Below are 57,671 nucleotides of genomic sequence, written 5' to 3'. Positions count from 1 at the left end.
ACAGCCTGAACTGGGTAAAAGGGATGACGCTGGCCATCGATGCCGTCCGTGAAACCGGAAAAGTGGCGGAGGCTGCGATTTGTTACACGGGAGATATTCTTGATAAGACCCGGACGAAATATGATTTGCAATATTATCTTTCTATGGCGAAAGAGCTTGAGGCGTCTGGTGCGCACATTCTCGGCATTAAAGACATGGCCGGTCTTTTGAAACCTCAAGCCGCATACGAACTTGTCTCAGCGCTGAAGGAAACGATTGATATTCCCGTTCATCTTCACACGCATGATACGAGCGGCAATGGCGTCTTTCTCTATGCCAAAGCTGTTGAAGCGGGTGTGGACATCGTGGATGTCGCCGTCAGCTCAATGGCGGGTCTGACTTCACAGCCGAGCGCAAGCGGATTTTATCATGCCCTTGAAGGAAACAGCCGCCGTCCTGAAATGGATGTCCGGCAGGTGGAAAGACTGTCACAATATTGGGAATCCGTCCGTCAGTATTACAGTGAATTTGAAAGCGGGATGAAGTCTCCGCATACTGAGATTTATAATCATGAAATGCCGGGCGGCCAGTACAGCAATCTGCAGCAGCAGGCAAAAGGAGTCGGCCTGGGCGATCGCTGGAATGAGGTGAAAGACATGTACAGCGTCGTCAACCGCATGTTCGGCGACGTCGTGAAAGTAACACCTTCTTCCAAAGTCGTCGGAGATATGGCGCTTTACATGGTGCAAAACAATTTAACAGAACAAGATGTTTATGATAAAGGCGAAACGCTTGATTTTCCGGATTCAGTCGTTGAGCTCTTTAAAGGGCAGATCGGCCAGCCGCACGGCGGATTTCCGGAAAAACTGCAAAAGCTCGTTCTGAAAGGACAGACGCCGATCACGGTAAGACCGGGGGAGCTGCTTGAACCGGTATCTTTTGAAGGCATTAAAGAAGAATGGAAAGAAACGCATCAGATGGAATTGAGTGATCAGGACGCAATCGCGTATGCTCTTTATCCGAAGGTGTTTACTGAATATGTTAAAACGGCTGAACGCTTCGGTGATATTTCCGTATTGGACACACCGACTTTCTTCTACGGCATGACACTCGGTGAAGAAATCGAAGTGGAAATCGAGCGCGGAAAAACGCTGATCGTGAAGCTTGTATCTATCGGTGAACCGCAGCCAGATGCGACACGTGTCGTTTATTTCGAATTGAACGGCCAGCCGCGCGAGGTGGTCATTAAAGATGAAAGCATTAAATCGTCCGTGCAGGAAAAATTAAAAGCAGATCGGACAAACCCAAGCCACATTGCGGCATCTATGCCGGGAACAGTCATAAAATTGCTAACGGAAACCGGGGCAAAGGTGAATAAAGGCGATCATCTGATGATTAATGAAGCGATGAAAATGGAGACGACGGTACAGGCGCCGTTCTCCGGGACGATACAGCAGATTCATGTGAAAAACGGTGAACCGATTCAGACAGGCGATTTACTGATCGAAATTGAAAAAGCGTAAAAAATGAACATAAAAAACCCTGATCCGCCCCGTGTGCGATCAGGTTTTTTATATGTGAAAAGGCCGAAGCTCTGATGCTTCGGCCTTTTCGTGTGCCTCAGATGTTCCGCTGTTTTGATTCATAGCGGAAGCGGGCGATTAATAATAAGAAATAGCATAAGACGCCGAACAGGCCGGCAATAAAGAGCGAATGGGCAAGTGCAAAGCCGGTGGCCATTTCTGAATAAACAACCATGATTCCGGAGAGCGCCTGTAATACAACAAAGGCAAGAGCCGCTATCCAGCCCCCAAGAATCTGTTTTTGGTCTTTGTAGGAGCGCACCGCATGCGCAAAAGCGACAAGAATCCATACGAACAGAAGCAGCGCTGCCGTTCTGTGGCCCATCTGCACCCATTCCTGAAAATGGGACGGAAGCCCGTGATTCAGCCTGCTGCAAAGCGGAACGTCAGGGCAGGCAAGGCTTGATTTCGTATGGCGCACATAAGCCCCCGTATAAACGACGATATACGTGTAAATCGAAAGGCCGATCATATGAAACTGCATTTTCCTGCCGATTCTGAGCGGCTTGACGAGCTTTTTGTCTGATTTATCAGCTTCAAATATGAGCAGCGTCAAAATCAGAACAGAAGCGAAAGAAATCAGCGATATGCCGAAATGAAGCGCCATAACGAGCGCATTTGATCCGAAAACAACCGCTAATGCGCCGAGAAGCGCCTGTAAAAATAAAAAGATAATGGACATAATGGCGAGAAAGGTTGTTTCACGGAAAACAGGCGTGACTTTTCTCCATGCCCAAAAAGCCAGACTCAGCACGAGAACGATTGAGACACCGCTTGCGAGTCTGTGGCTCCATTCAATGATAGAAGCGGCGTTAAGCTCCGGGAAAAACCGGCCGTGGCACAGCGGCCACTGCCTTCCGCATCCGAGACCCGATCCTGTTTTTGTGACAAGAGCGCCGCCGATCAGCACGACGAGCATAACGAATGTCGTCAGCACGCCGAGCGCTTTCAAAGCTTTATTCATTTTACATTCACCTTCTTAACAAACTGGACAAAATGATATACGTACCAAGTGTAAGCGAATATGTGTTTTGTGGCAATTCTCAATTCTGTTTGTTCACAAAAATATAATAGAATCAGGACTTCTTAGATAATGGGGTTGATTATTCCAGATGGGTCTGATAGAAATAAAGTAACCGCTTTATTATGAAACCGGCGGATTTGGTAAAATTCATAAAAAGTTCACAAATAAATTCCTGTTTCTCGTTTAATATTTAAGAGGATGTTTTTTTACAGGTCATTATCTTGTATGATAGAGTTGCAGGTCTTAAAAAACCTGCTTTAGGTTTGTAAGGGAGGTTTACGTTATGGCTAATTCCAGAATTTTAAACGATACAGCTATAGACGGACAGATTGAAGAGACGACGGCATGGAAGGATTTCCTTTCGCTTATCAAAATAGGAATCGTCAATTCGAATTTAATTACGACTTTTACCGGCATGTGGCTTGCGTTACATATATCCGGTCTGAGTTTTTTAGGCAATTTAAACACCGTGCTTCTTACATTAATAGGATCTTCTTTGATCATCGCCGGTTCTTGTGCGGTTAACAACTATTACGACCGTGATATTGATCATTTAATGGAACGCACGAAAGTAAGACCGACGGTAACCGGAAAGATTCAGCCGAATCAAGCGCTGTGGTCAGGAATTTTACTCATTGCTTTAGGACTTATCATGCTTTTGATGACCACCGTGATGGCAGCAGTCATCGGTTTTATCGGCGTGTTTACGTACGTTGTTCTTTATACAATGTGGACGAAACGCCGTTATACGATTAATACGGTTGTCGGAAGTGTATCAGGCGCCGTGCCGCCGTTAATCGGCTGGACAGCGGTTGAAGGGCACATCGGTGTTGTCGCGTGGGTTTTATTCATGATTTTATTCATCTGGCAGATTCCGCACTTTTTAGCGCTTGCGATTAAAAAGACGGAAGATTACAGAGCAGCGAATATTCCGATGCTTCCGGTAGTGCACGGCTTTGAAGTGACGAAAAGACAGATTATCGTCTGGGTCGCATGCCTGCTGCCGCTTCCGTTTTTCCTCGGCAGTCTCGGTCTTCCGATCGTCATTCTCGGCACTTTGCTTAATGTCGGATGGCTTGTTCTCGGACTGATGGGATTCCGCATGAAAAACATCATGAAGTGGGCAACCCTTATGTTTGTCTATTCGCTTAACTACATGACCATTTATTTTGTAGCGATGGTGGTCTTCACGCTGTTTTAATTGAATAATGAGCTTGTTTGATCGCCAAAACAAACAATGACAACTAGTAAACGCCGCCTTGACCTTTTGTTTAATCAGGCGGCTTTGCTTTTATACATAGATGGAATTTTAAGTAAAAAATCTCATATTTTAAGAAATGAGGAAATGAAGTATTTCGGCTGGAAGCAGATTTACTGCTTATGCATCTCGTACTGATTCAAAAAAGGGGTTGGGTGAAATGTTAAAGCGTTGGCGTCTTTTATCATTATTAGCCTTAGTGCCGCTTTTATTGAGCGGCTGTGGAAAACCGTTTCTGTCCACACTCAAGCCTGCCGGCGAAGTGGCTGATAAACAATATGATCTGACGGTGCTCAGCACACTTATCATGGTTGTCGTCGTTGCGGTCGTAGCAGTTATTTTCTTTTACGTCATTGTGAGATTCAGACGGTCGCGTATAGGGGAAGACACGATACCGAAACAGGTGGAGGGGAACCGTTTTTTAGAAATCACCTGGACCGTTATTCCGATCCTGCTTCTGATTATTCTTGTCATTCCGGTTGTCATCGATACATTGGCACTGGCGGATACGTCGCCGATGGATAAGAAAAACCGTAAAGTAGAGGATGCGCTCGTGATTAATGTAAGGGCGAATTTATACTGGTGGGAATTCGAGTATCCCGATTACGGGTTTGTGACAAGTCAGGAGCTGATCGTTCCCACAGATGAACGCGTCTATTTCAAGCTGAAGTCCTCAGATGTGAAACACTCTTTCTGGATTCCGTCAGCGGGGGGGAAAATCGATACGAATACGGATAATGACAATACTTTCTTTCTGACCTTCGATTCTAAACGCAGCAAAGAAGCGGGAGAATATTTCTTCGGAAAATGCGCAGAGCTGTGCGGACCTTCACATGCGCTGATGGATTTCAAAGTGAAACCGCTGCCGTCAAAAGAATTTAAACAATGGACGAAAGCGATGAAAAATTATAAGCATACAACAGATTCCGGTTTAGCCGCGCAAGGAGAAGAGCTGTTTAAGGAAAAAAACTGCCTGAGCTGTCATGCGGTTGAGCCCAATGATAAACGGGCTGAAGCGGCAAGAACGGCTCCGAACCTCGCTACCTTCGGTGAACGGGTCAAAGTGGCCGGTATTAAGGATGCGAATAAAGAGAATATAAAAGCCTGGCTGAAAAATCCGGACAGCATTAAACCGGGCAATAAAATGACAGGCACTTATCCGAAGCTCTCGGACGCTGAAACGGATGCGCTGTATGAATATTTAAAAGGGCTGAAAGCGGAGAACAAGTGAGGACAGGGAGATATCAGGGGGGAGGTCGCAAATGATGAATACGCTTACAGGACAGCAAAGAAAAAGCTCTTTACTTTGGGATTATTTGACGACGGTTGACCATAAGAAAATCGCGATTTTATATATGATCGCCGGGGGATTTTTCTTCGTCGTCGGCGGACTTGAGGCCATGCTTATCAGGATTCAGCTCTTGAGGCCGGGGAACGATTTTATGGGTGCTCAGCAGTTTAATGAAATTATGACGATGCACGGCACGACAATGATCTTCCTGGCGGCGATGCCGCTGTTATTCGGGCTGATGAACGCGGTTGTGCCGCTGCAGATCGGGGCGCGTGACGTATCATTCCCATTTCTGAATGCGCTCGGATTTTGGCTGTTTTTCTTCGGAGGCATCTTTTTGAATCTGAGCTGGTTTTTAGGGGGCGCTCCTGATGCAGGCTGGACGTCGTACGCGTCGCTTGCGCTGAATTCGAAAGGGCACGGCATAGACTTTTTCGTGCTCGGTCTGCAAATATCAGGCTTAGGGACGCTCATTGCGGGGATCAATTTTCTCGCCACAATTATTAATATGAGGGCGCCGGGTTTGACGTATATGAGACTGCCGCTGTTTACGTGGACGACATTTGTGGCGTCGGCACTCATTTTATTCGCATTTCCTCCGCTCACCGTCGGATTGGCGCTGATGATGCTGGATCGTTTGTTCGGAACGAATTTCTTTAATCCTGAATTGGGCGGCAATACGATTATCTGGGAGCATCTGTTTTGGATTTTCGGGCATCCGGAAGTATACATTTTAATTCTTCCCGCCTTTGGGATTTTTTCAGAAATCATTCCCGTATTTGCGAGGAAACGTCTGTTCGGTTATTCGTCTATGGTCTTTGCGATCGTGCTGATCGGCTTTCTCGGGTTCATGGTATGGGTTCACCACATGTTTACAACGGGACTCGGACCGATCGCTAATGCGATATTTGCGGTTGCGACGATGGCGATCGCGGTGCCTACCGGCATTAAAATTTTCAACTGGCTTTTGACCATCTGGGGAGGAAACGTCAAATTCACGACGCCTATGCTGTATGCCGTCGCCTTTATTCCCTCTTTCGTACTCGGAGGAGTCACGGGTGTCATGCTGGCGGCCGCAGCGGCAGATTATCAGTTCCACGATACGTATTTTGTCGTAGCGCATTTCCACTACGTCATTATCGGCGGCGTTGTGTTCGGCATCCTGGCGGGCGTGCATTTCTGGTGGCCGAAAATGTTCGGGAAGGTGCTTCATGAAACGATGGGGAAAATTTCGTTCGTCTTATTTTTTATCGGGTTTCATCTTACCTTCTTCATTCAGCATTTTCTCGGCTTGATGGGAATGCCGCGGCGCGTTTACACATATCTGCCCGGCCAGGGGCTTGATACCGGCAACCTGATCAGTTCAATCGGCGCGTTTTTCATGGCGGGCGCGGCTGCTTTACTCGTCGTCAATATTATTTATACCTCAATAAAGGGGAAATACGTCGGGAACGACCCGTGGCTGGACGGTCGTACGCTTGAATGGGCGGTCTCTTCGCCGCCGCCGGAATATAATTTTAAACAGCTTCCGTTTGTCCGGGGACTTGACCCGCTGTGGATTGAAAAGCAGGCCGGAAATGAAGGGATGGCGCCTGCAGAGCCTGTAGAGGACATTCATATGCCGAACGGCTCCATCATGCCGATTATCATATCTTTCGGGCTGTTTGTCGCAGCGTTCGGGTTTTTATACCACTCCGATTATTCATGGGGGCTTCCGGTTATCTTCATAGGGCTCGGCATCACATTCTTTACCATGCTGCTTCGCTCTGTGGTCGATGATTACGGCTATCATATTCACAAAGAAGATCTGCCGAATGATGATAAAGGGGTGAAGGCGTAATGCAGCTGCAGGAAAAAATGACGGCTGAAACCTTTCCGGCTTCTCCTGAAAAAGCAACGCTGGAGGGGAAAAATAAGTTTTTGGGATTTTGGCTGTTTCTCGGCGGCGAAACAGTTCTGTTCGCCTCGCTATTTGCGACATTCCTTGCTTTACGGGAATCTAAAGCCGGAGGGCCGTCAACGGCTGAGATGTTTGAGCTGCCGATTGTGTTTATCGCGACGATGCTTCTTTTGACGAGCAGCTTAACGAGTGTGTATGCGATGTATCATATGAAAAATTTCTCCTTTAAAAAAATGCAGGTGTGGCTTCTGGTTACCGTATTATTGGGAGCGGGATTTTTAGGGGTTGAAATCTATGAATTTATGCATTACACTCACGAATTCGGCTTTACCATTACAAGCTCTGCGCTCGGCTCAGCGTTTTATACGCTCGTCGGCACACACGGAGCACACGTGGCGTTCGGGCTGTTGTGGATCAGCGCGCTCATGATCCGGAATGCGAAAAGAGGGCTCAGCCTTTATAATGCGCCGAAATATTATGTGGCCAGCTTATATTGGCATTTTATCGATGTCGTGTGGGTCTTTATCTTTACCGTTGTATATTTGATGGGGATGGTGGGATAACGATGGACGATAACAAAAACAGAGGGACTGTCAGTACGGATCTCGAATATCGGAGAAGGAAAAATGCCGAGGAGATGAAATATCAGGTCATATCCTTCGGCTTGATGATCGGCCTTACGCTTGTCGCGTTTTTGACGGTGGCTGCAGACGGCATTGCCGGATGGTTTACGATGCCGTTTCTGATCCTGCTTGCGGTCATTCAGGTCATCTTTCAGCTGTTTTACTTTATGCATATGAGCCAGAAGGGGCATGAAGCGCCGTCATTATTTCTGTATTCGGGAATATTTGTCGCGTTTATCACCGTGCTTGCATTTGTCACGATTATTTGGTGGTAATCGGGGCGGCGGGGAGTGAGAGATTTGATTAATTTGGAAATGTTCGGGTTTCGCGCAATGTGGAGCCCGTATCTGTTTTGTATAACTGCCGTGATAACAGGTGTTTACTTTTACTGGTGCAGCCGGCATAAAGGACGTGTGGCCGTTAAGGAGAAGGTGCTGTTTGTGCTTTCCGCGCTATTTTTTTACGCGGCTGCGGGAAGTCCGGTTGATTTATTGGGCCATGTGATGTTCAGCGCCCATATGGCGCAGATGGCGGTTCTGTTTTTAGTCGTACCGCCGCTGTTGATTTCCGGAATTCCCGGCTGGGCATGGAAAAAACTGATCTTCCGTCCTGTCGTAAAGCCGCTGTTTTCGTTTTTTTCAATGCCGCTTATCGCTTTAGTGCTGTTTAACGGTATTTTTTCGCTGTATCACATCCCGTTTATATTTGATTTCGTCAAAACAGATTCGCTGTATCACACGCTGATGAACGGACTCATCTTTGTAACGGCGTTTTTTATGTGGTGGCCGCTTGTGCATAAGGTGGACGGTCTGCCCCGTCTCAGCGGTTTAATGAAGCTGGGGTATATTATGGCAGACGGGATTTTGTTAACGCCGGCCTGCGCGCTCATTATGTTCAGCGGGGCGCCCATGTATGCCACGTATACAGATCCGGCGGCTTGGGCCGAAGCAATGAAGCTTTGCGTTCCTTTAGATTTGCTGGAGGAGATCCCTTTATCCGGACCGGAGATGTTTAACACGCTACCTCCTCTGGAAGATCAGCAGCTTGGGGCAGTGCTGATGAAAATCATTCAAGAGGCGGTTTACGGAATATATTTGGCTGTCATCTTTTTTCAGTGGGTCAGAACGGAACGGGAAAAAGATACGCTGTCAGAGCCGCCGTATATCGAGCATACCGTCTCATAAAAAAAAGTACAGCAGAATATGCTGTACTTTTTTATTACATTTGCACTGTTTTTAATGACTCTTCCAATTCAAGCAGTAAAGCTTTGCTTTCAGCGATGACATGTTCCGGAAATTCTTCAGCGCTGCCGTATTCTACGCCGTGCGGATAATAATGCTTTCCTAAAAGAGGGGCCTTCAGCTGAATCACGGCCCGTCTGCCGCCGACATCGCCCTCTTTTGCCGTTCCTTGAATCCGCAGATAAAATGTCCCCTCAGGTACTGAAAACTTTTTGTCGTAAGTCACTCTTTCATAATCCCATTGTCCAGCCAGAATGAGCCCTTTACCTTCCATCAGATCATTCAAGCGGCTGAGCTCCGCTGTTACCCCTTCAAGACCGCTGTTTTCAAACTTCAAACCTTCCCCCTCCTTTTAAAAATGCCCTTTCCTGACAATCATAGTATGAAAGCGTTACACTTTCAATGATTCATACGGTGAAAGTATGCAAAAAGAAAAATTTGACGACAATAGTAGCAGAAAAAAGGAGGAATTCCGCAATGACAAAGATCAATAAGCTCATGACGTCAGACTTGCAATATTGTACAGTATTAGATAATGTATATGAAGCTGCGGTGAAGATGAAAGACGCGGATGTCGGCGCCATTCCGATAGTGGATGAAGACGGCGCCACACTTGTCGGGATCGTGACAGACAGAGATCTCGTATTACGGGGAATTGCTTCAAAAAAGCCGAACTCTCAAAAAATAACCGACGCAATGACAGAGCGGGTTATCAGTGCAGAAGAAGACGCCTCTGTGGAGGAGGTGCTCCATTTGATGGCTGAACATCAGCTCAGAAGAATTCCCGTCACAAGGGATAAAAAACTGGTCGGCATTGTTACGCTCGGCGATCTTTCGTTGGCCGAGCAATCAAATGAGCAAGCGGGCCGGGCGCTGTCTGACATTTCTGAAGACGGAGGTCCGGAGGAATTTATCCATTAAACATAAATCACGGACGATGCAAATAGGCTGTACTGTATAAGAGTACACAAAAACAGAACGGTTTGATGATATGGGGGTGAGAGGTTGAAAAATATCGCAAGGGCTCTCGTTATCCTTTTGCTTATTTACGGAGCGTATGTTCTGTTTATACAATATGGATCGGCTCCTCAGAAAAAGACCAATCAGGAGGAGCCTCAGGTTTCCAATGAAGAAGAGAGCGGAAAACGGCTGAAAATGCCGTCATCCGGACTGCTTTCTCTCATGGGCAAATCTGCCGCCGATGTGAAAAAGAAACTTGGGGAACCGTCCCGGAAAGATCCTTCTGCCTACGATTACGAGTGGTGGGTGTACAACCAGGGGAAAGACCAATACGTACAAGTCGGTATTTTGAATGATAAAGCCGTGACTTTATACGCTTCGGGAAGCGGCATCAACGCAAAACCGTTTAAGATCGGCGAATCGACGGGCGAAGTTTTTAAAACGACGCAGGTTTCTCCTTTTGTCAATGTGACTGACAAGGGAAACACGTATCGGTTTGAGTTTTCCGAAGAAGATATCAATACCCGTCCCACCGTCAAGATAGGCGGAATGTATGTTCAGCTGTACATGGACAAATTTGACGGGAATCTGTCAAGCATCAGGGCATTTGATGCGGAAACGCTTGTGAAACAAAGGCCGTATGAGGTCATGTACAGAGGAAAGCTGACAGAACCCGAGCCAGTTTCTGATAAAAAATGGAACGACATTGAACGAGCGAGTGAACAGCAGATTCTCGACATTACAAATGTCATCCGCGTGAAACACGGACTGGCAAGGCTGAAATGGGACGAAGGCGCCGCGAAAGTGGCATTCGGCCACAGCAAGGACATGAAGGATAACAAGTATTTCTCTCACGTCTCAAAGAAATACGGGACTCTGAAGGACCGCTTGGAAAAAGGCGATGTGAAATACCGGGAGGCCGGTGAAAATATTGCCTACAACTATGTGGACGGTCCTGCAGCCGTGGAGGGCTGGCTGAACAGCGAAGGCCACAGGAAGGCGCTGTTAAGCCCGGATTATACGCACCTCGGTGTCGGCGTGGACCGGAAGTATTATACGCAAAACTTCATTAAGCCTTGGCAGTAAAAAACCGCAGAGGGGCGCGTCCCCCGCGGTTTTTTTATGTTTTTTCACGAGCGGCGCTCCTGCTGAAAAAATATACCTGCTTTTTTTCGCAATTTAGGCGAACATTAAGGCGCATGAACCGATACATTATAGCAGGCAAAACTTTTCGGAGGGGGTGAGAATTGTGGCGAATCAGCAATCACGGCAATCAATCGATGATTTTAAACAATTCGTAAAAAAGCATCCCAAACTGATCCAAAATGTTCGCAAGGAACAAAGAAGCTGGCAGGAAGTCTATGAAAACTGGGTGCTCCTAGGCGAGGATGATCCGATGTGGGACCCTTTTAAAGACGAGGCCGTTCAGCCTTCTTCCGACGCGGAAACCAAACAGGAACCAGCTGAAAAGAATGATTTCGTTTCAAAAATGGTCACTGCCGTCAAAAAGATGGATATCAACCAAATGAATGAGCAGATCAATAAAATGAGCCAGTCCATTTCATCATTGCAAAGCCTTTTAAGCCAATTTTCGGGGAGCAGCACGAAGCAGCCCCGGCAAGGCTCCGGACAACATCCTTTTTCATTCAGAAAGGATTAAAGAAGGGGATCGTGTATGCGAAAAGAGGTTCAGGAATTCATATCCGCAGATGAGGAACGGAAACGGTTTATACGGCAGCGTCCCGTCTGGTACCGCAGACTTGCGAGAAAACCGGACGATCTCAATTCCTTTCAGCTTGACATGATGAATTTTTATGAAAAGACGATACCGCATCGGGTAAGTCAATTCTCAAACGGGATTCAAATGGCGCAGATGATGATGCAGATGGTACACGCCATGCGTTCGCAGGATTAAAAAGCGTTTAAACGCCGCATTTTCCAATTGGGTGGTTTCATGGTAAACTAGCAACTGGAGGTGCGTATTTATGTATGCAACAATTGAGTCCGTCAAGCTTCAAAGTGAAGCGGAGCAGCTTGCCGGCATGATTCTGCAGTCTGAGACGGCTGAAAATTACCGCGATTGTTACAAGCGTCTCCGTGAAGATGAAGAGGCAGGGCGGATCATTCGTTCTTTTATGAGCGTTAAAGAGCAGTATGAGGATGTGCAGCGCTTTGGCAAATACCATCCTGATTATAGAGAGATTTCCCGCAAAATGAGAGAAATGAAGCGGGAGCTCGATTTAAACGATAAGGTGGCCGAATTTAAAAAAGCGGAGACTGAGCTTCAGTCGCTGCTTGACGAGATCAGCATTGAACTCGGAACGGCCGTCTCGGAGCATGTAAAAGTGCCGACGGGGAATCCTTATTTTGACGGCCTGTCATCCTGCGGCGGCGGCTGCGGTTCCGGCGGCGGCTGCGGATGCAAAGTTTCCTGACGAGACGGCCGTCTCGTCTTTTACATAAAAATGAACAGAAAGTCAGGCGGGTGATCATGATGGAAAATAAGCGCCAAGGCATAATCGTATATCTGCATTCCTTAAAACACAGCAAAATGCTGAGAAAATTCGGCAACGTTCATTATGTTTCCAAGCGGCTGAAATACGTTGTGCTGTATTGCGATATGGACCTGATCGAAAAAACAATGGAAAAGATTTCTTCTTATTCTTATGTGAAGAAGGTAGAGCCTTCTTATAAACCTTTTTTAAAGCTGGAATTTGAATCAAAGCTTGATAAAGCGAAAGAGTACGATTATAAAGTCGGTATATAAAAAAATCCCCGCAGATACCTGCGGGGTCCTTCTATTCCTTAACAAGTTAAGGAGAAGGAAAAGGGAGAGGAGAAACCGGAGGAAGAACTTATGGGGAAACGTAAGTCTTCTCCGCGGTTGGCAACAACATCATTCTTTGATGCTGTTACACGTAGTCTTGACAGGAATGTGAATATGTATACACGTTTTTCACGTTCATTGTTTGAAAGAATGCTTTATGATAAGATAGGGATTGTTTTTATACATAACGGCTCAGCCGATGAGAAACATCAAAGTTTTCAGAAAAAGTGGTGTGAATAATGAGAGTGATTTCCGGTTCAAGAAAAGGACGAGCCTTAAAGGCGGTGCCGGGCACATCAACAAGGCCGACGACGGATAAAGTAAAAGAGTCTATTTTTAATATGATCGGCCCGTATTTTGACGGAGGAACGGGGCTGGATTTGTTTGCGGGGAGCGGCGGTCTCGGGATTGAAGCGCTGTCGCGCGGATTTGACCGCTGTATCTTTGTGGACCGTGATTTCAAAGCCATCCAAACGGTAAAAGCAAATATCAAAGCGCTCGATCTGCTGTCTTCAGCGGAAGTATACCGCAATGATGCAGAGCGGGCCCTCTATGCCGCGGCGAAACGGGAAAAAGGTTTTGAAGGGATTTTCTTAGATCCTCCGTATAAGGAACAAAAGCTGAAAGCGCTTATCGAAATGATTGATGAGCAGAACATGCTGAATGAAGACGGTTTTGTCGTAGCCGAGCATGATAAAGCCGTTGTGCTTCCGGAAGCCGTCGGCGCGCTTTCTGTAACAAGAAGGGAAATTTACGGGCTTACAGGAGTGACGATATACCGAAATAGGGGGTAATGATGTGGCAAGTATAGCTGTATGTCCCGGAAGTTTTGATCCCGTCACCTACGGACATCTGGACATTATCAGACGGGGGGCAAACGTGTTTGAGCATGTGTACGTATGCGTGCTCAATAATTCTTCTAAGCAGCCGCTGTTTACAGTCGAGGAACGCTGTGAGCTGTTAAGAGAAGTGACAAAAGACATTCCGAATATTACGGTCGAGACGTCACAGGGACTGTTAATCGACTATGCGAAAAAAAAGCGGGCGAAAGCGATTATCAGAGGGCTCAGAGCCGTTTCTGACTTCGAATATGAGATGCAGGGGACTTCCGTCAACCGCGTGCTTGACGAATCAATAGAAACTTTTTTTATGATGACGAACAATCAGTACTCTTTTTTAAGTTCAAGCATCGTAAAAGAAGTCGCAAAATATAACGGGCCTGTTTCAGAGTTTGTTCCTCCGGAAGTTGAACAGGCGCTGAAGCAGAAATTTAAAGGATGAGAAGCGCTGATCGGCGTCTCATCCTTTTTTTGTCCGTGCTGACAGCCTGTAACAATAAATCAATGCGTATACGGCGAGAGCTGTCAGCGTGATGGCGGGCCCGGTTTCAACAAGTGTATTCCATCCGCTGACGGCAGCAGATCCCGCGTCCTGATCGCGGAAAGGGAGGAATACGGACTGGTAAGGTTCGTCCAATGCAAGGTAAAGCGGCTTCCACAGTAAGAGAATAAAGAGTGCGGCATAAATGCCCTGAAGGATACGCGCCGCGAAAAACGGTTTAAAGCGGATATCTGTTTCCGATAAAATGCCGGCTACCTGGGCCTGTACGGAAAGGCCGCTGAACCCGAGAATAAAACTCACAATCATGGCTTTCGGCAGCAAGGCGGCATCAGCTTCACTGACCAGCTTGCTCCCAAGTGTAATTTCAAACATTCCGCTGATAAGAGGGATGTCCAGATTTGCCGGAAGATGAAAAAGGGAAAGCAGCGCGTTTGTAAATACAGAAAGCACATCCATGACTTGTACGATTGATAATAACCGGCTGAAAACCGAAAACAATATAATAAAACCGCCCACCATCAGCAAGGTTTGTACAGAAGAGGTGACGGCGTCGCCCAAAATTTTTCCGAGCGGCCGCTTTTCCGAAAGCCGCGCCTTGTGGAGGGCCAGAAATGCTTCCTTCAGAGAAGGGAGAGCGATCGTCTTTTTACCGGTATACGCCGCCTCTTCTTTCCGTCCGTATGAACGCATCGTCAGGCCGACGGCGATGTTTCCGAGATAGTGAGCCGATGCCAGCAGAATGCCGAGAGACGCGTTATGAAAAAAGCCGACCGCCACAGCAGCGAATATAAATAACGGATTGGATGAATTGGTAAAAGAGACGAGGCGTTCAGCCTCTACTCTGGAGATTTGTTTATCCTGGCGCAGCCGTGCAGTCAGCTTCGCGCCGGCCGGATTGCCTGAAGCCATGCCCATAGCCAGTACAAATCCGCCGACCCCCGGCACTCTGAAAATGGGACGCATAAAGGGTTCGAGTAAAAGGCCGACAAATTTGACAATGCCGAATCCGATTAAAAGCTCAGATAGAATAAAAAACGGAAGCAATGAAGGAAAAACGACCTCCCACCACATGGAAAGACCGGTTTTGGAGGCTTCGAATGAGGCCTGAGGGTGTGAAATAACCGTCGCCGTCAAAAAAATGAAAAACAATGAAATCAAAAATGTATGAAACTTAGACAAATTCATTCTTACCTCCCCGATGCTAAAATTGCACACTGACATTTATATCATGATAAAATATAGAACAGACCTTAAAGGCGGCCGGGCAAGTACCTATTTGTCATCCTGTACTAATATACGAGCATAGGGGTTCAATTTAGACCATAGAATTCATGTATAGGATGTCTATTAGGGGGTTCGTCGCGTTGGCCAAACCTACAATCGGGTTAGCGTTAGGTTCGGGAGGGGCAAGAGGCATCGCTCATCTCGGAGTGTTATCCAGTTTACATAAGCATCAGATTCCAATTGATATGATTGCCGGCAGCAGCATGGGAGCATTAGTCGGAAGCTTTTATGCGGCCGGGCATGACGTGGCTACGATGAAAAAAGTCGCCAAAGCATTTAAGCGGCGGGTGTACGCGGATTATACGATGCCGAGGCTCGGATTTTTAAAAGGAGACCGCATCAGGCAGCTTGTTCATGCCTATACGTACGGCAAGCCGATAGAAGAACTGCGGATCCCGCTCGGCATCGTGGCCTGCGACCTTCAGACCGGCGAAAAACTCGTTTTTACGAAAGGTTCAGTGTCCGAAGCCGTCCGCGCGAGCATCAGCATACCGGGCGTTTTCGTCCCGCAAAAAATGAACGGACGTATGTTAGTCGACGGCGCGGTGGTTGACAGAATCCCGGTTTCCGCCGTAAAAGATATGGGTGCTGATATCGTCATCGCCTCTGACGTATCCCGGGTGAAAAAAACGGAAAAAGCGGCACATATTTTTGATGTAATCATGCAAAGTATGGATATACTGCAAAATGAATTGGTCCGTCACCAGACCATTGCCGCAGACGTCATGATCCGCCCTTCTCTTGAATCATTCAGCTCAAGTTCTTTTGCCAACATTGATCATATGATCACAGCGGGCGAAGAAGCCGCAGACCGGATGATCGGCCGGATTAAACAAGAAATAGAGAACTGGGAGGGCTAACTCATATGAAAGCAAAACATTTTCGCTGGGTGTTTATCATCCTGATCTTATTAATTGCTGTTACATTTATTAAGCTTCCGTATTACATTACACAGCCGGGAGAAGCATCAGAGCTGAGACCGCTGATTAAGGTGGACGGAGGCTATCCTGAAAAAGGAAGCCTTTCCTTGATGACTGTCAAAGTAGGCCCCGCCAATCCGTATACATATCTTTGGGCGAAAGTGCATCCTTACGATGAAATCGTCCCTGATGAAAGCATAAAAGAAGAGGGCGAATCAGACTCGGATTATATGAAGCGCCAGCTGCAAATGATGAAAAGCTCCCAAGAAAACGCGGTCATTGCCGCTTATCAAAAAGCCGGGAAACAGGTGAAATACTCATTTAACGGGATTTTCGCCAGCTCAGTCGTCTCTGACATGCCGGCAAAAGGAAAAATAGAGGTCGGTGATAAAATCATCAGCGCGGACGGGAAAACATACGAATCCGCTGAAAAGCTGATTGATTATATCAGCAGCAAAAAAGCGGGGGAAAAAGTAACGTTTCACATTGAACGGGACACGAAAGAAAAGACCGTTGACATTGTGCTGAAATCATTCCCGGACGACCCGAAAAGAGCGGGAATCGGCGTAGCGTTATATACGGACCGGAACGTGAAAGTAAAGCCGGATCTCCATTTCAGCATTGAAAACATCGGCGGGCCTTCTGCGGGTCTCATGATGTCTTTAGAAATTTACAACCAGCTGACAAAACCTGACGAAACAAAAGGCTATAATATAGCCGGAACGGGGACAATCGACGTGGACGGCAAGGTCGGACCGATCGGCGGAATCGATCAGAAAGTCGTCGCCGCAGACAAAGCGGGAAAAGATATTTTCTTTGCGCCGAATCAAAACGGAGCTGAAAATTCTGATTACAAAAATGCGGTAAAAACGGCGAAAGCAATCAAGTCCGATATGAAGATCGTCCCTGTCGACACCATGCAGGACGCACTTGACTATTTGGATCAGCTGAAAGTAAAAAGCACCTGATACAGGCAGGTGCTTTTTTTACGCATTCAAAAAACGCTTTTCGTCTTCATCATAGCGGATCGGCGCTTGTGAAAATTCCTGTTTCTCAAACAATGTGCGTTCAGGTTCTTTTATCGGCAGGCTGTAAACCCGTCCCGCCAGTATGTCCAGATCCAGAGCGGGATGAGAGAAAGAAGAGAGCTTGCTGACGAGAGGTGCGGTAAGCTCTTTTTTCTTTGCCGACAGGTACGCCTGTCCTTTTTTCGTCATTCCGAGAAGACGGATATAAGGAGCGCTTGAAGGCTGTAAAAGCCGATGCATGTCTTCCTTTTTCGTCCGTGTCAGAATGTGCGTGTTCATCCGCTGCAGCCTCGTCCACGTGTATCGTTTTGTTTTCAATCGTTCCATCATTTCGCGATAGGATCGGGCTTGTCTGATGGTGCGCAAAATTCTGTGCTCAAGGCCTTCTTCCACTTCGTAGATTCGGCTCAATTCTTCAGCGGACAGAGTGCTGAGGCTGTATTTTACATATGAAAAATAGTCTTCCGTGCTGTGCCATATCCCGTATGCATTTCTGTATGCCTCCAGCTCACGCGCAGACGCCTCCGGGAGAAAGCTCCTTGCGGCCGCCGTTCCTTTTTCTATCAGCGCTTTCCGGATGCTTGTTGCGCTGGCTATCCGGCTGTTATCTCCGGGAAGCTCGTCGTCATGATACTGGGAAGCGATTCTGGCTGTCGTATAAGGCTTCATAGCGGAACCGAAGGCGTGTATCGCTCTAACGTAGTGAAAACCGAGAATATTGTTCGGCTTGGACAAATCGAGCATGTCCCGCCCTTTGAATATGTGTGAAAAAGCTTTTGAGGCGGCGGCCGGATAGCTGAGACCCTTTTTCATCTCCTCTTTCAGAATCTGGCTGCAGTCATCTTCCTTTCGGCTGAACGCTTCAGACGCTTCAATAAAGGGTTCGATCCGCCCGTTTTCGCTGCCGAAAAACAAGCTGCTGCATCCTAAATGATGAAGAAGCGAAACGCTGCCGCGCGCGAATAATTCCGCTTTTTGTACGGCATATATATAAGGGAGCTCAATGACGATATCTACGCCGTTTTCCAGCGCCATTTTTGTCCGGGCCCACTTTGAGACGGCGGCCGGTTCCCCGCGCTGCAAAAAAGGGCCGCTCATCACCGCCGCCGCGACGCTGCTGTCCGTTTTGATTTTTGCTTGTTCCGCATGATAGCGGTGTCCGTTATGAAAGGGATTATATTCAACAACCAGGCCGACTGCTTTCATATTTGTCCCGCCTTTCTTGCTATGTTTTGCTTCGTGTGGTACATTTGCAAATGAAGTGCATATTTTAGTCCGTTTCGTTTAGTGTATGCATAGCCTATCCGGCTGTCAACGATTGCATGACGGCGGCATTATGCTGTAAAGAAAAAATATTGACAAAAACATTCTGAAAAGCTATAATCATGTTTGTTGCTTTCCTGAGGTGATACAAATGAAATGGACGATTTATCAGCTTCATCAAATGGCGAAAAAGAGCTTTGAATTTGATGAAACAGTTGAGTTAAATGAGCTGACAAAATTGAATTCTGACATCCGCCGCATTTCTCCCGTCCGGGTGAAGGGCCGCGCGGAGATTGAATCCAAGCAAGTTTCGTTTGACTTTACGATTTCAGGCGAAATGGTTTTGCCGTGCTCAAGAACTTTAGTTGATGTGCCGTATCCATTTACAATCGCGACAAAAGAACTGTTTAGATTTCATAAGTCGGATGATATAGAAGATGAGGACGTTCATATTGCTGAAGACGATATCGTCGACTTAACTCCGATCGTAAAAGAAGAGATTCTTTTAGAAATTCCTATGCAAGTCTTTTGTGAAACTGAACAAAAAGAAGGAGCCGCTCCCCAAGTGGGGAAGGATTGGCAAGTGATTTCTGAGGAAGACAAGAAAAATCAAATCGACCCCAGACTTGCGGATCTGAAAAAGCTCTTAACACAAGATGATGAATCTTAACTCTTTAAGGAGGTGGGAATAATGGCTGTACCTTTTAGAAGAACTTCTAAAATGAAAAAAAGATTGCGCCGTACACATTTCAAACTAAATGTACCTGGTATGACAGAATGCCCGTCATGCGGAGAGATGAAATTGTCTCACCGTGTATGTAAAGCATGCGGATCATACAACGGCAAAGACATAAATGTTAAAAGCAATTAATGTATGAAGAAAAGCGCGGGAATCTCGGTTCCTGCGCTTTTCTTTTTTTTTGCCCCTCCGGCCTGCTTCCGCCGAAAAAATTGTGAGCGCCAGTAGTCTATCTAATCTATCAGCGGCATATGTATGAGGTAAATGAGCAAATATGGAGGGAGATACGATTGACGATAACGAGACAAGACGCGTGGACGCAAGATGAAGATTTGCTGCTGGCCGAAGTGGTGCTCAGGCATATTCGGGAAGGCGGGACCCAGCTTTCCGCTTTTGAAGAAGTCGGCAGAGCGCTGACGAGAACGGCTGCCGCCTGCGGGTTCAGATGGAATTCTTATGTCAGAAAACAATATCAGTCAGGGATAGAACTGGCGAAAAAACAGCGGAAGGAATTAAGAAAGCAGATCGGGGTGCATTCCGCCAATCTGCCGGGAACCGTCAAACAGCCTCCGATCCGCAGGGCGGAAGGAGAAAAAGAGCTGTCCATTGATGATGTCATTTTGTTTCTGCAGCAATTTAAAGAGTCGCCGGCCGCAGCGGATGTGCGTCATGAAAAAGAAAAACTCACAGAACAGCTGACCGCGCTGCAAAAAGAAGTCGAGGATCTGCGTGAGGAAAATGAAAGCTTGAGAAACAAGCTGGAGATGACGGAAGAAGATTATAAAGCGTTAATTGACATTATGGACAGAGCGAGAAGGATGGTCAATTCAAAAGAAGACGACAGGAAATCGGCGCAGAGCCTGTAAAATGAACCGGCCTGAGGGCGGCGGCCCGGCCGGTTTTTTATTATGCCGTTTCTCCGGATGTCATTTCACCGTCCATATCGGGGTGCCAGATGTAAGGATTTTCTCCTTTATCACGCGCCATATCATATTTAACGGGCTCAAAATTCATCTTATCCCAGAATTCTGCTGATTTCATGCGTGAATTTGTCCTGATCGGCATTCTGAAGGATTTTGCAAAATCAACAAGCGCTTTTCCGTATCCGTTGTTTTGATAGCCCGGAAGAACCTCAAGCTTCCAAAGTTCCAAAAAGTCCTGACGCTGATCAAAATACGGATTCGCGCCTCCGTTTACCTGATATAAACTCATTCTCGCCACTAGTTTATCCCCGAAGTAAATCCCGTAAAAAGGCGAGGTGCTGTCATTTTCAATGATATTATCCTGAAGATCTTCAAGCATCGACAGCTCCTGCATTCCGTATTCCTTAAACCTTTTAAATTCTTCGAGTGTCTTAAAGTTGATGAGCAGGCGCTCTATTTTCAACACAAACTCCCCCTTTGTTGTGTTCTACCATTATTGTAAACGCTTTAATTGAAAATTCCAACTATAATATGCTTGCCTGTCTTTTTGCTCAAAACGAAATTGAAGTAATTTGCGGCGGCTTCTGCTATGATAATATGGAAAAATGCAGATATAGGGTGTGACAGTGTGAAAATCGGAATTATCGGCGGCGGAGCGGTAGGTCTTTTATGTGCTTACTACTTATCGTCCCGCCATCAGGTAACGGTCATTACGCGGCGGACGGAACAGGCTGATGCGATTAACTCAGGCGGTATCCGGCTTTTGAAAGACGGAATAGAATGTACGGCGGCATGCAGAGCGCAAACCGGCCTCACTTCCGGATTCGACCTCTTAATCGCAGCCGTTAAACAGCACCAGCTCAGTGCTGTGCTGCGGGATCTTGAGACGATAAAAGGGACGAATGTGCTGTTTTTGCAAAACGGCATGGGACACATACACGACATTAGAGATTGGCATACGGATCATTCGCTTTATGCCGGCACAGTTGAGCACGGAGCAAAAAAGATATCGGATCATGCCGTTGAACATACGGGAGCGGGAGCCGTAAGATGGAGTGTATTCAGCGCATCCCGGCCGGAAACGCTCAAAAGCATCTTTTCCGGCATGCACCGGGATTTTCCCGTATATGATGAAAACGACTGGTATCGGCTGTTAACGGGAAAACTGATCATCAATGTATGCATCAACCCGTTAACTGCATTGCTGCGCGTGAAAAACGGAGAGCTGTTAAGAAATGACGCTTACAAAAAATATATGAGAAACGTGTTTGAAGAAGCGGAGACAATACTTGGCCTCGCCGATAGAGAAAAAGCGTGGAACAAGGTTTGCGAAGTTTGCAGACTGACGGAAAAAAATCATTCTTCCATGCTCGTCGATATCATGGCAGGCAGGCGGACCGAGGCCGATGCGATTATCGGCTATCTTGTAAAAGAAGCGGAAAGCCGCGGATTGCCGGCCGTTCATCTCACGTTTTTACACCGCAGCATAAAAGCGTTAGAAAGAAATTGAAACAAAGTCTTTTGAGGTTTTCCGGTAACATGCTATACTCATTTCGGAAACCTAACTATTTATTGGAGAAAGGAAGTTCCAGACAGATGCAGCTAACTGAACTTTCCATCAAAAGTCAAAATAAGTTTGTGCAGCACTATATAGATGGAGAAAACATGTCTTCATTTTTTGATTATGATATTCATTCAGAGGACGTATGGCAAAAGCGGCTTCATGACTTGTCTTCGCGGCCGTTTGCCAGAGAGGAATTAGCGGATTATTTATCCTCCTATCACGAAAAATTTCACTCCGCCGCCATGCAGGCCTCCATCGAAAAACTGAGAGATCCAAAAAGCGCAGCGGTTGTAGGCGGCCAGCAGGCCGGTCTTTTAACGGGGCCTCTTTACACCATACATAAAATTATCTCCATTATCGTACTTGCCAGACAGCAGGAAGAGGCGCTGCAGATTCCTGTCGCTCCGATTTTCTGGGTGGCGGGTGAAGATCACGATCTGGAAGAAATTAATTATGTGCATACGTCAACAGAGAATAAAGGTCCGGTGAAGCGGAAACTGCCGCAGTCGTACTGGAAAAAAACATCGGCGGCTAAAACCGAGCTTGATCAGGAAAAATGCGCGGCTTGGATTGATGAAGTGTTCGCTGCTTTTGAGGAAACGGATCACACAAACACACTCCTTCAAAACGTGAAGCGATGTTTACGCTCATCAGAGACATTCACGGACTTTTTTGAGCTGTTGATCGCCGACTTGTTTCAAGAAGAAGGCCTTATTCTGATGAATTCGGGAGATCCGGGGATTAAAAAGCTGGAAACGGGTATGTTTCAGCAGATTTTAAAACACAATCACGAGCTTGCCAAAGCCGTGTCAGACCAGCAGGTTCTTATGCGGGAAGCCGGTTATCACCCGATTATTGAATCGGACAAAGATCAGGCTAATCTGTTTTACGAATACGAGGGAGAGCGTTTCTTAATTGAAAAAGAAAACGGCGTTTTTGTCATTAAGGAGCTTGACCTGAAGTGGACGAACGACGAGCTTCATACCCATATGGAAGAAAAACCGGAATGTTTCAGCAATAACGTTGTGACAAGGCCGCTTATGCAGGAGTTTCTCATCCCGACTCTGGCGTTTATCGCGGGGCCGGGGGAAATCAATTATTGGGGTGAGCTGAAGCAGGCTTTCTCATTAATGGGCTTTCGCATGACTCCGGTAGTGCCGAGACTGAACATTACGATTCTTGAGCGCCATATTGAAAAGAAGCTTTCAGAACGGAATATTCCGCTTCAGGAAGCGATCGAACACGGCACCGGACACCTGAAAGACGCTTATTTTGAAGAGCAGATTCCGGAAGAGTTTTCTTCTGTAATGGAACAGGCGAAGTCGCAGATTGAAGCTGTCCATAAAAGCGCAAGGAACGAAGCGCTGAAGGTCGATTCAAGCCTTGAGCCGCTCTTACAAAAGAATGCCGCCTTCATTCAGGATCAGCTCTTGTTTTTAGAACGGACAGTAACGAAAAGAATTGAAGAAAAAGAAGGCTTTGTGCTGCGTGACTATGAAAGAATCCAAAACAGCATCAGACCGCTCGGCGCTCCGCAGGAACGGATTTGGAATGTGATGTATTATCTGAACCGCTACGGTCCAAAATTCTTCACAACCTTCAAACATCTGCCATTTTCTTTTCAAAACCAACATCAGATTGTCAAACTTTGAAATAAAGTTTTAAAGAACCCTGAATAGTTCAGGGTTTTTTTTTATGTGTAAACAGTGTAAAATGAGGTTGTGGAGAGAAGTGGCGGATAGTGGTGAGTTTAGGGGAGAAAGTGGGGGTCCTTATCATGTTTATGGGTGAATACCGGCATACAATTGATGCAAAGGGCCGCATGATCGTACCCGCAAAATTCAGAGAAGGCCTCGGTGAGCAGTTTGTGCTGACAAGAGGACTTGACCAATGCCTTTTCGGCTATCCGATGAATGAATGGAAGCTGATTGAAGAAAAGCTGAAGGCTCTGCCGCTCACCAAAAAAGACGCCCGCGCATTTACCCGATTCTTTTTTTCCGGTGCGACCGAATGCGAACTGGACAAGCAGGGAAGGGTTAATATTGCGTCATCTCTTCTGAATTACGCAAAACTGGAAAAAGAATGTGTTGTCATCGGGGTTTCCAATCGAATTGAATTGTGGAGTAAGGTAATATGGGAACAATACACAGAAGAGCAAGAAGATTCATTCGCTGAAATTGCTGAAAACATGATTGGATTTGATATATAATGGATCTTCGTGCATCACAACAACAACTGACAATTCAATTCATTCCTGATAAAGGTGGGACCGACACAAATGTTTCAGCATAAGACAGTACTTCTTCGTGAAACCGTCGACGGTTTAAATATCAAACCGGACGGAACCTATGTGGACTGCACCCTTGGCGGCGCCGGGCACAGTACATATTTATTGCAGCAATTATCGGAAAAAGGACGCCTGATCGCCTTTGACCAAGATGACACGGCGCTTGAAAACGCACAGAAAACATTGTCCGAATACAAAGGACAGCTCATTCTGGTAAAAAGCAACTTTCGTTATTTAAAAGAGTGTTTACATGAACACGGCATTACGAGTGTCGACGGAATTTTATTTGATTTAGGAGTATCCTCTCCGCAGCTTGATACACCGGAACGGGGATTCAGTTATCATCATGACGCACCGCTGGACATGAGGATGGACCAGTCGGCCGCCCTTACGGCGAAAGAAGTCGTAAATGAATGGCGGTATGAGGACCTTGTGAGGATTTTCTTTAAATACGGAGAAGAAAAATTCAGCAAGCAGATCGCCCGGAAAATTGAAGAGGCAAGAGAAAAATCGCCTATTCAAACAACCGGCCAACTGGTCGATCTAATAAAGGACGCGATACCGGCTCCGGCAAGAAGAAGCGGAGGTCATCCGGCCAAACGTGTATTCCAAGCCATTCGAATCGCCGTAAACGACGAGCTTCAGGTATTTGAAGAGGCCCTCTTGCAAGCGATAGAGGTGCTGAAGCCGGGCGGAAGGGTGTCTGTGATCACTTTTCACTCGCTGGAAGACAGAATGTGCAAGACGACATTCAAGGAAAAATCATCACTTCCCGAACTGCCTCCGGGTCTTCCCGTGATACCGGAAGAATTTGAACCGGAATTAAAACTGATTACGAGAAAGCCCATTACGGCATCAAAAGAGGAGCTTGAAGAAAATAACCGCGCCCGGTCAGCGAAGCTCCGCATTGCGGAGAAACGAAAATAACGGGCAGCAAATGACAACATTAAAGGAGGTCATCAGCCTATGAGCAACTTAGCTTACCAGCAGGAAAAACAACAACGGCCAGTGATAAGTCCCGAAAAAAAGGTGATTGTCAAAAAGAGGGCTTCCATTACACTCGGGGAAAAGGTGCTGCTCGTCCTGTTTGCCATTGCCGTTCTCTCCACATCAATGTTTATCGTATCAAAGGCATACGCGGCGTACCAATCCAATATTGAGGTGCAAAAACTGGAGGAGAAAGTATCTGAGAAGAATAAGCAGATCGGTGATCTCGAAAAGACGGCTGCTGACTTAAGCCAGCCGCAGCGCCTGATGGATATCGCTAAAAAGCACGGTTTGAATCTGAAAGATAAAAAAGTGAAAAACATACAGGAATGATAACCCATGCCGAAAAAAAATAAGTTTATGAACAGAGGAGCAGCGATACTCAGTATTTGTTTCGCTCTCTTTTTCTTTGTCATTCTCGGGAGAATGGCGTACATTCAATTAACCGGTAAAGCAAACGGAGTAGAACTTGCAACAAAAGCGACCGAGCAGCACGAAAAAAAGCGGACGATAGAAGCGAGCCGCGGCTCTATTCTTGACCGGAACGGCAAAGTGCTTGCAGAGGACACGGCGACATATAAGCTCATTGCCGTGCTTGATAAAAAAATGACGAGTGATCCGAAGCATCCTCAGCATGTCAAAGACAAAGAGAAAACGGCGGAAAAACTGGCGACCGTTATCAATCTTGATAAAAGCGAGATTCTGGACATCTTAAACAGGAATGGCGCGAAGCAGGTGGAATTCGGTTCAGCCGGCCGCGATATCTCTTATGCGAAAAAACAAAAGATCGAAAAAATGGATCTTCCGGGTATTTCTTTCTTAAGAGATACGAAGCGCTACTATCCGAACGGCATATTTTTGTCAAATGTTCTCGGCTATGCCGATGTGAATGAAAAAACAAACGAGATACAAGGCTCTTTAGGGCTTGAAAAAATACTGAATAACTATCTGACGGAACGTGACGGGTCCGTCACTTACGAAAGTGATAAATCCGGCTGGAAACTTCCGAACAGCAAAGAAAAAATCACCGCACCTAAAAACGGTGACAATGTATATTTAACCATTGATCAGAAAATTCAAACCTTTCTAGAAGACAGCATGACGAAAGTAGCGGAAAAATATAAACCGAAAAAAATTATGGCGGCTGTCGTAGAACCGAAAACAGGCAAAGTGCTTGCGATGGGGCAGCGTCCGAGTTTTGACCCGAATATCAGAAACGTCACCAATTATTACAACGACTTAGTGTCGTACGCGTATGAACCGGGTTCAACGATGAAGATCTTTACGCTTGCCGCGGCGATTCAGGAAAATGTGTTTTCCGCAAACGAGAAATATAAATCAGGAACATATAAAGTGGGAGGCAAACCTGTTAAAGATTGGAACGATGGCGCCGGATGGGGTATGACAAGCTTCCATGACGGCCTCATGAGGTCATCGAATGTTGCTTTCGCCAAACTGGCCAACGAAAAACTGGGGTTTGACCGGTTTAATGAGTACCTGCACAAATTCGGGCTCTATCAAAAAACAGGGATTGATCTGCCCGGTGAAGTATCAAGTAAAATTAACTACAAATATGATTTTGACAAAGCGTCTACGGCTTACGGCCAAGCATCGGCGATAACACCGATCCAGCAGCTTCAGGCCGTCACGGCGATTGCCAATAACGGCAAAATGATGAAACCTTACGTCATTGATCATATTGTCGACCCCGATACGAAAAAAGTCGTCAAGCAGACAAAACCGGAGCAAGTTGGCACGCCGATTTCAGCCGATACGGCGAAAAAAGTCCGGAACCTGCTCGGAGAAGTCGTGACGTCAGACATCGGAACGGGAAAACCTTATAAAATTGAAGGTTTTGACGTCGCGGGTAAAACGGGAACCGCACAAATCGCCGGGACAGGCGGATATTTAAGGGGAACGAGCAACTATGTGTTTTCATTCATGGGCATGGCGCCGAAAAATGATCCTAAGCTCGTCATCTATGTAGCCGTGCAGCAGCCGCAGTTAAAAGCGGGTCAAAGCAGCTCTGATCCTGTTGCGGAAATCTTTAACCCGACGATGAAAAACAGCCTCCACTACATGAATATCGAACCGACGGAAAAAACAGATTCCGGTCAGGAAGAAACGAAAAGCCAAAAGATGCCTGACCTGACAGATAAGACAGTCACGGGCGCTGAGAAGGAAGCGAAAAATGAACATCTCACACCGATTGTCATCGGCAGCGATGTTGCCGTAAAAGAGCAGTATCCGACAGCCGGAGAAGATGTGATCACCAATCAGAAAATCTTCTTAAAAACAGACGGAAAGATGACGATGCCGGATATGTCCGGATGGTCGAGACGGGAAGTGCTTCAATTCAGCAAAGTATCAGGCATTCACATCGATGTGAGCGGTGAAGGTTACGCTTCAAGCCAAAGTGTGAAAAAAGGCAAAGAATTGAAAGAAAATACCGTGATTAAGGTGAAATTTAAAAATCCTGATTAACGGGACAGAGAAGTCCGCGGATGCCCGCGGGCTTCTTTTTTATGCGCCGCCGTTCTATGTGTCCAAGCTGAGGCATAAATTGAAACAAGCCTAAATAAGGAGTGGACGGTCCCTTGCGCGTTTCAAATGTAACGGTTCGAAAACGTTTATTACTGGTTTTGCTTTTTGGCGTAATCATTTTTTTGATCATTGACAGCAGATTAGGCTATGTCCAATTTGTGATGGGAGAAAAGCTGACTTCACTGGCTAAGGATTCCTGGAGCCGGAATTTGCCGTTTGAGCCTGAGCGGGGAGAGATCCTTGACCGAAACGGCGTGAAGCTGGCTACGAATAAAAGCGCGCCGACCGTCTTTGTCGTACCGCGCCAGATTCAAAATCCCATAAAAACGGGCAAGCTTCTCGCGTCAGTTTTAAATATGTCGGAAGAGAAGGTCTACAAACACATTACTAAGAAAACCTCCATCGAAAAAATCTCACCCGAGGGGCGGAAAATTTCCAATAAAAAAGCGAAAGAAATCAAAGCGCTCGACTTAAAAGGGGTTTATGTGGCTGAAGACAGCATCCGCCATTATCCGTACGGAAGCTTTTTGTCTCATGTTCTCGGTTTTGCCGGTATTGATAACCAGGGCCTTCTCGGATTGGAGGCTTATTATGATGATGACTTAAAAGGTGTAAAGGGATCAGTGAAATTTTATACGGATGCCAAGGGGAAGAAAATGCCTGATGAAGCGGATGATTACACCCCTCCGAAAGACGGACTTGATATGAAATTGACGATTGACGCCAAGGTTCAGACGATTATAGAAAGAGAGCTCGACAATGCAGCGGCGAAATATAACCCAGACGGAATGATTGCGGTCGCAATGAATCCGAAAAACGGGGAAGTGCTCGGTATGTCAAGCCGTCCTGATTTTGATCCGGCTGACTATCAATCCGTAGATCCGTCCGTTTACAACCGGAACCTGCCGGTATGGAGCACATATGAACCGGGTTCGACCTTTAAGATTATTACGCTTGCGGCGGCTCTCCAAGAGCAAAAAGTAAACTTGCAAAGAGACCACTTTTATGACAAAGGATTTGCCGAGGTTGACGGCGCCCGCCTCCGATGCTGGAAAAAGGGCGGCCACGGCTCGCAATCTTATCTTGAAGTCGTTCAAAATTCCTGCAACCCTGGGTTTGTACAGCTGGGGGAACGGCTCGGAAAACAAAAGCTGTTTCAATATATTAAGGACTTCGGCTTTGGAAAAAAAACAGGCATTGATCTGCAAGGGGAAGGAACGGGGATCTTATTCCCGCTAGACAGAGTCGGCCCGGTCGAACAGGCGACAACCGCTTTCGGACAAGGGGTTTCCGTCACGCCGATTCAGCAGGTGGCAGCCGTTTCCGCAGCAATAAACGGCGGAACGCTTTATACTCCGTTTATCGCCAAAGAGTGGGTTGATCCCGTTACGAAAAAAACCGTTAAGAAACAATCGCCGATTGCGAAAAGGCAAGTTATTTCCCAGGAAACGTCAAAGCAGATCAGATATGCTTTAGAAAGCGTCGTCGCTCAGGGAACGGGGCGGAATGCCTTTGTGGAAGGATATCGCGTCGGCGGAAAAACAGGTACCGCACAAAAGGTCAAAGACGGCAAATATCTCGAAAACAACCATATCGTCTCCTTTATCGGTTTTGCGCCGGCTGATGACCCGAGCCTTGTCGTGTATGTCGCGGTTGATAATCCGAAAGGCACGATTCAATTCGGGGGAACCGTCGCCGCGCCGATTGTCGGAAATATGATGAGAGACAGTCTGCCGGAGCTCGGCGTGAAACCGCGAAAAAATCAAATCGAGAAAAAATATCAATGGAACGACACAAAAACAATAGAGGTTCCGAATGTTGTAGGGATGTCTGTCTCTGATCTTGAGTCGCTGCTTGTCAATTTGAATATTGACTCCTCAGGAAAAGGAAGCAAAATTGTGAAACAATCACCTGCAGCCGGAACGAAAGTAAAAGAAGGCTCAAAGATCCGTGTTTACTTGAGTGAAGAATGAGTCTTTTTGAGGCAGCCGATTGTTTTCGGCTGCCTTTTATCATAAAGAGAAAAAAAGAAGATAACTTTTAAGATTAACTGGATGTATCCTTTTATTTACGCTAAAATATGAACTGTATGTTTAAAAGCCATTCTGACTTTTATAAACGGTTATCATGATAAAAGAATGAATAGAATTTCTGAGAGGTTTGATACAATGAAACTTACAAAGCTGCTTACATATTTAATGGCCGAACCTGTTCAAAATGACTTTCATGACCCTGACATAACTTCAATTGAGATGGACTCCAGGGAAGTGAGAAAAGGGAGTCTTTTTGTGTGTATAAAAGGGTATACGGTAGACGGACATGATTTCGCTCAAAAAGCCGCAGAAAACGGCGCAGCGGCCATCGTTGCCGAGAAAGAGCTTGACGTCGATGTCCCTGTCATTATCGTCCGCCGGTCACAGCGGGCGCTCAGCGTTCTTTCTGACGCGTTTTACGGGCAGCCGACAAAGCAGCTTCAGCTTATCGGCATCACCGGCACAAACGGCAAAACATCAACGACGCACATGGTTGATGAGATTTTCAAAAAAGCGGGAAGACAGACCGGTTTAATCGGAACGATGTACATTAAAATCGGGGATGAGACATTCCCGGTCAAAAATACAACGCCCGAAAGCGTCACACTGCAAAAAACGTTCAAGAAAATGAATGATGAGCATGTTGACACAGCTATTATGGAAGTGTCTTCTCACGCTCTGTCACTCGGCAGGGTTCACGGCTGCGATTATGATATCGCCGTATTCACGAACCTGACGCAGGACCATTTAGACTATCACAAGACGATGGAAGACTACAGACAGGCTAAAAGCCTCCTGTTTTCCCAGCTGGGCGGCTCCTTTAACCATGAAAAGCCGAAGCGGGCCGTTTTAAACGCAGATGACAAAGCCAGTGCTTACTTTGAAAAAGTGACGGCGGCGCACATCCTTACATACGGAATCGAGAACGATGCCGATGTCATGGCGAAACAAATCGAGATCTCTGCGCAAGGCACAAGTTTTGAACTTGTTACGCCAAAAGGAACAAAGCAGATCACGGTTTCACTCGTCGGCCGCTTCAACGTGTATAACGTACTGGCTGCAGCGGCGACAGCGATCGCAGCGGGTCTGCCGTTTGATACGATCACAAGCGCTCTTGAAGAGCTGCAAGGTGTCAGAGGCCGGTTTGAACTGGTGAATCATAATCAGCCGTTTCCTGTGATCGTCGATTACGCGCACACGCCTGACAGTCTGGAAAACGTTCTGAATACATGCAAAGACATGACAGAGGGCAAGCTTTTCGTCGTCGTCGGCTGCGGCGGAGACCGGGATAAAACGAAACGCCCGAAAATGGCGGAAATTGCGGTGCGGATTGCCGACGAACCGATTTTCACTTCAGATAACCCGAGAAGCGAAGACCCGCTGGCCATATTAAGAGATATGGAAAGAGGGGTAGAAGGCACCTACTATCACAGTATCGCAAACCGCGAGCAGGCTATCTTTTTTGCCATTGCCAACGCGAAAAAGGGAGATGTGGTTCTGATTGCCGGGAAAGGGCATGAAACCTATCAGCAGATCGGCAATGAAACATTCGACTTTGATGACGCCGAAGTAGCGGGAAGAGCTATTGTTGAGCTGAATAAAAAGTAAAACAGGAAAGAGTGTTAGAATGAGGGAAATGAAAAGAATTACGGGGACACAATGTGAATATGATAAATACGTATGTCGTTTGAACGAAACGGGAGGAGAAAAGAGCAATGCTTGAGCAAGTGATTTTATTTACAATAATAATGGGATTTTTAATCAGTGTTCTGATATCTCCGATTCTTATCCCGTTTTTAAGACGTTTAAAATTCGGCCAAAGTATCAGGGAAGAGGGGCCGAAATCACATATGAAAAAATCAGGGACGCCGACGATGGGCGGGGTCATGATTATCGTATCCATCGCCATTACGGCGATTGTCATGACGCAGAAATTTTCGCATCTGAGCGCGGAAATGTTTCTTCTGCTGTTTGTTACGATCGGATACGGCCTGCTCGGCTTTCTGGATGACTATATTAAAGTAGTAATGAAACGGAATCTCGGATTGACGTCGAAGCAGAAATTGATCGGCCAGATCATTATTGCCATTGTATTTTACGGAGTATATCATTATTGCCATTTTTCAACCGGCATCAGGGTGCCGGGCACACATCTGTCAATCGATCTCGGCTGGGGATACTTTATCCTCGTTCTCTTTATGCTTGTCGGAGGTTCAAATGCCGTCAACCTGACAGACGGTCTGGACGGTCTCTTGTCCGGTACCGCGGCTATCGCATTCGGCGCTTTCGCCATCCTTGCGTGGAACCAGTCACAATATGACGTTGCGATTTTCTCGGTTGCCGTTGTCGGCGCCGTTCTCGGTTTTCTTGTATTCAACGCCCATCCCGCCAAAGTATTTATGGGGGATACCGGTTCGCTTGCGCTCGGAGGAGCGATCGTGACCGTTGCCATTCTGACGAAGCTTGAAATTCTGCTCGTCATTATCGGCGGAGTTTTTGTTATTGAGACCTTATCTGTTATCTTACAAGTCATCAGCTTTAAAACGACAGGAAAACGAATCTTTAAGATGAGTCCGCTTCACCACCATTACGAATTGGTCGGATGGTCTGAATGGAGAGTTGTCGTCACATTCTGGACTGCGGGACTGCTGCTTGCCGTTTTAGGAATTTACATCGAGGTGTGGTTATAAGTGGAAAACGAACTTTTTTTGCGAAAACAAAACTTTCTGGTCCTCGGACTGGCGAAAAGCGGATATGCGGCTGCGTCGATTCTTCATGAAAAAGGCATTAACGTCGTCGTAAATGATCAAAAAGCCTTTGAAGAGAACGAACCTGCCCAAAGGCTTTCAGAAAGAGGGATCGAGGTCATCTGCGGTGAGCATCCGACGTCACTTTTTGATCAGCATCACATTACCATTCTGATCAAAAACCCCGGAATCCCGTATGAAAATATCATGGTGGAGGAAGCGCAAAGAAGAGGCATCCCGGTCTGGACGGAAATCGAGCTTGCGTATTATATCACCACTGCAAAATTCATCGGCATTACAGGTTCAAACGGGAAAACAACAACGACGACCCTGATTTATGAAATGCTGAAAGCTGACTCGATAAAGGCGCTGATCGCAGGGAATATCGGCACTGTCGCCAGTGAAGTGGCTTATCATGCTGACGGTGATGAATGGATCGTTACAGAGCTTTCTTCGTTCCAGCTTATGGGGACTCATGCGTTCAGACCTGAAATCGGCCTGATTTTAAATGTGTTCGACGCTCATTTGGATTACCATCACAGCCGTGAAAACTATGAAAAAGCCAAGCAGAACGTGTATCTTCATCAGCTTGAGAGTGATACGGCCATCGTGAATCAAAGCGATGAAACAGTCGTGCGGCTTGCCGAAAGCGGAAAAGCCGGCACCGTTCCGTTTTCAGTTCATCAGGAACTGTCAAGCGGCGCATTTATTAAAGACGGAATGCTGATGTTCGGCGATGAAGCGATTCTGCCTGTTGATGACATCGTGCTGCCGGGCGCGCACAATTTAGAAAATATATTGGCCGCTGTAGCCGCGGCAAAAACGGCGGGCGCGTCTAATAAAGCGATTCAGAAGGTGCTGACAAGCTTTACCGGTGTCAAACACCGTCTGCAGTATGTAACAGCGATCCGGAATCGTAAATTTTATAATGACAGCAAAGCGACGAATATTTTGGCTACAAGCAAAGCGCTCTCCGCGTTCAAAGCACCGGTTATTCTTCTTGCAGGCGGACTGGACCGCGGCAACGGTTTTGACGATCTGAAACCGTATATGGACAATGTCAAAGCGGTCCTGACGTTCGGACAGACAGCGCCGAAGATAGAAAAACTGGGCAATGAGCTGGGAATACAACATGTCAAACGTGTCGATAATGTTGAACAAGCAGTATCTGCGGCGTTTGCGCTCTCAAATGAAGGAGACGTCATCCTCTTGTCACCCGCGTGTGCAAGCTGGGATCAGTTCAAAACATTTGAAGAACGCGGTGACATGTTTATAGATGCCGTGCATATGCTTAAGTAAGGGCTTGTCTCTGTTCATCGGCAGCCCTAAATGACTTATGCTTGGGGTGTCGATTGCTTTGACTACTAAAAAAACAGCGCCTGATTTGTTATTAGTTATTATTACGTTATTGCTTTTAACAATAGGATTAATTATGGTCTACAGTGCAAGTGCGGTATGGGCGGATTATAAATTTGACGACTCGTTTTTCTTCGCAAAACGGCAGCTGCTGTTTGCGGGGATCGGCGTCATTGCCATGTTTTTCATTATGAATGTGGATTATTGGACATGGCGCACATGGTCGAAGCTGCTTCTGATCATTTGTTTTTTTCTGCTTGTGCTTGTGCTGATTCCGGGAGTCGGAATGGTGCGGAACGGTTCAAGAAGCTGGATCGGAGTGGGAGCGTTCAGCATTCAGCCTTCGGAGTTTATGAAACTCGCGATGATTGCGTTTCTGGCTAAATTTCTTTCTGAAAAACAGAAGAATATTACGTCATTCAGACGCGGATTCGTTCCCGCGCTCGGAATCGTGTTTTCTGCATTTATTATTATTATGTGCCAGCCGGACCTGGGAACGGGGACGGTAATGGTGGGCACGTGCATCGTGATGATTTTTGTATCCGGTGCGCGAATCGCTCATTTCGCGTTTCTCGGACTCATCGGTTTAAGCGGATTTGCGGCGCTTGTTCTGTCCGCTCCTTATCGGATTAAACGGATTACCTCTTACTTAAACCCGTGGGAGGATCCGCTTGGAAGCGGATTTCAGATCATTCAGTCGCTCTATGCCGTAGGTCCGGGCGGACTGTTCGGGATGGGGCTCGGCCAAAGCCGGCAAAAGTTTTTTTACCTGCCGGAGCCGCAAACCGATTTTATTTTTGCTATTTTATCTGAGGAACTCGGCTTTATCGGCGGTTCGCTCATATTGCTGCTGTTCAGTATTTTATTATGGCGGGGCGTCAGGATTGCCCTCGGCGCGCCGGATTTATACGGAAGCTTTGTCGCCATCGGTATTATTTCTATGATAGCTATTCAAGTCATGATTAATATCGGCGTTGTGACGGGGCTGATCCCGGTAACAGGAATTACGCTGCCGTTTTTAAGCTACGGAGGCTCATCACTGACGCTGATGCTCGCAGCGGTCGGCGTGCTTTTAAATGTCAGCCGGTACTCGAGGTATTGATCTGTATCTTGCCTCATCACTCATGATCTATTCGTTATCTATAAAAAAACAGACAACATCAATAACCCTGTCCTAAAAAACAGGGTTATCGCTATGTGATTAAGGGGGACATACGAATGCGTATTGCAGTAAGCGGAGGCGGAACCGGAGGACATATTTATCCGGCTTTGGCCTTTATTAAAGAAGTTCAGCGCCGGCATCCGGATGTGGAATTTTTGTATATCGGAACAGAGAACGGTCTTGAGAAAAAAATTGTTGAACGGGAAAATATCCCGTTCCGCGCCATTGAAATTACAGGTTTCAAACGAAAACTTTCTTTTGAAAATGTAAAAACCGTCATGCGTTTCTTAAAAGGCGTGAAGAAAAGCAAATCATATTTAAAAGAGTTTAAACCGGATGCCGTTATCGGTACAGGCGGCTATGTATGCGGTCCGGTTGTATACGCGGCGGCAAAAATGGGAATTCCGACGATCATTCATGAGCAAAACAGCCTTCCAGGCATCACAAATAAGTTTCTCTCGAAATATGTTAATAAGGTGGCAATTTGCTTTGAAGAGGCAAAATCACATTTTCCTGCTGAAAAAGTTGTGTTTACGGGAAACCCGAGAGCCTCTGAAGTCGTCTCAATTAAGACAGGCCGCTCATTAACTGAGTTCGGGCTGAAAGATAATCAAAAAACGGTGCTCATTTTCGGCGGAAGCAGAGGCGCGGCTCCCATTAACCGTGCCGTTATAGATATGCAGGAAGAATTGAAAACGAGACCTTACCAAGTGCTTTATATTACCGGGGAAGTGCATTACGAGAAGGTAACGGCTGAGCTGAAAGGCGGAAAAGCCGCTGATAATATGGTGACAAAACCGTTTTTGCACCAAATGCCGGAGTACTTACAATCAATTGATGTCATTGTGGCAAGAGCCGGAGCGACGACGATTGCGGAGATCACCGCTCTCGGCATTCCGAGCGTGCTTATTCCGAGCCCGTATGTGACAGCCAATCACCAGGAAGTCAATGCGAAGGCGCTCAGCCAGCATGACGCTGCAATCGTACTGAAGGAAACCGAGCTCAGCGGAGAAAAACTGATCGCTGCGCTGGACAAAATCGTCATGAATGAAGAAACCTTAAAAGACATGAGTGAGCGGACAAAATCACTCGGTGTTCCGGATGCGGCAGCCAGACTGTACAGTATCATGGAAGACATAAAAAAATAGAGCAAATGGAATGCGGAGGTTTATGATGGAGAACGTAATTCAGGAATTAAGAGACCGCGAAGTCGGCAAAGTGCTGGAACAAGAACCGCTCGCGAACCATACAACGATGAAAATCGGCGGTCCGGCGGACATTTTAATCATCCCCAACCGTGTGGAAGCGGTCAAAGATATTATGGATATTGTGAAGAAACATGATCTGCCATGGACGGTTATCGGCCGCGGTTCAAATCTGCTCGTGCTTGATGAAGGCATAAGAGGAGTTGTCATCAAACTGGGCGCAGGTCTGGATCATTTGGAGATTGACGGTGATCAGGTGACGGTCGGAGGCGGCTATTCGGTCGTCCGGCTTGCGACTTCCATGAGTAAAAAAGGAATGTCCGGTCTCGAATTTGCAGCGGGCATCCCCGGATCAATCGGCGGGGCCGTCTATATGAATGCCGGGGCGCACGGATCTGATATGAGTGAGATTCTTGTGAAAGCCCGTATCTTATTTGAAGACGGCACAATCGAATGGCTGACAAACGAAGAGATGGATTTCAGCTACAGAACGTCTGTTTTGCAGAAAAAACGCCCCGGCGTCTGTCTCGAGGCAGTTCTTCAGCTTGAGCAAAAGGAACGGGAAGCCATTACGGCGCAAATGCAGCAGAACAAAGATTACAGAAAAAATACGCAGCCGTATTCAAGCCCATGCGCCGGAAGCATATTCAGAAATCCGCTGCCGAATCATGCCGGAAACCTCGTTGAAAAAGCGGGATTAAAAGGACATCAGATCGGCGGAGCGAAAGTATCCGAAATGCACGGGAATTTTATCGTCAATGCCGGCGGAGCGACTGCCAAGGACGTTCTTGACCTGATTGAGTATGTGAAAAAGACAATCCGTGAGCAGTATGATGTTGACATGCATACAGAAGTTGAAATCATCGGAGGGAATCGTTAAAAGGTTCTCTGATTTACATGAGCTCATGTGATATACTTTTAACAAATGTCAAACGGCATCACAGCATGCCGTTTGTTTTTCAATCAGACGAATGTCAAGCTGTTTCATTCTTAGTGAGGTGGACAGGCAGTGAACCCAAATCATGAAAGAGAAAAAATCGTAAATATTGAAGAGCGGATTCCGAAAATCAAAGAGCAGCGGAAACAAAAAGCAAACCGCCGGCTGATTTCATTCATTGTGCTCTTTTTTATGATGGTGCTGATCATCGTGTACTTGCAGATGCCGATCAGCAAAGTGTCTTCTGTCACCGTTTCCGGAAACGAAAACGTGTCTGTAAAAGAGATCAACGCGCTTTCTGATATACATAACGGACAAACCGAGTTCTGGAGTCTGAACAAGAAAAAAACAGAAGAAAAGATTGAGCAGAATAAACTGGTGAAAAAGGCGGATCTTTCAAAAGTATTTCCTAATAAAGTCAGCATTCACATTGAAGAATACAAGACGATCGCGTATCTGCAGCGGAATGATGTGTATTATGAAGTGCTGGAGAACGGCACCGTGCTGCCGAACGAAGTCACGCCGGATGACGCGGGCCCGATTTTGGTTGACTGGACAAACGCGAAAAAGCGGGTCAAAATGGCGGAACAGCTTGATAAGCTTTCCGGTTCGCTAAAGCAGTCGATTTCTGAAATCTATTATACACCGGTAAAAATGGATCAGGACCGGATCAAGCTGTATATGAACGACGGGTATGTAGTTACCGCTTCTATTAAAACATTTGCCGACCGGATGAAGACCTATCCTTCTATCGTTTCCCAGCTGGACGGCGGGAAAAAGGGGATTATCCACTTAGAAGTCGCTACGTATTTTGAAGAATTTAACAAAGGTAAATCCGGCAAGAAAAAAGAAAATGATTAATAGTTCTAAAGAACTAATTTAGAGGTGATTCAAAAGAATCTATTATAATCAGCGGGGCAGCCGATATAACCGATAGCGGAATAATTATGACTATGTTTGTTTTTGCCTGGGATAGGCTGCCGGACAAGCGGAAAATTCTCAATGCAATGGGCGTGTCTTCTTTAATGAGCATTGCATTTGGAATTTTCCTCCTGTTTCTTCTTTTTTCGGATGTTTCTGGCAATATCTATAGCTTTTCTGGAGGTTCATCTTAGTGTAGACTAATGGAAAGCGGGTATATTTGCATCTGGTTTGCACATTATGGCACCGTGACAGGAAATCTTACGGTAAGGTGGTCCGTCTCTAAAAAAAATAAAAAAAATGCGATATAAAAGAGGATATACATAGAATATAACGAATAGTTTCATTAAACATAAATTGTGAGAAATCAGATAGAAATTTGTTGATGCTGTTGTTTTTGTTACACACTTGTAAAGCCACATCCATTGTATTGTTGTTCCGCAAATAATAGAATAGAATTTGATCGAAATGTGAGGAGGTGCCATAGAATGAACAACAATGAACTTTACGTCAGTCTTGACATCGGTACGTCCAATACAAAAGTGATCGTCGGAGAAATGACAGATGATTCCCTTAACATTATCGGAGTGGGAAATGTACCGTCTGAAGGGTTGAAAAAAGGCTCAATCGTTGATATAGATGAAACCGTTCATTCTATAAGAAAAGCGTTTGACCAAGCTGAAAGAATGGTAGGTTTTCCGCTGAAAAAAGCCATTGTCGGCGTTAATGGAAATTATATTCATATTCAAGATACGAACGGCGTTGTCGCTGTTTCCAGTGAAAACAAAGAAATTCACGTTGAAGACGTCCGCAGGGTAATGGAAGCGGCACAGGTCGTGTCGGTTCCGCACGAGCAGCTGATCGTTGACGTCATTCCGAAACAGTTTATCGTTGACGGAAGAGACGAAATTACCGATCCGAAAAAAATGCTCGGTGTGCGCCTGGAAGTAGAAGGCACGCTGATTACCGGCTCCAAAACGATCTTACATAATTTACTTCGCTGTGTGGAGAGAGCGGGCGTTGAAATTACTGATATCTGCCTGCAGCCGCTTGCGGCCGGTTCGGCGGCTTTGTCAAAAGACGAAAAAAACCTCGGAGTCGCCATGATTGATATCGGCGGCGGCTCGACGACGGTGGCGGTATTTGAACAGGGGCACCTGAAGGAGACAGCCGTCATTCCGCTCGGAGGCGAAAACATCACGAAAGATGTATCGATCGGATTGCGCACTTCCACCGAAGAGGCTGAAAGAGTAAAAAAACAATTCGGACATGCATTCTACGATGAGGCTTCAGAAGATGAAGTATTTGAAGTCACCGTCATAGGAACGAATCAAAAGCAATCTTTTACACAGCAGGAAATTGCCAATATTATTGAAGCAAGAGTGGAAGAGATTCTTGAGATTGCCGCAGCCGAAATTGAGCATATGGGAATTACAGATCTGCCCGGCGGCTTTGTGCTGACCGGCGGACAGGCCGCAATGCCCGGAGTGCTTTCATTGGCACAGGAAGTGCTGAGGCACAATGTAAGGGTCGCAAGCCCGAATTATATCGGTGTAAGAGACCCTCAGTATATGACGGGTGTCGGCTTGATACAATTTGCCTGCCGAAATGCCAGAATTCAGGGAAGAAAAATAGGCTTTCATATGCCGGAAGAAGCCGTGCAGGAAATCGCGGTCTCTCACGAAGAAGAACATCATCAGCGGCCTGAGGCGCAGCAGCGTCCAAAAGCAAAACAAAAAACACAAGCCGAACACAACAAACCGAGCAAAATGAAAAAACTATTAAGCATGTTTTGGGAATAGATTGATAGTCATTCGGCAGATTAGGAGGATTTAGCATGTTGGATTTCGAAACAAACATAGACGGCTTAGCATCAATTAAAGTAATCGGAGTAGGAGGCGGCGGTAATAACGCGGTCAACCGAATGATTGAAAATGAAGTGCAGGGTGTAGAGTACATTGCGGTAAACACGGACGCGCAAGCTCTTAACCTGTCAAAAGCGGAAGTGAAAATGCAGATCGGGGAAAAGCTGACCCGCGGTCTCGGAGCGGGAGCGAATCCGGAAGTCGGCAAAAAAGCCGCTGAAGAAAGTAAGGAACAAATCGAAGAAGCGCTAAAAGGCGCTGACATGGTGTTCGTTACAGCCGGAATGGGAGGCGGTACCGGAACGGGAGCCGCACCGGTGATCGCGCAAATCGCAAAGGACTTAGGCGCTTTGACTGTCGGTGTCGTAACAAGACCGTTTACATTTGAAGGAAGAAAACGCCAGCTGCAGGCTGCAGGCGGTATCACGGCAATGAAAGAAGCCGTTGACACACTGATCGTTATTCCGAATGACCGCATTCTTGAAATTGTCGATAAAAACACACCGATGCTTGAAGCATTCCGTGAAGCTGATAACGTGCTTCGCCAAGGGGTGCAAGGTATCTCTGACCTCATCGCAACGCCTGGTTTAATCAACTTGGACTTTGCCGATGTCAAAACCATCATGTCCAACAAAGGTTCAGCATTGATGGGTATCGGGATCGCTACGGGCGAAAGCCGTGCTGCTGAAGCCGCCAAAAAGGCGATCTCCAGTCCGTTACTGGAAGCGGCAATCGACGGAGCGCAAGGTGTTTTGATGAACATTACGGGAGGTACAAACCTGAGCCTCTACGAAGTGCAGGAAGCAGCCGACATCGTCGCTTCTGCATCTGACCCTGATGTCAATATGATTTTCGGTTCAGTTATCAATGAAAATCTGAAAGATGAAATCGTCGTCACCGTTATTGCGACCGGTTTTATCGAACAGGAAAAAGATGACTCAAAACCGCAGCGTCCGAATTTAAACCAAGGATTGAAGTCTCAAAGCCAAAACGCTGCGAAACGTGAGCCGAAACGAGAAGAAACACAGCATCAAAACACGGTGAACCGCCATACATCACAGCCGGCGGATGATGCTCTCGACATTCCTACATTTTTAAGAAACCGCAACAAACGCGGCTGATGTAAAAAAGGACAAGACCACATGGTTTTGTCCTTTTTCTTTTTTGTGCACAGTCTTCCTTCCTATCCCTCATGATCTATACAGTGAAAAAAGAAACTTTATACCTATGACGAATTGATTGTTTTTTAGTTTCATACGGCTTTCTACAGAATGTGACAATATCTGAATGGAAGATTGTCTACATTTAACGTACAGCATCGAAATGACAAACGATTCCAATTATGAAGGAGGGATACACATTTTATAGGGCGTTACCAAATAAGGGGGGATACGATTGAAGAAAAAAACAAGAAACAGATGGACAGGCTCCGTTTTAAGCGCGATTGTCGTCAGTTCACTGTTGTTTCCGGGTGCAGCCGGAGCGAACAGCACACCGGGGGCAGTTTCTTTCACCAAAGATCTTTCTTCCTCTAAGAGCATTCAGCATAAGATTTCCGATTCAGTCAAGAAGCGTTTTGAAAAAAATGATAAAGTCACGTTTCTTATCAAATTTAAAGAGAAAGCCAATACGAAAAAAGCGGTCAAAGAAGCAGAAAAAAATGCCGAGTCTCAATCGCTTTCCGCAGCAAAAACCGAATATCAAAAGCGGTCAGCCGTCGTTTCTTCTTTAAAACTGGCGGCTCATGATGCGCAGCAGAATCTGAAAACATATTTGGAAAAACAAAAAAAGAAAGGAAAGGCTGATCACATCCATTCCTATTATATTGTCAACGGAATGGCAGTCACTGCTTCGAAAGAGGTAATGGAAAAAGCCGCCTCATTTCCTGAAGTAGAAAAAGTTCTTCCGAATGAAAAACGTCAGCTTACTCAACGGCAATCAAAAGCTCCTTTTCAAATGAAGAAAAAACAAAAAGAGATTAAAGCAAAGGAAGGCATCGAATGGAATATCAGCCAAATTGATGCGCCGCAGGCCTGGGCCTCAGGATACGACGGAACCGGCACGGTTGTCGCCTCCATTGATACGGGAGTTCAGTGGGATCATCCCGCGCTTAAGGAAAAATACCGGGGTTACGATCCTGAAAATCCCGCAGCACCGAATCATGAAATGAACTGGTATGATGCCGTATCCCATAAAGACGCTCCCTATGATGACCTTGAACACGGCACTCATGTAACAGGGACCATGACGGGTTCAGAACCTGACGGCTCAAATCAAATCGGTGTGGCTCCAGGGGCGAAATGGATCGCAGTAAAAGCATTTTCAGATGACGGAGGAACCGATGCCGATATTTTGGATGCCGGTGAATGGGTGCTCGCGCCTAAAGATAAAAACGGCACGCCGCATCCCGAGATGGCGCCGGATGTTGTCAATAATTCCTGGGCGGGCGGTTCGGGAATGGACGAGTGGTATCGCGATATGGTGAATGCGTGGAGAGCGGCAGGGATTTTTCCTGAATTCTCTGCTGGAAATGAAGACTTATTTACACCGGGAGGACCGGGTTCAATCGCAAATCCGGCCAATTATCCTGAAGCATTTGCGACAGGTGCGACTGACATCGACAAGAAACTCGCTGATTTCTCACTTCAAGGCCCCTCACCGTATCATGAAACAAAACCGGACATTTCGGCTCCGGGAGTGAATATCCGTTCTTCTATTCCTGGAGGAACATACGAAGGCGGCTGGGACGGAACTTCAATGGCCGGGCCGCATGTGGCGGCGACGGCGGCTTTGTTAAGGCAGGCGAACGCCTCTATTACGGTCGATGAAATGGAAGACGTTTTGACGCGCACCGCCGAAAAGCTGACAGATTCCGTTTTTCCGGAATCACCGAATAACGGTTACGGCCACGGTCTCGTTAACGCTTTTGATGCCGTTTCTGCCGTAACGGACGGAATCGGAAGCGTAGAAGGCAAGGTATCTTCTGCGGGCGAAGATCACAATCCGCCCAGCTTTCGTCATGAACCGGTCTCAGAGGCTTACAAAGGGACAAACCTTCCGTTAACGGTTACAGCAGAAGATGATGTAAGCGTAACTGAGGTGATCCTCTCCTATCAGTTTGATGAAGGAGAGTGGAAAACGACAGCCGCCGTTCAAAAAAGCGGTGATGAAAAAAAGGGAACATACCAGGCGGAGATTCCGGACATAACGGGAAGCAAGATAAGTTATAAATGGACCATAAAAGATTTCGGGGGTCATTCTGTAGAATCTGATACGTACCGGGCTGACGTGAAACCGAGCATTACGGCGGGATACAAAGAGGATTTTGAATCACAGCCGGCGGGCTGGTCAAGTTACGGGACACATGACCAATGGGAATGGGGTATCCCGGGTTCAGGGCCAGGCGCCGCATTTTCCGGAGAAAAAGTGTATGCGACGAATCTGTCCGGCCCATATGCCGATTCGGCCAACATGAATTTGGTGATGCCTCCGATACAAGTTCCGGAAACAGGACGGCTGTTTTTACAATTTAAAAGCTGGCACAAGCTCGAAGAATTTTTTGATTACGGGTATGTGTTCGTTCTGCCGGAAGGGAAATCAAATTGGGAGCAGGCGGCCGTTTACAATGGTGATTCCGCAGGATGGAATGATGAAGAGGCAGATTTATCTGCGTATAAAGGCCAAAACATAAAGCTCATGTTTAATATGCAGTCTGACGAAGTACTCAATGAAGACGGGTGGTATATCGATGATGTCCGGCTTTCAAGCAGTCCTCTCGGCAAGGCGGCTAAAAAAAGTAAACACAATAGACAAACACCTCCCGGCCACCTGAAGAAAAAGGCCGTCAGTCCGAAACAGGCCAAACCGGCAGTGAAATCGCCCGGAAAAAGAGTGAAACGTGAAACAAACCTCCTGCCGCTCAGAGCGCAAATCAGTGTCGCCGAGACGGGGAAATCCGTATATTCCGACCCTGCAAGCGGAAGCTACAGCATGTCACATAAGGCGGGAAGCTATACGCTGAAAGCCGAGGCTTACGGATTTAAGTCCGCTTCGAAACAAGTTTCTATTCAATCAGACAAAACCGCGCAGGCAGACTTTACACTGGAGCAAATGCCGTCCGGCACGCTAAAAGGAACCATCACCAATCAGTCCACAGGCGAACCGGTAAAAGGGGCTGCGCTTTATGTGGCCGAGGATGCCGCAATTGAACCGGCGGTGACAAACGATAAAGGGGAATATTCGCTTAAGGCGTACGAAGGCTCCTACACAATCAAAGTAGCGGCAAAAGGCTTTTACAATAGCGAATTTTCTGTGGACATCAAAGGAGATGCTGAAAAAAACGTCAAGCTTAAGCCGTATGTCGGTTATGAAGGGGAAATCGCCTATGATAACGGGACGGAAGAAGCCGCGCTGTCATATTTTAAAGCCGGCAGCAAATCTGCCGTTAAGATGACCCTCAAAGACGGAAAAGAACACGGTATGCTGACGGGAGGCCTTTTTAAATTTTGGGGCGCCGACTGGCCTGATCCGGGCGGTACCGAATTTCAAGCAGAAGTATATGATGCATCCGGCCCTGCTGGAGCTCCGGGCAGCAAAATTGCCGGCCCGTTCCAAGCTGAAGCGCTTCGAAACGGCGAGTGGACCAAAGTGGATCTCAGCTCAAAAGGAATCGCGGTCGGAAAGGATTTTTATCTTGTGTTCCGTCAGACGAAACCCGATCCTTATACACCTGCCCTGTCATCTGATGACGGCAGTCCGTACTCGAACAGAAACTGGCAATACCTCGACGGCCGCTGGTCAAAAGCCGATAAATCAGACGGAAACTTTATGATCAGGGCTTTGGTCGACTACGAAGCTTCTGTGCCTGAGATAACGTCGCCTGAAGACCGGTCATTTACAAACAAGAAGTCAATCACGGTGAAAGGAACGGCTTCACCAAAAACCGCTGTCCGTCTTACCAATAACGGTAAAACCGCCGCAGAAACGAAAGCAGATGCAGACGGCAATTTCCAGGCCGGTGTCACACTCACTAAAGATGCCAATCGGCTGACGGCGGCATCTGTGACAGACAGCGGGTCAACCGACGAGTCACGCCCTGTCACGGTCATACTGGATGAGGATAAGCCTGATGTGACGATTGACAGTCCGGCAAACGGTGATAAAACAAATAAAGAAGCAGTGACTGTAAAAGGAAAAGTGCACGACGACCATTTAAAATGGGTAAAGGTGAACGGAAAAAAAGCTGAAGTAAATAACGGTTCTTATCAAGCGAGAACCCTTCTGGAAAACGGCAGCAATGAGATCAAGGTCACGGCCTCAGATGAAGCGGGTAACAAAACAACGAAAAAGACGGTAATCGATGTCAATTACAATGCTCCCGTCATTTCCGGATTGGTTCCCGGAGCGGATAAGGAATTAAAAGCCGGAGAATCAGTGAAAATCGCTTTTTCAAGCGGAAAGAAATTAGACGCTTCCTTCGTGATCCGTCTGCCTCTGACAAACGCCCGGGCAGGGAGCCAAAACGCAACAGAGCTTCCGCTGAGAGAAATTTCTCCGGGACGATATGAGGGTTACTGGACGGCGGCTTCTTCCATCAAAGCAAGCGGAGCAAAAATTGACGTTATCGCAAGAGATGACTACGGAAATGAAACAAGACAGACGGCTAAAGGAAAACTTTATATCAATGAGTAAAACAGAGCGCTGCCAGATCACGGCAGCGCTTTTTTAGTTGAAGGGGACAATAGAAAATCAACCTTTTCGGCCCTCGACAAATAAAACGGTTATCCCTTAAAAATTGTACTTTACCCTCAACATTAATTGACAGACTTTCCCACAGAGCTTGCTTTATACTTATGAAACAAGAGAGAGAAACAGATATGTAAGACAAAAGAGGAAAGGGGTCAGATGTGAAAATCTATCTGGATGTCATTTGGCTGTTGAACTTTTGTTTTGATTCTCTTTTGCTTTTATTGACCGCCTTTATTTTAAAACGCCAAGTGAAAAAAAGAAGAGTGGCCGCCGGCGGTTTTATCGGGTCAGCCATTGTGCTTCTGATGTTTACGCCTGTTTCTCCCTTTGTGGAGCATCCGGCGGGAAAAATGGCGTTTTCGGTAGTCATCGTGCTTACGGCTTTTGGCTTTAAACGGTTCCGATACTTTTTTCAAAATTTGTTCGCTTTTTATTTCGCGACTTTTCTCGTCGGCGGGGGAATGATCGGCGTACATTCCCTGCTGCAGACAGAATCAATTGTGCAGCAAGGCGTAATGGTCACAAGCCAGACCGGATTCGGCGACCCGATCAGCTGGATGTTTGTAGTTATCGGATTTCCGGCCATATGGATTTTTTCGAAAAAGAGAATTGAAGACATCGAGACGAAGTCCATTCAGTACGATGAACTTGTCATGGTGCAGGCGGAATTCAGCGGACAGACAATCCGCGCGAAAGGATTGGTGGATTCCGGGAATCAGCTGTATGATCCGCTGACGAAAACGCCGGTCATGATCCTTCACATTGACAAATTCGCTCCGATTCTCAGCGAAAAGGAAACGGACCTCATCAAATCCGCCAGTCCGCTTGAAGTGATAGAGCAGCTTGATGATTCGTTCCGTCATGCGGATAAGCTGAGGCTGATTCCATACAGGGGCGTCGGCCAGGACAATCAATTTTTACTCTGTTTAAAGCCGGATTACGTCACGATTTTAACAAAAGACGAGATGATCGCATGCGAAAAATGCCTGATCGGCATCAGCACGAAGCCATTATCCGCTGACGGTGAATTTGACGGAATCGTTCACCCGAAGATGCTGACAGGGAAGGCTGTAAAACATGTTTCCTGACGAAAAGTCTGTTATTCATCATACTCAAAACGCGTTGTATTTAGAAGGGGGAGGAAGATGAAAAAACTTAAGCTGCGTCTGACATATTTGTGGTATAAATGGCTGATGAAACTCGGACTGAAAAGCGATGAAGTGTATTACATAGGAGGAAGCGAGGCGCTGCCGCCGCCTTTGTCTAAAGAAGAGGAGCAGGTGCTCTTATTAAAGCTGCCGAGCGGGGATCAGGCGGCGCGGGCCATCCTGATTGAGAGAAACTTACGTCTTGTCGTTTACATTGCCCGCAAATTCGAAAACACCGGCATCAATATCGAGGACTTAATCAGCATCGGCACCATCGGTTTGATCAAAGCGGTAAACACGTTTAATCCGGAAAAGAAAATCAAACTCGCCACCTACGCATCGCGATGTATTGAAAACGAAATTTTAATGTACTTGCGCCGAAACAATAAAATCCGTTCAGAGGTGTCCTTTGATGAACCGCTGAACATTGATTGGGACGGAAACGAACTGCTGCTTTCGGATGTGCTCGGCACAGATGATGATATTATTACGAAAGACATTGAAGCCAATGTGGATAAAAAACTTTTGAAAAAAGCGCTTGAGCAATTAAACGAAAGAGAAAAGCAGATTATGGAACTGCGTTTCGGGCTTGTCGGAGAAGAAGAAAAAACCCAAAAAGATGTAGCCGACATGATGGGGATTTCACAATCTTATATCTCCCGGCTCGAAAAGCGGATTATCAAAAGACTGAGAAAAGAGTTTAACAAAATGGTGTAAAATTTTTTCCATCTGACAGCCCTTACTGCTGCAAGGATTGCCGCCGCCGGATGTTTATTTCTGTAAAATGGCGGTGCATATTTTTCCCACCCGAGGAGATACTTAACGTTGTACAGCAGCTCCTAGTGGGAGGGAAAAACGTGTCAAGAAATAAAGTCGAAATTTGCGGGGTGGATACCTCCAAATTACCGGTGCTCAAGAATGAAGAGATGAGAAAGCTGTTTAGGCAATTGCAGGATGAGGGCGATGATTCAGCGAGGGAAAAGCTTGTAAACGGCAATCTGCGCCTTGTCTTAAGCGTCATTCAGAGGTTTAACAACAGAGGAGAGTATGTTGATGACTTATTTCAGGTCGGCTGCATCGGACTAATGAAATCCATTGATAATTTTGACCTAAGCCATAATGTTAAGTTTTCAACATACGCTGTACCGATGATCATCGGAGAAATCCGCAGATATTTGCGGGATAACAATCCGATCCGCGTCTCGAGGTCGCTTCGCGATATCGCATATAAAGCGCTTCAAGTAAGAGAGCGGTTAATCAGTGAGACAAGCAGGGAGCCGACAGCAGAGGAAATCGCCAAAGTTCTTGAAGTGCCCCATGAAGAAATTGTGTTTGCCCTTGACGCCATTCAGGATCCGGTTTCACTGTTTGAGCCGATTTATAATGACGGCGGCGATCCGATCTACGTGATGGACCAGATCAGCGATGAGCGCAACAAGGATACACAATGGATTGAGGAGCTGGCTCTGAAAGAAGGCATGAGAAGACTGAACGAACGGGAAAAAATGATTTTGCGAAAGCGCTTTTTCCAAGGGAAAACCCAAATGGAGGTCGCTGAAGAAATCGGGATATCCCAAGCTCAGGTCTCAAGGCTTGAAAAGGCAGCCATTAAACAAATGAATAAGAATATCCATCAATAACGGAAAAAGCCTTTAAACCTTGTTTAAAGGCTTTTTTCATGCGATGGTTTACGTTTGCAAAAAAGTGATGTATTCTAATGTGTAAAAGTTTTTAGAAAATTTAAATAAAGTAAACGGGGGAAACTGCAATGATTTTACAGCTGGACAGTGTGTCATTAAAAAGAAACGGGAAATGGATTTTGAAAGATATTAACTGGCGCGTCGAGAAAAACGAAAATTGGGTGCTGTACGGATTAAACGGAGCCGGAAAAACGGCTTTGCTGAATATGTTATGCTCTTATTACTTCCCCACTTCAGGAGAGATGCAGGTGCTCGGCCATCAGTTCGGCAAAACAGAGCTCGGTGACAGGCTCAGAAGGAAAATCGGCCTTGTTTCGGCAGGTCTTCAGCACAAATTATATGCCGCGGACTCCGCTTTTGAAATCGCCCTCAGCGGCGCGTACGCCTCAATCGGGCTGTACGAAACTCCGAGTGAGCAGGTAAGGGAAAAAGCGATCGGTCTTCTGAAGGATTTGGGCGCCATCAGTTACGCCGACAGACGGTATGAAACATTATCACAAGGGGAAAGACAAAGAGCGCTGATTGCGCGGGCGCTTATGGCTGATCCCAAACTGCTGATTTTGGACGAACCCGTGACGGGTCTTGATTTTATGGCAAGGGAGCAGCTGCTGGACACGATTACGTCGATCGCCGAAAAAGAAAATGCGCCGTCCATCCTTTATGTCACCCATCACGCTGAAGAAATTCTGCCGGTATTTGATCAGGCGCTGCTTTTAAAACAAGGCGAGGTGTTCGCCTCCGGGAAAATCAGGGACATGCTTTCTGACGAGCGGCTTACAGCGTTTTTCGATACGCCTGTCAATGTCTTATGGAACAATGGCCGCCCGTTTTTAACACGTGCAAAAGCGGTATCATCCGTCAAATAACATCAATTCACCCTGGGGGTGCTGCTGACATGCAGCTGAGAGAGACGTTGTCTCAACCCTTAACGGACCTGATCCGGATCATGCCGGCGGAGGGAAGCGGTGAAAAAAGCGGAGGAAGATCCGTTTTTTACCCGTTTCATTTTAATGAAACGGGTTTTTTGATACAGCCAAAGGGGAGATTTCCAATGCATCAGATTGATATGCTGTTACACCAGGCGGATAAACGGCGGGGCGATTTAATACAAATAGCTGAAAGGTTGATCGCCTTTCCGACACCGGCTCCGCCTGCAAGAAATACAACAGAAGCCCAAAAGTGGGTGGCCGGCTTTTTAAAAGAAACGGGCTGCTCGGTCGATATGTGGGATGTGTATCCGGAAGATCCGAATGTAGTCGGTGTTTTAAAAGGGACAGATTCAAGCAGGCATCAAAGCCTGATTTTAAACGGACACATTGATGTGGCAGAAGCCGGGGGCGAAGACTGGAACTCTGACCCGTTTCAGCCGCTCGTAAAAGACGGCATGCTGATCGGAAGGGGCGCCGCTGATATGAAAGGGGGTTTGGCGTGTGTTCTTTTCTCTCTGAAGCTGATCCATGATGCCGGCATTAAGCTTCCGGGCGACCTCATTGTACAGTCTGTAATCGGAGAAGAAGTCGGCGAGGCGGGGACGCTGGAATGCTGCAAACGCGGCTATCACGCGGATTTTGCGGTTGTCGCGGATACGAGCAGCCTGCATATTCAAGGGCAGGGCGGTGTCATCACCGGCTGGATAGAATTGAAAAGCAAACAAACATTTCATGACGGCATGAGGCGCAATATGATTCATGCGGGCGGAGGCACATTCGGAGCGAGCGCCATCGAAAAAATGGCGAAAATCATCACTGCCTTGGGAGAGCTGGAGCGCCACTGGGCGGTAACGAAAAGCTATCCCGGCATTGCGCCCGGCACCAATACGATCAACCCCGCCGTCATTGAAGGCGGAAGACACGCAGCGTTTGTCGCCGATGAATGCCGGTTATGGATCACCGTCCACTTTTATCCGAACGAAACGCACGAACAAGCAGCCGCAGAAATCGAAGACTATATTAATCGTGTCGCTGACAGTGATCTGTGGCTCAAAGAAAACAGGCCGGTGTTCAAATGGGGCGGATCTTCGATGATTGAAGACAGAGGAGAGGTGTTCCCGGCGCTGGAAATCGATCCGGATCATCCGGCAGTTTCTGTCTTGGCTGCATCACACTCTGCCGTCAAAAAACAGGAGCCCGTCATTGATGTTTCCCAAACCGTAACAGACGGAGGATGGCTTTATCAGGCCGGGATTCCGAGCGTCATATACGGCCCCGGCGATTTAAAAAACGCCCACTCCGTAAACGAGGAAGTGTCCGTTGATGAGCTTATGGACTATACGAAAATCATGCTGAGATTTATTCTCGGCTGGTGCAGCCGCAAAAAAGATTGCCCGATGTGACAAGGTTCAGCCCGGCCGTTCATATAATAGGAAAAAGAACGGGCAAAGGGCGTGATACGGATGATCAGCATATCTGAATTTCAAATAAAAGATGTGGTAAACGTATCGAACGGAAAAAAACTCGGAAGCATCGGGGATATTGATATTAACGTGACAACGGGAAAAATTCAGGCGATTATTTTAGGCGGCAGCGGAAAAGTTCTCGGTTTTTTCGGAAAAGAAGAGGAAATGATCATTCCTTGGCGAAATATAGTTAAAATTGGGGAAGATGTCATCTTAGTGCGTGTAAATGAACCAAAGGGGGGAGCGTAATCCTCCCTTTACTTGTAAAAAGCCGGAAATCTCAATGTTTCCGGCACATTTATTTATCTCATTTTTCAATCAGCCGCTAAACGTATGCTTAAAATTGTGTTAAAATGAGTGGGAAATTACGCTTTTTTAATGTTTGTCGAAAGGTTGGATCTCCATGAATACATATCACCCGTTTAGTCTTACCACCCCCTCGGCACTCATGATAGAAGACTGGAACTGTGTGAATCAGCTTAACACAAAGGTCATCGCCGGATTCACAACGAAAAACGGCGGTGTCAGCAATCCTCCGTATGAGTCATTAAATACCGGATTGCACGTCCGGGACGAAGCTCATGATGTTGTGACAAACCGTGAAGTCATAGCGTCCTTATGCGGTACTGATCTGGATTCCTGGGTGTTCGCCGACCAGACACATGAAAACCGCGTCCGGCGCGTGACAGCCGGGGATAAAGGAAAAGGAGCGAGAGACTATTCTTCCGCATTCCGCGGGACGGACGGGCTCTACACGAAAGATGCGAATCTTTTTTTGGCCCTTTGTTTTGCGGACTGTGTGCCCTTGTATTTTTATGACCCGGTGAAATCCATTATCGGCGCTGCCCATGCCGGATGGAAGGGGACGGTCAAACAAATCGGACGCATCATGACGGAACGCTGGGTAAACGAAGAAGGCTCCCGTTTAACAGATATTCAGGCTGTCATCGGTCCGTCCATCAGCGCGGGAAGCTATACAGTCGACGACCGCGTCATCAATGAAGTGCGGGCGCTGCCCTTTACGGCTGAATCCGCCATATGCGAAACGGAAAAAGGCCAGTATCAGCTTGATTTAAAAGAGGTCAACCGTCTTCTTCTGATACATTGCGGCATTCCGGAAGAAAACATTTCAGTCAGCGGTCTATGCACCGAACGAGAGCATGAACTATTCTTTTCACACCGCCGCGACAAAGGGAAAACGGGACGCATGATGTCCTTTATCGGAATGAAGGAGGCATAAGATCTTGCGTGTTGCTGATCAATTACGACATATAAACGAAAGAATAAACGAAGCATGTAACAGATCGGGCCGAAGCCCCGAAGATGTAACCGTCATCGCGGTTACAAAATACGTATCAGCTGAAAGGGCTCAAGAGGCCGTTGATGCCGGTATTACAAGTCTGGGAGAAAACCGGGATGCCGAGCTTATCCATAAGCAGGAAGTCGTCAAAGGAAGCCCGGAGTGGCACTTTATCGGCAGTCTTCAGTCCAGAAAGGTGAAGGCCGTCGTTGACCGTGTATCTTATATTCATTCCTTAGACAGACTGTCATTGGCAAAAGAGATTGAAAAACGGGCGCAGCATGCGGTTCGCTGTTTTGTGCAGGTGAATACTTCGCTTGAACCGTCTAAGCACGGTTTGAAAACAGAGGAGGTCATCCCCTTTATCAGAGAGCTTGCTGAGTTTAGAAACATTTCTGTAGAGGGCCTGATGACGATGGCTCCCCTGACAGACGATACAGAAACGATCAGAGCCTGCTTCCGGCAATTGCGTGATCTGAGGGATCAGGTGCAAAAACTGAATCAGACAAACGCACCGTGCCGGGAACTGTCAATGGGCATGTCAAATGATTATGAAATCGCTGTTGAAGAGGGCGCAACTTTTATCAGAATCGGCTCTTCATTAGTCGGAAATGAACCGGGGGGTGTAAACAAATGAGCATGAAAAATAAACTGAAAAACTTTTTCTCAATGGATGAGGAGGAGTATGAGTACGAATACATTGAAACAGAGCAGGATCATCAGGAAGAGCATGAACAGCAGAAAGATAAACAGCCTGCTTACGCTCAGAAGCCGCAGGGCAAGCAGAACGTAGTAAGCTTGCAAAGTGTTCAGAAATCCTCTAAAGTGGTGTTGAGTGAACCGCGGGTATATGCGGAAGCGCAGGAAATCGCCGATCATTTAAAGAACAGGCGGGCGGTTGTCGTCAATCTGCAGCGCATCCAGCATGATCAGGCGAAAAGAATCGTCGACTTTTTAAGCGGTACCGTCTACGCCATCGGCGGCGACATTCAGAGAATCGGTTCAGATATTTTTCTGTGCACGCCTGATAATGTCGACGTTTCCGGCACGATTTCGGAGCTTATAAATGAAGACGAACATCAGAGGTGGTAAAGCAGGATGATTCTTTATCAAATTTTTTCCGTTCTGAGTTATTTAATTTACATCTACTCGTTTGCCCTGATCATCTATATCTTTATGTCATGGGTGCCGAGTACGAGAGAAACGGCGGTCGGACGATTTCTCGCAGCGATTTGCGAACCGTATTTAGAGCCGTTCAGAAGGATCATTCCGCCCATTGCCATGCTGGATATATCCCCAATTGTAGCGATTATCGTGCTTCGGTTTGCCACGACGGGGCTTTGGGGCCTATACCGCATGATCGCAATGTATACTTGAATGCGACAGTTTGATACGGGCTTGGCACCAGCCAAGCCTCTTTACATAGAAAGGAAAGAACATGAGCGATATTTACCAGCACTTCAGACAAGACGAGCGGCCTTTTATTGATCAGGTGCTTGAATGGAAACAGATTGTCCTGGACCAGTATCGGATGAAGCTGACTGATTTCTTAGATCCCAGGGAACAGGTGATTGTAAAAGCCGTTATCGGCGACGCCTGCGGTCTTGCGTTTTTCGGAGGATATGACAGAGCTGAGCGCAAACGCGCGATTTTATACCCTGAATATATGGAACCTGAACAGGATGATTTTGAGCTCCGGGCTTTTGACGTCCAATACGCTGAAAAATTCGTCAGCATTGACCACCGCTCTCTTCTCGGATCATTAATGGGGATCGGCTTAAAGCGGCAGAAATACGGCGATCTGATTTTCTCAGAGGAAGCCGTGCAGCTCATCGTCTCCGGTGAAATCGCCGATTTTGTCAGCACTCAGCTGACCAAGGCGGGCAAAGCGCCGGTAAAGCTTGAGAAAATCGAGCTTTCCGCTCTTCACATTCCCGCTTCAGATGTCGAAATAAGGGATGACACGGTTTCTTCATTGCGTCTCGACGCCGTCTGCGCTTCAATGAGCAGGCAATCCCGGCAGAAAGCGCAGGCGCTTGTGAAAAACGGGCTCGTTAAGGTGAATTGGAAAGCTATTGAAGATCCGTCTTATCAGGTTGCTGAAGGGGACATGCTCTCGATTCGCGGCTTCGGACGATGCAGTTTGGCAAAAGTTGACGGAAAAACGAAAAAAGACAAATGGAAAGTTACATTTGAACGGCAAAAATGAGTCGTTTTTTCAGTTTTTTTCTCCATCTGTGCCGTATTTGTTTTATAATGTGAACTAGATAACCGTACTGAAATGTAAAAATGGAGGTGGCAATATGCCATTAACGCCGAATGATATCCATAACAAAACGTTTACAAAAGGTTTTCGCGGATATGATGAAGATGAAGTAAATGAATTTTTAATGCAGGTCAGAAAAGATTACGAAATCGCACTCCGTAAAAAAACGGAGCTTGAGGCGAAAGTGAACGAGCTGGACGAAAAAATCGGCCACTTTGCCAATATCGAAGAAACGCTGAATAAATCAATTCTCGTAGCCCAGGAAGCCGCAGAAGACGTAAAGCGCAACTCGCAGAAAGAAGCGAAGCTGATCGTCCGTGAAGCAGAAAAAAATGCCGATCGCATCATCAATGAGTCGCTTTCCAAATCAAGAAAAATCGCAATGGAAATTGAAGAGCTGAAAAAACAGTCTAAAGTCTTCAGAACACGTTTCCAAATGCTGATTGAAGCGCAGCTCGACCTGCTGAAGAACGATGATTGGGATCATCTGCTGGAATACGAAGTCGACGCGGTATTTGAGGAAAAAGAATAATTTTCAGATTTTCTTGACATTCTCCGGCCCGTTCGAATATAATACGTTCATAAATTCAGATGAAAAGACGATTGAAAGGGACCGGCATGACTCAAAACAGGCTATAAAGCGAACCGGGGAAGGTGTAAGCCCGGGATGGCCGGAATCATGCAGATCAGCCCTTTAGTTTCCTTTCTGAACCGAGAGTAGGAAAGGACGTTCCATCACGTTACGATGTTCGAGAGGAAAAGGCGGATGATCCGTTTTTTCTAAAAGGGTGGTACCGCGAGATAAGCTTTCTCGTCCCTTATGGGATGAGAGGGCTTTTTTTATTTTCTGAAAAATGTTGTGGAGGAATGAAAATGGATTACAAAGATACGCTGTTAATGCCGAAAACAGATTTTCCGATGCGGGGAAATCTGCCGAATCGTGAGCCGGACATGCAAAAAGACTGGGAGGAGCAGGATATTTACCGTCTTGTTCAAGAACGGACGAAAGACCGCCCGAAATTCGTGCTGCATGACGGACCTCCTTATGCAAACGGAGACATCCACATGGGCCATGCCCTGAACAAAATCCTGAAAGACTTCATCGTCCGCTATAAATCAATGAGCGGCTACAACGCACCGTACGTGCCGGGCTGGGATACGCACGGACTGCCGATTGAAACGGCGCTGACGAAAAACAAAAAAGTAAACCGGAAAGAAATGTCCGTCGCTGATTTCCGCAAGCTTTGCGAAGATTATGCATGGCAGCAGATCGAAAGACAGCGCGAACAATTCAAGCGTCTCGGCGTCAGAGGCGATTGGGAAAACCCGTATGTTACGCTTCAGCCTGAATTTGAAGCGCAGCAGATCCGCGTTTTCGGCGAGATGGCGAAAAGAGGCTATATTTATAAAGGTCTGAAGCCGGTCAACTGGTCGCCTTCAAGTGAATCTGCCTTAGCAGAAGCGGAAATTGAATATCAGGACAAACGTTCCGCGTCTATTTATGTTGCGTTTAAGGTGAAAGACGGTAAAGGCGTTCTGGAAAACGGAGAAAGCTTCATCATCTGGACGACGACGCCGTGGACGATGCCTGCCAACCTCGGAATTTCCGTTCATCCTGATCTTGAATACAATGTCATCAAGGTTGGAGACAAGCGTTATGTAGTGGCGGCTGAACTGATCGAAAATGTAGCGGAGGCATGCGGCTTTGAAAATCCTGAAGTTGTCGCATCATATAAAGGCAGAGAATTAGAATACATCACTGCAGAACATCCGCTGTACGGCAGAGATTCACTCGTCATGCTCGGTGACCACGTCACAACCGATGCCGGAACAGGCTGTGTTCATACTGCCCCGGGCCACGGGGAAGATGACTTTATCGTCGGCCAAAAGTACGGCTTAGAAGTACTGTGCCCTGTTGATGAAAAAGGAAACATGACCGACGAAGCGCCGGGCTTTGAAGGAATGTTTTACGATAAAGCCAATAAACCGATCACGGAGAAGCTTGAAGAAAACGGCGCGCTCTTGAAACTCGAGTTTATTACACACTCCTATCCGCATGACTGGAGAACGAAAAAACCGACCATCTTCAGAGCGACAGCGCAATGGTTTGCGTCAATTAAAGATTTCAGATCCGATCTGCTTGATGCCATCAAACAAACGAAGTGGGTGCCGGAGTGGGGCGAACAGCGCCTTTACAACATGGTTCGCGACCGCGGTGACTGGTGTATCTCAAGGCAGCGCGTGTGGGGGGTTCCGATCCCGGTATTTTATGCAGAAAACGGTGAGCCGATCATCACTGACGAAACGATTGAACACGTGTCTGAGCTGTTCAAACAGCACGGCTCAAACGTCTGGTTCGAAAGAGAGGCAAAAGACCTCCTGCCGGAAGGATTTACACATCCGGGAAGCCCGAACGGAATCTTCACGAAAGAGCAAGACATTATGGATGTATGGTTTGATTCGGGTTCTTCCCATCAGGCCGTTCTTGAAGAACGTGATGATCTTGTCCGTCCGGCTGATTTATACCTTGAAGGCTCTGACCAATACCGCGGCTGGTTTAACTCATCTCTTTCCACTGCTGTTGCAGTCACCGGCAAAGCGCCGTATAAAGGCGTATTAAGCCACGGATTTACACTTGATGCAAACGGCCGTAAAATGAGTAAATCACTCGGCAATACGATTGACCCGACAAAAATCGCAAAACAGCTTGGAGCTGAAATTCTGCGTTTATGGGTATCTTCCGTAAACTATCAGGCCGATCACCCGGTTTCTGAAGATATCCTGAAGCAGGTCGCGGAAGTATACCGGAAAGTCCGCAACACGTTCCGCTTCCTTCACGGCAACCTGTTCGATTTTGATCCAAGCGTCAATGCCGTGGATGTAAAAGATCTCCGCGAAGTGGATCAATATATGCTGATCAAGCTGAATAAGCTGATCGATAAGGTGAAAAAAGCGTACGATGAATACGAATTTGCGGTTGTTTATCACAGCATTCACAATTTCTGTACGATCGAGCTCAGCTCATTCTATCTTGATTTTGCAAAAGATGTTGTGTACATCGAGCATGCGGATCATCCGGACCGCCGCAGCATGCAGACCGTCTTTTATGAAACGCTGCTGGCGTTAGTGAAGCTGACGGCGCCGATTCTCCCGCACACGGCGGATGAAATGTGGTCTCACTTATCATTTGTTGAAGAAGCGAGCGTGCAGCTGACAGATATGCCGGAAACCATTGCTGTTCCGGACAGTCAAGCGACAGAAGAAAAATTCGACCGCTTCATGGAGCTTCGAAACGACGTGCTGAAAGCTTTGGAAACAGCCC

General features: G+C 46.7%; 56 protein-coding genes and 1 riboswitch (2 of these 57 cut by a window edge). Of the genes, 51 read left to right on the top strand and 5 right to left on the bottom strand.

Features of this window, described 5'->3' with window-relative positions:
* On the top strand, positions 1 to 1,502 hold the final stretch of the coding sequence (gene pyc / locus ACWJJ4_RS16655) for a pyruvate carboxylase (protein ID WP_102422440.1). Its footprint begins 1,945 nt before the window's first position; 1,502 of the gene's 3,447 nt are visible here — the last part of the coding sequence; the start codon falls outside the window, past its left edge; its stop codon occupies positions 1,500 to 1,502.
* 97 nt (positions 1,503 to 1,599) lie between these two features.
* Here the strand turns inward: pyc and ctaA are convergent, their stop codons facing one another.
* Complete coding sequence (gene ctaA, locus ACWJJ4_RS16650) at positions 1,600 to 2,526, bottom strand: heme A synthase CtaA (protein WP_007611205.1); 927 nt, start codon at positions 2,524 to 2,526, stop codon at positions 1,600 to 1,602.
* Positions 2,527 to 2,869: 343 nt separating this feature from the next.
* Here ctaA and cyoE point away from each other — a divergent pair, with 343 nt between their 5' ends.
* The 6 genes from cyoE to ctaG all read left to right on the top strand — a co-directional run bounded on the left by cyoE (position 2,870) and on the right by ctaG (position 8,842).
* Positions 2,870 to 3,787 carry a heme o synthase gene (gene cyoE, locus ACWJJ4_RS16645; protein WP_003154486.1) on the top strand — a complete coding sequence of 306 codons (918 nt, stop codon included), beginning with the start codon at positions 2,870 to 2,872 and terminating at the stop codon, positions 3,785 to 3,787.
* 217 nt (positions 3,788 to 4,004) lie between these two features.
* On the top strand, positions 4,005 to 5,075 hold the full coding sequence (gene coxB / locus ACWJJ4_RS16640) for a cytochrome c oxidase subunit II (RefSeq protein ID WP_454021813.1): 1,071 nt from the start codon (positions 4,005 to 4,007) through the stop codon (positions 5,073 to 5,075).
* Positions 5,076 to 5,106: 31 nt separating this feature from the next.
* Positions 5,107 to 6,975 carry a cytochrome c oxidase subunit I gene (gene ctaD / locus ACWJJ4_RS16635; protein WP_146283552.1) on the top strand — a complete coding sequence of 623 codons (1,869 nt, stop codon included), beginning with the start codon at positions 5,107 to 5,109 and terminating at the stop codon, positions 6,973 to 6,975.
* The gene (gene ctaE / locus ACWJJ4_RS16630) at positions 6,975 to 7,598 is read left to right on the top strand and encodes a cytochrome c oxidase subunit III (RefSeq protein ID WP_003154482.1); all 624 of its coding nucleotides are present in this window, start codon (positions 6,975 to 6,977) and stop codon (positions 7,596 to 7,598) included. The genes ctaD and ctaE overlap by 1 nt, the downstream gene beginning before the upstream one ends.
* A gap of 2 nt (positions 7,599 to 7,600) precedes the next feature.
* Entirely contained in the window at positions 7,601 to 7,933 is a 333-nt protein-coding gene (gene ctaF, locus ACWJJ4_RS16625) for a cytochrome c oxidase subunit IVB (protein ID WP_015388278.1), read from the top strand.
* A gap of 24 nt (positions 7,934 to 7,957) precedes the next feature.
* Positions 7,958 to 8,842: a cytochrome c oxidase assembly factor CtaG gene (gene ctaG / locus ACWJJ4_RS16620; protein ID WP_003154480.1), complete on the top strand. Its 885-nt coding sequence runs from the start codon at positions 7,958 to 7,960 to the stop codon at positions 8,840 to 8,842.
* A 34-nt stretch (positions 8,843 to 8,876) separates the two neighbouring features.
* On the opposite strand, the gene ACWJJ4_RS16615 is transcribed toward ctaG, so the two are convergent.
* Positions 8,877 to 9,236, bottom strand: a complete 360-nt coding sequence (locus ACWJJ4_RS16615; protein WP_044053184.1) for a YugN family protein — start codon at positions 9,234 to 9,236, stop codon at positions 8,877 to 8,879.
* 140 nt (positions 9,237 to 9,376) lie between these two features.
* Between ACWJJ4_RS16615 and ACWJJ4_RS16610 the strand changes: the two genes are divergently transcribed.
* The 9 genes from ACWJJ4_RS16610 (at position 9,377) to coaD (ending at position 13,967) form a co-directional block, all read left to right on the top strand.
* Positions 9,377 to 9,820 (top strand): CBS domain-containing protein, encoded by a 444-nt coding sequence (locus tag ACWJJ4_RS16610; protein WP_102422441.1) that lies wholly within the window; start codon positions 9,377 to 9,379, stop codon positions 9,818 to 9,820.
* 84 nt (positions 9,821 to 9,904) lie between these two features.
* On the top strand, positions 9,905 to 10,945 hold the full coding sequence (locus ACWJJ4_RS16605; RefSeq protein WP_003154477.1) for a CAP domain-containing protein: 1,041 nt from the start codon (positions 9,905 to 9,907) through the stop codon (positions 10,943 to 10,945).
* Between the two features lie 163 nt (positions 10,946 to 11,108).
* A complete protein-coding gene (locus ACWJJ4_RS16600; protein WP_071391875.1) occupies positions 11,109 to 11,519 on the top strand; it encodes a YlbD family protein in 411 nt (136 codons plus the stop codon).
* A 15-nt stretch (positions 11,520 to 11,534) separates the two neighbouring features.
* On the top strand, positions 11,535 to 11,774 hold the full coding sequence (locus tag ACWJJ4_RS16595) for a YlbE-like family protein (RefSeq protein WP_003154475.1): 240 nt from the start codon (positions 11,535 to 11,537) through the stop codon (positions 11,772 to 11,774).
* Positions 11,775 to 11,844: 70 nt separating this feature from the next.
* Complete coding sequence (locus ACWJJ4_RS16590; RefSeq protein ID WP_003154472.1) at positions 11,845 to 12,294, top strand: YlbF family regulator; 450 nt, start codon at positions 11,845 to 11,847, stop codon at positions 12,292 to 12,294.
* A 59-nt stretch (positions 12,295 to 12,353) separates the two neighbouring features.
* Positions 12,354 to 12,626, top strand: coding sequence for a YlbG family protein (locus tag ACWJJ4_RS16585; protein ID WP_003154470.1), 273 nt, complete (start codon positions 12,354 to 12,356; stop codon positions 12,624 to 12,626).
* A gap of 90 nt (positions 12,627 to 12,716) precedes the next feature.
* A complete protein-coding gene (locus tag ACWJJ4_RS16580; RefSeq protein ID WP_094246961.1) occupies positions 12,717 to 12,926 on the top strand; it encodes a hypothetical protein in 210 nt (69 codons plus the stop codon).
* Positions 12,926 to 13,480, top strand: a complete 555-nt coding sequence (gene rsmD, locus ACWJJ4_RS16575) for a 16S rRNA (guanine(966)-N(2))-methyltransferase RsmD (RefSeq protein WP_173612727.1) — start codon at positions 12,926 to 12,928, stop codon at positions 13,478 to 13,480. The genes ACWJJ4_RS16580 and rsmD overlap by 1 nt, the downstream gene beginning before the upstream one ends.
* 4 nt (positions 13,481 to 13,484) lie before the next feature.
* Positions 13,485 to 13,967 (top strand): pantetheine-phosphate adenylyltransferase, encoded by a 483-nt coding sequence (coaD, locus tag ACWJJ4_RS16570; RefSeq protein ID WP_003154467.1) that lies wholly within the window; start codon positions 13,485 to 13,487, stop codon positions 13,965 to 13,967.
* An 18-nt stretch (positions 13,968 to 13,985) separates the two neighbouring features.
* On the opposite strand, the gene ylbJ is transcribed toward coaD, so the two are convergent.
* Positions 13,986 to 15,212, bottom strand: a complete 1,227-nt coding sequence (gene ylbJ, locus ACWJJ4_RS16565) for a sporulation integral membrane protein YlbJ (RefSeq protein WP_003154466.1) — start codon at positions 15,210 to 15,212, stop codon at positions 13,986 to 13,988.
* 179 nt (positions 15,213 to 15,391) lie between these two features.
* Here ylbJ and ACWJJ4_RS16560 point away from each other — a divergent pair, with 179 nt between their 5' ends.
* Both ACWJJ4_RS16560 and ACWJJ4_RS16555 read left to right on the top strand, forming a co-directional pair.
* Positions 15,392 to 16,171, top strand: a complete 780-nt coding sequence (locus ACWJJ4_RS16560; protein ID WP_015388274.1) for a patatin family protein — start codon at positions 15,392 to 15,394, stop codon at positions 16,169 to 16,171.
* Positions 16,172 to 16,176: 5 nt separating this feature from the next.
* Entirely contained in the window at positions 16,177 to 17,199 is a 1,023-nt protein-coding gene (locus ACWJJ4_RS16555; protein WP_003154464.1) for a SepM family pheromone-processing serine protease, read from the top strand.
* An 18-nt stretch (positions 17,200 to 17,217) separates the two neighbouring features.
* Here ACWJJ4_RS16555 and ACWJJ4_RS16550 read toward each other — a convergent pair whose 3' ends face one another.
* Positions 17,218 to 18,465, bottom strand: coding sequence for a nucleotidyltransferase (locus ACWJJ4_RS16550; RefSeq protein ID WP_454021812.1), 1,248 nt, complete (start codon positions 18,463 to 18,465; stop codon positions 17,218 to 17,220).
* Positions 18,466 to 18,673: 208 nt separating this feature from the next.
* On the opposite strand from ACWJJ4_RS16550, the gene ACWJJ4_RS16545 reads away from it, so the two are divergent.
* The 3 genes from ACWJJ4_RS16545 to gerR all read left to right on the top strand — a co-directional run bounded on the left by ACWJJ4_RS16545 (position 18,674) and on the right by gerR (position 20,127).
* The gene (locus ACWJJ4_RS16545) at positions 18,674 to 19,192 is read left to right on the top strand and encodes a YceD family protein (protein WP_003154459.1); all 519 of its coding nucleotides are present in this window, start codon (positions 18,674 to 18,676) and stop codon (positions 19,190 to 19,192) included.
* Between the two features lie 21 nt (positions 19,193 to 19,213).
* Positions 19,214 to 19,393, top strand: coding sequence for a 50S ribosomal protein L32 (rpmF, locus tag ACWJJ4_RS16540; protein WP_003154457.1), 180 nt, complete (start codon positions 19,214 to 19,216; stop codon positions 19,391 to 19,393).
* 158 nt (positions 19,394 to 19,551) lie between these two features.
* Entirely contained in the window at positions 19,552 to 20,127 is a 576-nt protein-coding gene (gene gerR, locus ACWJJ4_RS16535) for a sporulation-specific transcriptional regulator GerR (RefSeq protein ID WP_003154450.1), read from the top strand.
* 40 nt (positions 20,128 to 20,167) lie between these two features.
* Here the strand turns inward: gerR and ACWJJ4_RS16530 are convergent, their stop codons facing one another.
* Positions 20,168 to 20,650, bottom strand: coding sequence for an N-acetyltransferase (locus ACWJJ4_RS16530; protein WP_015388272.1), 483 nt, complete (start codon positions 20,648 to 20,650; stop codon positions 20,168 to 20,170).
* 162 nt (positions 20,651 to 20,812) lie between these two features.
* Here ACWJJ4_RS16530 and ACWJJ4_RS16525 point away from each other — a divergent pair, with 162 nt between their 5' ends.
* From ACWJJ4_RS16525 to ileS, 30 genes are all read left to right on the top strand, one after another.
* Positions 20,813 to 21,694, top strand: a complete 882-nt coding sequence (locus ACWJJ4_RS16525) for a 2-dehydropantoate 2-reductase (RefSeq protein WP_317461446.1) — start codon at positions 20,813 to 20,815, stop codon at positions 21,692 to 21,694.
* Between the two features lie 86 nt (positions 21,695 to 21,780).
* Positions 21,781 to 23,400 carry a bacillithiol biosynthesis cysteine-adding enzyme BshC gene (gene bshC, locus ACWJJ4_RS16520; protein WP_102422447.1) on the top strand — a complete coding sequence of 540 codons (1,620 nt, stop codon included), beginning with the start codon at positions 21,781 to 21,783 and terminating at the stop codon, positions 23,398 to 23,400.
* A gap of 125 nt (positions 23,401 to 23,525) precedes the next feature.
* Positions 23,526 to 23,957 (top strand): division/cell wall cluster transcriptional repressor MraZ, encoded by a 432-nt coding sequence (gene mraZ / locus ACWJJ4_RS16515; RefSeq protein ID WP_003154445.1) that lies wholly within the window; start codon positions 23,526 to 23,528, stop codon positions 23,955 to 23,957.
* 69 nt (positions 23,958 to 24,026) lie between these two features.
* Positions 24,027 to 24,962 carry a 16S rRNA (cytosine(1402)-N(4))-methyltransferase RsmH gene (rsmH, locus tag ACWJJ4_RS16510; RefSeq protein ID WP_003154444.1) on the top strand — a complete coding sequence of 312 codons (936 nt, stop codon included), beginning with the start codon at positions 24,027 to 24,029 and terminating at the stop codon, positions 24,960 to 24,962.
* A gap of 39 nt (positions 24,963 to 25,001) precedes the next feature.
* Complete coding sequence (gene ftsL, locus ACWJJ4_RS16505; RefSeq protein WP_003154442.1) at positions 25,002 to 25,355, top strand: cell division protein FtsL; 354 nt, start codon at positions 25,002 to 25,004, stop codon at positions 25,353 to 25,355.
* Between the two features lie 6 nt (positions 25,356 to 25,361).
* Positions 25,362 to 27,506, top strand: a complete 2,145-nt coding sequence (gene pbpB, locus ACWJJ4_RS16500; protein ID WP_015388269.1) for a penicillin-binding protein 2B — start codon at positions 25,362 to 25,364, stop codon at positions 27,504 to 27,506.
* Between the two features lie 113 nt (positions 27,507 to 27,619).
* On the top strand, positions 27,620 to 29,539 hold the full coding sequence (locus tag ACWJJ4_RS16495) for a stage V sporulation protein D (protein ID WP_003154438.1): 1,920 nt from the start codon (positions 27,620 to 27,622) through the stop codon (positions 29,537 to 29,539).
* 195 nt (positions 29,540 to 29,734) lie between these two features.
* Positions 29,735 to 31,207 carry a UDP-N-acetylmuramoyl-L-alanyl-D-glutamate--2,6-diaminopimelate ligase gene (locus tag ACWJJ4_RS16490; protein WP_014417717.1) on the top strand — a complete coding sequence of 491 codons (1,473 nt, stop codon included), beginning with the start codon at positions 29,735 to 29,737 and terminating at the stop codon, positions 31,205 to 31,207.
* A 107-nt stretch (positions 31,208 to 31,314) separates the two neighbouring features.
* The gene (gene mraY / locus ACWJJ4_RS16485) at positions 31,315 to 32,289 is read left to right on the top strand and encodes a phospho-N-acetylmuramoyl-pentapeptide-transferase (protein WP_007409707.1); all 975 of its coding nucleotides are present in this window, start codon (positions 31,315 to 31,317) and stop codon (positions 32,287 to 32,289) included.
* Entirely contained in the window at positions 32,290 to 33,645 is a 1,356-nt protein-coding gene (gene murD / locus ACWJJ4_RS16480; RefSeq protein ID WP_182068848.1) for a UDP-N-acetylmuramoyl-L-alanine--D-glutamate ligase, read from the top strand.
* Positions 33,646 to 33,703: 58 nt separating this feature from the next.
* Positions 33,704 to 34,804, top strand: a complete 1,101-nt coding sequence (spoVE, locus tag ACWJJ4_RS16475; RefSeq protein WP_003154430.1) for a stage V sporulation protein E — start codon at positions 33,704 to 33,706, stop codon at positions 34,802 to 34,804.
* A 116-nt stretch (positions 34,805 to 34,920) separates the two neighbouring features.
* A complete protein-coding gene (murG, locus tag ACWJJ4_RS16470) occupies positions 34,921 to 36,012 on the top strand; it encodes an undecaprenyldiphospho-muramoylpentapeptide beta-N-acetylglucosaminyltransferase (protein ID WP_003154428.1) in 1,092 nt (363 codons plus the stop codon).
* A gap of 25 nt (positions 36,013 to 36,037) precedes the next feature.
* On the top strand, positions 36,038 to 36,949 hold the full coding sequence (murB, locus tag ACWJJ4_RS16465) for a UDP-N-acetylmuramate dehydrogenase (protein ID WP_015388267.1): 912 nt from the start codon (positions 36,038 to 36,040) through the stop codon (positions 36,947 to 36,949).
* Positions 36,950 to 37,078: 129 nt separating this feature from the next.
* Positions 37,079 to 37,867: a cell division protein FtsQ/DivIB gene (locus ACWJJ4_RS16460; RefSeq protein WP_024085278.1), complete on the top strand. Its 789-nt coding sequence runs from the start codon at positions 37,079 to 37,081 to the stop codon at positions 37,865 to 37,867.
* Positions 37,868 to 38,415: 548 nt separating this feature from the next.
* Entirely contained in the window at positions 38,416 to 39,729 is a 1,314-nt protein-coding gene (gene ftsA / locus ACWJJ4_RS16455) for a cell division protein FtsA (protein WP_077722176.1), read from the top strand.
* A 35-nt stretch (positions 39,730 to 39,764) separates the two neighbouring features.
* Positions 39,765 to 40,913, top strand: a complete 1,149-nt coding sequence (gene ftsZ / locus ACWJJ4_RS16450; RefSeq protein ID WP_070081790.1) for a cell division protein FtsZ — start codon at positions 39,765 to 39,767, stop codon at positions 40,911 to 40,913.
* A 274-nt stretch (positions 40,914 to 41,187) separates the two neighbouring features.
* Complete coding sequence (locus tag ACWJJ4_RS16445; protein WP_454021811.1) at positions 41,188 to 45,483, top strand: S8 family serine peptidase; 4,296 nt, start codon at positions 41,188 to 41,190, stop codon at positions 45,481 to 45,483.
* Positions 45,484 to 45,698: 215 nt separating this feature from the next.
* On the top strand, positions 45,699 to 46,628 hold the full coding sequence (gene spoIIGA, locus ACWJJ4_RS16440) for a sigma-E processing peptidase SpoIIGA (protein ID WP_070081792.1): 930 nt from the start codon (positions 45,699 to 45,701) through the stop codon (positions 46,626 to 46,628).
* Positions 46,629 to 46,685: 57 nt separating this feature from the next.
* Positions 46,686 to 47,405, top strand: coding sequence for an RNA polymerase sporulation sigma factor SigE (sigE, locus tag ACWJJ4_RS16435; RefSeq protein ID WP_007409714.1), 720 nt, complete (start codon positions 46,686 to 46,688; stop codon positions 47,403 to 47,405).
* Between the two features lie 140 nt (positions 47,406 to 47,545).
* A complete protein-coding gene (gene sigG / locus ACWJJ4_RS16430) occupies positions 47,546 to 48,328 on the top strand; it encodes an RNA polymerase sporulation sigma factor SigG (protein ID WP_003154420.1) in 783 nt (260 codons plus the stop codon).
* A gap of 128 nt (positions 48,329 to 48,456) precedes the next feature.
* Entirely contained in the window at positions 48,457 to 49,254 is a 798-nt protein-coding gene (locus tag ACWJJ4_RS16425; protein ID WP_031378757.1) for an ABC transporter ATP-binding protein, read from the top strand.
* Positions 49,255 to 49,258: 4 nt separating this feature from the next.
* Positions 49,259 to 49,366, top strand: a riboswitch (TPP riboswitch).
* Positions 49,367 to 49,439: 73 nt separating this feature from the next.
* Positions 49,440 to 50,720 (top strand): acetylornithine deacetylase, encoded by a 1,281-nt coding sequence (locus ACWJJ4_RS16420; protein ID WP_182068850.1) that lies wholly within the window; start codon positions 49,440 to 49,442, stop codon positions 50,718 to 50,720.
* 60 nt (positions 50,721 to 50,780) lie between these two features.
* A complete protein-coding gene (locus ACWJJ4_RS16415; RefSeq protein WP_003154415.1) occupies positions 50,781 to 51,032 on the top strand; it encodes a YlmC/YmxH family sporulation protein in 252 nt (83 codons plus the stop codon).
* Between the two features lie 154 nt (positions 51,033 to 51,186).
* A complete protein-coding gene (gene pgeF, locus ACWJJ4_RS16410) occupies positions 51,187 to 52,023 on the top strand; it encodes a peptidoglycan editing factor PgeF (protein ID WP_032868803.1) in 837 nt (278 codons plus the stop codon).
* A 4-nt stretch (positions 52,024 to 52,027) separates the two neighbouring features.
* The gene (locus tag ACWJJ4_RS16405; protein ID WP_070081795.1) at positions 52,028 to 52,720 is read left to right on the top strand and encodes a YggS family pyridoxal phosphate-dependent enzyme; all 693 of its coding nucleotides are present in this window, start codon (positions 52,028 to 52,030) and stop codon (positions 52,718 to 52,720) included.
* A complete protein-coding gene (gene sepF / locus ACWJJ4_RS16400) occupies positions 52,717 to 53,175 on the top strand; it encodes a cell division protein SepF (RefSeq protein WP_003154410.1) in 459 nt (152 codons plus the stop codon). Before ACWJJ4_RS16405 ends, sepF begins: the two co-directional genes overlap by 4 nt.
* A 6-nt stretch (positions 53,176 to 53,181) precedes the next feature.
* The gene (locus ACWJJ4_RS16395; RefSeq protein ID WP_003154408.1) at positions 53,182 to 53,460 is read left to right on the top strand and encodes a YggT family protein; all 279 of its coding nucleotides are present in this window, start codon (positions 53,182 to 53,184) and stop codon (positions 53,458 to 53,460) included.
* Positions 53,461 to 53,521: 61 nt separating this feature from the next.
* Positions 53,522 to 54,292 carry a YlmH family RNA-binding protein gene (locus ACWJJ4_RS16390; RefSeq protein WP_015388260.1) on the top strand — a complete coding sequence of 257 codons (771 nt, stop codon included), beginning with the start codon at positions 53,522 to 53,524 and terminating at the stop codon, positions 54,290 to 54,292.
* Between the two features lie 94 nt (positions 54,293 to 54,386).
* A complete protein-coding gene (gene divIVA, locus ACWJJ4_RS16385; protein WP_003154406.1) occupies positions 54,387 to 54,881 on the top strand; it encodes a septum site-determining protein DivIVA in 495 nt (164 codons plus the stop codon).
* 341 nt (positions 54,882 to 55,222) lie between these two features.
* Positions 55,223 to 57,671, top strand: the 5' portion of a protein-coding gene (gene ileS / locus ACWJJ4_RS16380; protein ID WP_024085284.1) for an isoleucine--tRNA ligase. 317 nt of this gene lie beyond the right edge of the window; only the first 2,449 of its 2,766 coding nucleotides appear in the window; its start codon is at positions 55,223 to 55,225; the stop codon falls past the right edge of the window.

The organism is Bacillus sp. JK62, assembly GCF_053663455.1.
This window is presented reverse-complemented; position numbering and strand designations above follow the sequence as displayed.

Coding starts and splice junctions, on each gene's coding strand:
- ctaA (WP_007611205.1), bottom strand. CDS start 2,526: ATGAATAAAGCTTTGAAAGCGCTCGGCGTGCTGACGACATTCGTTATG.
- cyoE (WP_003154486.1), top strand. CDS start 2,870: ATGGCTAATTCCAGAATTTTAAACGATACAGCTATAGACGGACAGATT.
- coxB (WP_454021813.1), top strand. CDS start 4,005: ATGTTAAAGCGTTGGCGTCTTTTATCATTATTAGCCTTAGTGCCGCTT.
- ctaD (WP_146283552.1), top strand. CDS start 5,107: ATGATGAATACGCTTACAGGACAGCAAAGAAAAAGCTCTTTACTTTGG.
- ctaE (WP_003154482.1), top strand. CDS start 6,975: ATGCAGCTGCAGGAAAAAATGACGGCTGAAACCTTTCCGGCTTCTCCT.
- ctaF (WP_015388278.1), top strand. CDS start 7,601: ATGGACGATAACAAAAACAGAGGGACTGTCAGTACGGATCTCGAATAT.
- ACWJJ4_RS16610 (WP_102422441.1), top strand. CDS start 9,377: ATGACAAAGATCAATAAGCTCATGACGTCAGACTTGCAATATTGTACA.
- ACWJJ4_RS16595 (WP_003154475.1), top strand. CDS start 11,535: ATGCGAAAAGAGGTTCAGGAATTCATATCCGCAGATGAGGAACGGAAA.
- ACWJJ4_RS16590 (WP_003154472.1), top strand. CDS start 11,845: ATGTATGCAACAATTGAGTCCGTCAAGCTTCAAAGTGAAGCGGAGCAG.
- ACWJJ4_RS16585 (WP_003154470.1), top strand. CDS start 12,354: ATGGAAAATAAGCGCCAAGGCATAATCGTATATCTGCATTCCTTAAAA.
- ACWJJ4_RS16580 (WP_094246961.1), top strand. CDS start 12,717: ATGGGGAAACGTAAGTCTTCTCCGCGGTTGGCAACAACATCATTCTTT.
- rsmD (WP_173612727.1), top strand. CDS start 12,926: ATGAGAGTGATTTCCGGTTCAAGAAAAGGACGAGCCTTAAAGGCGGTG.
- ylbJ (WP_003154466.1), bottom strand. CDS start 15,212: ATGAATTTGTCTAAGTTTCATACATTTTTGATTTCATTGTTTTTCATT.
- ACWJJ4_RS16555 (WP_003154464.1), top strand. CDS start 16,177: ATGAAAGCAAAACATTTTCGCTGGGTGTTTATCATCCTGATCTTATTA.
- ACWJJ4_RS16550 (WP_454021812.1), bottom strand. CDS start 18,465: ATGAAAGCAGTCGGCCTGGTTGTTGAATATAATCCCTTTCATAACGGA.
- ACWJJ4_RS16545 (WP_003154459.1), top strand. CDS start 18,674: ATGAAATGGACGATTTATCAGCTTCATCAAATGGCGAAAAAGAGCTTT.
- rpmF (WP_003154457.1), top strand. CDS start 19,214: ATGGCTGTACCTTTTAGAAGAACTTCTAAAATGAAAAAAAGATTGCGC.
- bshC (WP_102422447.1), top strand. CDS start 21,781: ATGCAGCTAACTGAACTTTCCATCAAAAGTCAAAATAAGTTTGTGCAG.
- mraZ (WP_003154445.1), top strand. CDS start 23,526: ATGTTTATGGGTGAATACCGGCATACAATTGATGCAAAGGGCCGCATG.
- rsmH (WP_003154444.1), top strand. CDS start 24,027: ATGTTTCAGCATAAGACAGTACTTCTTCGTGAAACCGTCGACGGTTTA.
- ftsL (WP_003154442.1), top strand. CDS start 25,002: ATGAGCAACTTAGCTTACCAGCAGGAAAAACAACAACGGCCAGTGATA.
- pbpB (WP_015388269.1), top strand. CDS start 25,362: ATGCCGAAAAAAAATAAGTTTATGAACAGAGGAGCAGCGATACTCAGT.
- ACWJJ4_RS16490 (WP_014417717.1), top strand. CDS start 29,735: ATGAAACTTACAAAGCTGCTTACATATTTAATGGCCGAACCTGTTCAA.
- mraY (WP_007409707.1), top strand. CDS start 31,315: ATGCTTGAGCAAGTGATTTTATTTACAATAATAATGGGATTTTTAATC.
- murG (WP_003154428.1), top strand. CDS start 34,921: ATGCGTATTGCAGTAAGCGGAGGCGGAACCGGAGGACATATTTATCCG.
- murB (WP_015388267.1), top strand. CDS start 36,038: ATGGAGAACGTAATTCAGGAATTAAGAGACCGCGAAGTCGGCAAAGTG.
- ftsA (WP_077722176.1), top strand. CDS start 38,416: ATGAACAACAATGAACTTTACGTCAGTCTTGACATCGGTACGTCCAAT.
- ftsZ (WP_070081790.1), top strand. CDS start 39,765: ATGTTGGATTTCGAAACAAACATAGACGGCTTAGCATCAATTAAAGTA.
- sigE (WP_007409714.1), top strand. CDS start 46,686: ATGAAAAAACTTAAGCTGCGTCTGACATATTTGTGGTATAAATGGCTG.
- ACWJJ4_RS16425 (WP_031378757.1), top strand. CDS start 48,457: ATGATTTTACAGCTGGACAGTGTGTCATTAAAAAGAAACGGGAAATGG.
- ACWJJ4_RS16420 (WP_182068850.1), top strand. CDS start 49,440: ATGCATCAGATTGATATGCTGTTACACCAGGCGGATAAACGGCGGGGC.
- ACWJJ4_RS16415 (WP_003154415.1), top strand. CDS start 50,781: ATGATCAGCATATCTGAATTTCAAATAAAAGATGTGGTAAACGTATCG.
- pgeF (WP_032868803.1), top strand. CDS start 51,187: ATGAATACATATCACCCGTTTAGTCTTACCACCCCCTCGGCACTCATG.
- sepF (WP_003154410.1), top strand. CDS start 52,717: ATGAGCATGAAAAATAAACTGAAAAACTTTTTCTCAATGGATGAGGAG.
- ACWJJ4_RS16395 (WP_003154408.1), top strand. CDS start 53,182: ATGATTCTTTATCAAATTTTTTCCGTTCTGAGTTATTTAATTTACATC.
- ACWJJ4_RS16390 (WP_015388260.1), top strand. CDS start 53,522: ATGAGCGATATTTACCAGCACTTCAGACAAGACGAGCGGCCTTTTATT.
- divIVA (WP_003154406.1), top strand. CDS start 54,387: ATGCCATTAACGCCGAATGATATCCATAACAAAACGTTTACAAAAGGT.